The organism is Pantoea sp. Taur (assembly GCF_009830025.1).
Lineage (GTDB): Bacteria > Pseudomonadota > Gammaproteobacteria > Enterobacterales > Enterobacteriaceae > Pantoea > Pantoea communis.
In genome coordinates this window covers 1-45,935 of the sequence record NZ_SZZZ01000026.1, presented here as the reverse complement: position 1 = coordinate 45,935, position 45,935 = coordinate 1, and the positions used below count along the sequence as shown (strand labels likewise).

The window sequence follows — 45,935 nt, the reverse complement described above, 5'->3', positions numbered from 1 at the left end:
CAGAGATGGTCAGACTACCGGGACGACGGGAGCGCTCGTTCCCAAGGGTGGTGAAAGAGAGACCCTATAAATATCCGACAGCCAGAAGAAAAAATGCCAGTCAGGCTTAACTGACTGGCATTAGGCCAATCGGCCCCTTCGTTATTTCTTGCGAGGATAAAGCTCCTTACGCGCATAAGGTTCAATATCCCCTTCTTTACGCGTTTTCAGCAGCTTTAAAATCCAGGTGTATTGCTCTGGATGCGGCCGCACAAATATCTCAACTTCCTCATTCATTCGCCGCGCCAGGGTGTTATCGTCGGCATCCAGCAAATCGTCCATCGGCGGACGCACATAGATTTCCAGACGATGGGTCTCGCTGTTGTACACCGGAAACAGTGGCACCACGCGCGCGCGACACACTTTCATCAATCGGCCGACCGCTGGCAGTGTTGCTTTATAGGTGGCAAAGAAATCCACAAATTCACTGTGCTCCGGGCCGTGATCCTGGTCCGGCAGATAGTAACCGTAATAGCCCTGACGCACCGAGGCGATAAACGGCTTGATGCCGTCATTACGTGCATGCATGCGGCCACCAAAGCGACGGCGTACGGTGTTCCACACATAATCCAGCAGCGGATCGCTCTGATTATGGAACATGGCCGCCATCATCTGGCCCTCTGACGCCAGCAGCATCGCCGGGATATCCACGGCCCAACCGTGCGGCACCAGAAAAATCACGTTCTCTTTATTGGCCTGCAGGGCTTCGATAATTTCACGGCCGTGCCAGTCAACGCGTTGGCGCACACGAGCCGGATCGCGCATCCCCAACTCAGCCATCATCACCATCGCCTGTGGCGCGGTGGCAAACATACGATCAGCAATCTCTTCGCGCTGTGCTTCGCTTAACTCCGGCAGGCAATAATAGAGATTGATCAACGCACGACGACGCGCACTTTTTGCCAGCTTACCGGCAAACCGCCCCAATCCACCCAAAATCGGGTCGCGCACTTTGGCAGGCAGCATTGCCATGCCCGCCAGCGCACCAATCGCCAGCCAATTGCCCCAGTATTTCGGTTTTAAAAAAGAACGTTGAAAAACGGGAATAAATTCACTGTTATTTTTCTTTCGGGTTTCCATGCACTCGCCTCTGACAATGACGGGACAATGATAGTGACGGTGGTTAATTTTGCAATCATCATGCGTCAGATAGCAAAAAACCGACGAATAATTCGTCGGTTTTTTCAATATTGGCTACAGAAATGGGTTATTTCAGTGCCAGCTGTGGCAGATAACTCTTCACGTCCGCCAGATAGTTGCTGCGATCTTTACCAGTCAGCCCTTCCATACGCGGCAGTTTCGCCGTGAGTGGGTTGACGGCCTGATTGTTGATCCACACTTCGTAATGCAGATGTGGCCCCGTAGAACGCCCGGTGTTGCCTGACAGCGCAATACGGTCACCGCGCTTCACTTTCTGTCCTGGTTTCACCAGCGCCTTACTCAGGTGCATATAACGGGTCATATACTGACGACCGTGACGAATGGCCACATAGTTACCCGCCGCCCCGCCATTTTTGACCATCACCACTTCACCATCACCCACGGCCAATACCGGTGTACCGATCGGCAGCGCGAAATCGACACCCTTATGTGGTGCGATGCGGCCCGTTACCGGGTTAAGACGGCGCGGATTAAAGTTGGAGGAAACGCGATACTGTTTCACCGTCGGGAAGCGCATAAAACCACGGGCAAGGCCTGAGCCGTTACGATCGTAGAATTTGCCATCTTCAGCGCGGAACGCGTAGTAATCTTTGCCACCGGTACGCAGACGCACGCCGAGCAGCTGGCTCTGTGCACTTTTACCATCCAGCATCTCGCGGGACATCAGCACGCTAAAATCGTCACCGGCGCGCAGTTTGCGGAAATCCATCTGCCACTGCATGGCTTTAATGACGTTGCTGGTTTCAGCACTGGTCAAGCCTGCACGCTGGGCGCTTGCACCAAAGCTGCCACGCACTTCACCTTTAAGCACACTATTCTGCCACTCGCCCTTTTGCATCTCCTGCTGCATCTTAAAGCTGCCATTCGGCTGACGCTCGTAAGTGCGGGTTTCGCGGCGATCCACTTCCCAGGTAAAGTTTTGCAGTTGACCATCCGCATCCAGCGTCCAGCTGAGTTGCTGGCCGACACGCAGATTACGGAAGTCTTTATCGCTGCTGACTAAGGCGTTGATATCACTGAGATCAATACCGTACTGATTCAGTGCGCTGCTCAGGGTATCGCCAGAGGAAACGGTGTAATCGTGTTGATTCGGGTTGTCCTGCACATCTTTATCGATGTCATCGGCCGGAATCTCTTCTTCCGGTTCAACCGTGGTCTGATCAATCGGCTCACTGGCTTCGGGTAACAGCGTGCGCAGTTCGTTTTTGTCCAGCGTGATGTCTTTCACGATGGGGGCAACATCATGGGGATGGTAAACGTAAGGCCGCCAGACAGCGACGGCCAGCGTGATAACGGTTAATGAACCCAGCATAACGCGGTGGGGACGCGGCAAATTATTAAATGCGAGGGCGACAGAGCGGGCTATCTGCTGCACTTTTACTTATTCCTCTATGCTCCATTCAGGCAGCTCGCATACTGGCTCGACAACTGTGAGAGGAATTTCACATAGCTGTCTTTGGTTAAGCTGATTCCCATGCCCAGCGGGTCAAGTGTGCCTTTGCGCACGTTGGTTCCGCGAGACACGGCATCGATGACGGCCGGCCTGAATTGTGGTTCAGCAAAAACGCATACGGCTTTTTGCTCAACCAACTGTGTTCGTATTTGATGTAAACGCTGGGCGCCCGGTTGGATCTCAGGGTTGACGGTGAAATGTCCAGCAGGGGACAAACCGTAGTGTTTTTCAAAGTAGCTGTACGCATCGTGAAAAACGAAATAACCCTTACTCTTAACGGGGGCAAGCTGCGCGCCAATATGCTTATCCGCATCTGCTAATTCTGCTTCAAACTGCTGCAGGTTCGCGTCAAGTTTGGCTCTGCTTTGCGGCATAAGTTCCAATAATTTTCCGTGGATTGCAACCGCAGATTGTCGCGCAATCTCAGGTGACATCCACAGGTGCATATTAAACTCACCATGGTGGTGGTGTGTATGAGACGGCTCCTGGTCATCAGACTTATCTGAGTCATGCTCATGATCGTGACCGTGCTCATGTTCGTCCTCGTCTTCACCACCACGAATCAGTAGCGGTTTCACCCCTGGCATCGCCGCTATTTCGAGATTTTTAGCCTCAGGTAACTCTGCCGCTGACTTGGTCAGAAACGCCTCCATTTCTGGTCCAACCCATACCACTAAGTCCGCGTTTTTAATACGTTTTACATCAGAAGGACGTAAAGCATAATCGTGCTCTGAAGCGCCATCGGGCAACAGCACTTCCACTGGCGTCACGCCATCTGCTATGGCCGCTGCGATAAATCCGATCGGTTTAATTGAAGCCACTACGGCTGAGTGCGCGGGCATCGCGCAGGCGGCGGCGAGAGCCGCAGCAGGAAGAGTGAAAGCGAAGCGCTGCTTAATGTGTAACATAATGCGTCATTCCATCGTGACCTGTTGATGAAATGTGATATTATAACATTCGAAATTCAATGCAACCCGTAAATAATATGTCGTCACTTGTTACACTTGAAAACATCTCCGTCAAGTTTTCCCAGCGCCCTGTGCTAGCAGGTATTAGCCTGACACTGGAGCCAGGGAAAATACTTACGCTGCTTGGGCCGAACGGCGCGGGCAAATCGACGCTGGTCCGGACGGTGCTCGGCCTTCTTACGCCTACAGGGGGTAGCGTCAAACGCACCCCCGGTTTACGCATTGGCTACGTGCCTCAGAAGTTGCACATTGACCCGACGTTGCCGATCACCGTTGAACGTTTTATGCGCCTGACGCGTGGCAGCAAGCGAGATGCTATTCTCCCGGCTTTGAAACGCGTGCAGGCCGGACATCTGCTGAATGCCCCCCTGCAAAAACTCTCAGGTGGTGAAACCCAGCGCGTACTGCTGGCGCGTGCCCTGCTCAATCAACCCCAGTTACTGGTGTTAGATGAACCTACGCAAGGGGTTGACGTAAATGGGCAAGTGGCGCTCTACGATTTGATCGATCAGCTTCGTCAGGAGCTCAACTGTGGCGTGCTAATGGTTTCGCACGATCTGCATCTGGTGATGGCAAAAACTGACGAGGTACTGTGCCTCAACCACCACATCTGCTGTTCCGGCACGCCAGAAGCGGTGTCGCAGCATCCAGAATTTATCGCCATGTTCGGCCCACGTGGCGCGCAGCAATTGGCTATTTATCGCCATCATCATAATCACCGTCACGATTTACAGGGACGCATTGTGCTGCGCAAAGGAAATGGTCCGTCATGATTGAATTGTTATTACCCGGCTGGCTCGGTGGCGTGCTGCTGGCGCTGGCGGCGGGTCCGCTTGGCTCGTTTGTGGTCTGGCGCCGCATGTCTTATTTCGGCGATACTCTCGCGCACGCTTCGCTGCTCGGCGTGGCCTTTGGTCTGCTGCTCAATGTGAATCCCTATTATGCAGTGATTCTGGTGACTGTATTTCTGGCTCTGGGCTTAGTGTGGCTGGAGCGTCGTCCGCATCTGGCCATTGATACGTTACTCGGTATTATGGCGCACAGCGCGCTGTCGCTGGGTTTGGTGGTAGTCAGCCTGATGCAGGGTGTACGTGTCGATTTAATGGCGTATCTGTTTGGCGATCTGCTAGCGGTGACACCGGATGATTTGTGGATGATGGGCGCTGGCGTGGCCATTGTACTGGCGGTGATGGCATGGCAGTGGCGCTCACTGCTGTCGATGACCATCAGCCCGGAGTTAGCTCAAGTGGATGGCGTCAACATTCAACGCACGCGCCTGATGCTGATGCTGGTCACCGCCTTGACCATTGGTGTGGCAATGAAGTTTGTCGGTGCACTGATCATCACCTCACTGTTGATTATTCCCGCTGCCACCGCACGTCGTTTCTCCCGTTCACCGGAACAGATGGCCGGTTTTGCGGTGATTATCGGTATTCTGGCGGTCACCGGCGGACTGACGTTCTCCGCCACTTACGACACGCCCGCTGGCCCTTCCGTCGTACTCTGCGCCGCTGTGCTGTTCATCATCAGCATGGCGAAAAAACCGGCAGCGTAATAAAGGGGCCATTAATGGCCCCTCAGCAAATGTCAGATCGTGAAATCGCGCAGCCGGACGAACGCCAGCATTACTCGTCGCGGCTGATGCCGAAATGCTTGTAGGCATGCTGCGTGGCCAGACGGCCGCGCGGCGTGCGCTGAATGAATCCTTGTTGAATCAGGAAGGGTTCAATCACATCTTCAATGGTTTCCCGTTCTTCACCAATCGCCGCCGCCAGGTTATCCAACCCCACCGGACCACCCGAGAACTTGTCGATGATCGCCAGCAACAGCTTGCGGTCCATGTAATCGAAACCCTGATTATCGACGTTGAGCATATCGAGTGCGCTGGCAGAGACTTCACCACTCATCACACCGTTGGCGCGAACTTCGGCGTAATCGCGTACGCGACGCAATAAACGGTTGGCGATACGAGGTGTACCACGGGCACGGCGCGCAACTTCTAACGCGCCCTCTTCACTCAATGCCAATCCTAAGCACGCTGCACTGCGGCTGACGATGTGTTGCAGATCCGGTACGTTGTAAAATTCAAGGCGTTGCACAATACCAAAACGATCGCGCAGCGGCGAGGTCAGCGAGCCCGCGCGCGTGGTGGCGCCAATCAGGGTAAAGGGGGGCAAATCGAGTTTAATTGAGCGCGCCGCTGGGCCTTCGCCAATCATAATATCCAGCTGATAGTCTTCCATCGCCGGATAGAGCACCTCCTCCACCACCGGTGATAAGCGGTGGATCTCATCGATAAACAGCACGTCATGAGGTTCGAGGTTGGTCAGCATCGCAGCCAGATCGCCTGCCTTTTCCAGCACCGGACCAGAAGTGGTACGTAAATTCACGCCCATCTCATTCGCCACAATGTTAGCCAGCGTAGTTTTGCCTAATCCCGGCGGGCCGAAAATCAGCAGATGGTCCAGCGCATCGCCACGCAGTTGCGCTGCTTTGATGAAAATCTCCATCTGCTCGCGCACCTGCGGTTGCCCCACGTATTCCGCCAGGAGCTTAGGGCGAATGGCACGGTCGAGGCTCTCTTCTTCATTTATAGAGACGCCCGAGACCAGGCGATCGGCTTCAATCATGCATTACCTCAAATAGCTGCGCGCAGAGCTTCACGGATCAGCGTTTCGCAATCCGCATCAGGTTTGCCGACTTTACTGATCATGCGGCTGGCTTCTTGCGGTTTATAGCCCAGCGCCACCAATGCAGCAACCGCTTCGGCCTCAGCGTCATTCGCGGCTGGCGCTTCAGACGGCGTGGTCAATGTGAAGGTTGAGTCACTGCCAAACAGATCGCCGTGCATGCCTTTAAAGCGGTCTTTCATCTCCACCACCAGACGCTCGGCGGTTTTCTTGCCGACGCCAGGCAACTTGATCAATGACGCGATCTCTTCACGCTCGACGGCGGTCACAAACTGTTGTGCTGACATGCCAGAAAGGATTGCCAGTGCCAGCTTTGGCCCCACGCCATTCACTTTCACCAGTTCACGGAACAGCGCACGCTCTTGTTTGTTATTGAAGCCGAACAGCAGTTGCGCATCTTCACGCACCACAAACTGGGTGAAGATAATCGCTTCCTGATTGATCTCCGGCAGCTCGTAGAAGCAGGTCATTGGCATGTGCACTTCGTAACCCACACCGTGCGCCTCAATCAACACCAGCGGCGGCTGTTTTTCCAGAATATTGCCTCGTAAGCGACCAATCACCTGAGCAGTTCCTTATGTAATCCTAAAAATACCTGATTGATTTCCGCTGACGTTAAAGCGGCAAGCGAGCGCATGACGATGAACGCACTGAGGTCAGTGATTCAGGTGAACAAGGGTAGCTCGCGCATCAGCCAGTGGAAATATGACGGGTATTTATATCATAAAAAAGGCTGGATCAATATCCAGCCTTCAATGTTTGGGTTTTCGTCAGCCGGACCGCAATCGCCCACGCGTCATCACCAGCTTAGCGTCACTCAATCGCGTGGTATTTTGGCTCAGGTGACAATGGGTGATGGCAATCGCCAGCGCATCAGCGGCATCGGCTTGCGGGTTAGCGGGCAGTTTCAGCAAGGTGCGCACCATGTGCTGAACCTGGCTTTTTTCTGCCCCACCGGTGCCGGTTACCGTTTGTTTGACCTGACGCGCTGCATATTCGAACACCGCCAAATCGAGATTCACCGCCGCCACAATCGCTGCGCCACGCGCCTGGCCCAGCTTAAGCGCTGAGTCCGCATTCTTCGCCATAAATACCTGCTCGATAGCAAAATAGTCTGGCGAGAATTGGGTGATGATTTCCGTCACCCCGGCGTAAATCAATTTGAGGCGAGAGGGTAGATCGGTGACGTTGGTGCGGATACAGCCGCTGCCCAGATAGCTGAGCTGGCGGCCAACCTGACGAATCACACCGTAACCGGTGACGCGCGAGCCGGGGTCAATCCCGAGAATGATCGCCACTACGCGCCTCCGGCTGTTAGGTTAATGGAAAACGCCATTACAGCGTTTCCGCGACCTCATCAGAAATTTCACCATTATGATAAACTTCCTGCACATCGTCGCAATCTTCCAGCATGTCGATCAGACGCAGCAGTTTCGGTGCGGTTTCCGCATCCATTTCCGCTTTGGTGGAAGGGATCATTGAGACTTCAGCGGTATCCGCCTTCAGGCCACCGGCTTCCAGCGCATCACGCACCGCACCCAGCTCTTCCCACGCGGTAAACACATCAATCGCTCCGTCGTCGTAGCTCACCACGTCTTCCGCACCGGCTTCCAGCGCCGCTTCCATGACCGCATCTTCATCCTGGCCTGGCGCAAAGGAGATCACACCCTTTTTGCTGAACAGGTAAGAAACGGAACCGTCGGTGCCGAGGTTGCCACCGGTTTTGGTGAAGGCGTGACGCACTTCGCCCACGGTACGGTTACGGTTGTCACTCAGACACTCGATCATCACCGCTGAGCCGCCTGGACCGTAACCTTCATAGATGATGGTTTCCATGTTGGAATCATCTTCGCCGCCCACACCGCGTGCAATCGCACGGTTCATGGTGTCACGGGTCATGTTGTTGGACAGGGCTTTGTCCATTGCTGCGCGCAGACGCGGGTTCGAGCCGGCATCGCCGCCGCCCAGTTTCGCTGCGGTCACCAGCTCACGGATGATCTTGGTGAAGATTTTACCGCGCTTAGCGTCCTGCGCCGCCTTGCGGTGCTTGGTGTTTGCCCACTTACTGTGTCCAGCCATCTTTACTATTTCTCCGATCTTTAACAGGGTGCAGGCTATCTCACTTGCAATCTTGTCCCCCGGCAGTGCTCGCAATCCTCACGTACAAAAGTACGCTCCGGTTGCTGCGCGCTGGCGGTGAACAACCTTGCTGCGCCGATAACGCCTGACTGTTCAATATTGGGCGGCGTAGAACTGACAATCTGTGCCGATTACGCCATCTGTTCAATTTTAGCGGTGCGAGATAAATGTCTGGCACCGGATTTAAACACGAAGGAAATGCGCTTCGTCGAATTCGTGGAATCTACCTTAATCGTCGCCGGAAAAACGCGCGGCGGCGGGCATTCAGGTAAATTCTTCGATTGCCTGGCGGTTACTCCAGGACTTGGTCAGGGCTGCGGCTGCGGCAGGATCGAGCCAGCGCGCGGCGAGATGCTCCGTAAGTAGGAGATCGCGCTCTTGCGGAAGGGCCAGCCGGAACCAATGTTCGCGGTTGTGCGTGATGCCAGGTGCGTAGCGATGGCGATAGTGCGGGAAGATTTCAAACTCAATGTGTTTGTGGCAATCGTCCAGCACCAGCTGTTCGCCCGCAACGTCGATACCCAGCTCTTCTGACACTTCGCGCTGTGCCGCCTGACGCGGGCTCTCACCCGCTTCGAGGCTGCCCGTTACGGATTGCCAGAAACTTTCATCATCCCGTCGCTGCAGCATTAACACCCGGCCAGTATCTCGCGCAAATATCACCACCAGCACTGAAACCGGATGTTTATAGCCCATTACTTGTTCTCTGACTTTTCTTTCTTCGGAGCCACCAGAATGCCGAGATCCAACAACGCTGCCGGGTTGGCTTCGCTTGGCGCTTCGGTCATCAGGCACGCCGCTGCAGTGGTTTTCGGGAACGCGATAACATCACGGATGTTGTCGGTGCCGGTCAGCAGCATAGTCAGACGGTCCAGACCAAAGGCCAGGCCCGCGTGCGGTGGTGTGCCGTATTTCAGGGCATCCAACAGGAAGCCAAACTTCTCGCGCTGCTCTTCTTCGGTAATACCGAGAATGCTGAATACGGTCTGCTGCATGTTGCCGTTGTGGATACGCACGGAACCGCCACCCACTTCGTAGCCATTGATCACCATATCGTAAGCGTTCGCCACGGCCTGCGTCGGGTCGACCGCCAGCTGTTCAGCCGTCAGTTCTTTAGGCGAGGTGAACGGGTGGTGCATCGCAGCCAGACCGCCCTCTTCATCCGCTTCAAACATTGGGAAGTCGATGACCCACAGCGGTGCCCACATGCTTTCGTCAGTAATCTTCAGATCACGGCCCACTTTCAGACGCAGTGCACCCAGCGCATCAGTGACGATTTTGGCACGGTCAGCACCGAAGAAGATCAGATCGCCATCTTGCGCAGTGGTGCGGTTCAGAATCGCTTCAACGATTTCAGGCGTCAGGAACTTCGCCACCGGGCTCTGTACACCCTCGAAGCCTTTTGCACGCTCGTTGATCTTCATCCACGCCAAACCTTTGGCGCCATAGATCTCAACAAATTTGGTGTACTCATCAATCTGCTTACGCGTCAGCGCTGCACCACCCGGCACACGCAGCGCGGCAACACGACCTTTCGGATCGTTAGCCGGGCCAGCGAACACCTGGAATTCCACGCTTTTCAGCAGGTCAGCCACGTCCACCAGCTCCATTGGGTTGCGCAGATCGGGTTTGTCAGAACCGTAACGGTTCATAGCTTCAGCAAAAGTCATTTGCGGGAAGTCACCGAGATCCACGCCTTTCACGTCCATCCACAGTTCACGAATCAGACGCTCCATCTTTTCACGCACCTGCTCGGCGGTCATGAAAGAGGTTTCCACATCGATCTGAGTAAATTCTGGCTGACGGTCAGCACGTAAGTCTTCATCACGGAAGCATTTTACGATCTGATAGTAGCGGTCAAAACCAGACATCATCAGCAGCTGTTTGAACAGCTGAGGTGACTGTGGCAGTGCGTAGAATTTGCCTTTGTGCACGCGGCTTGGCACCAGATAGTCACGCGCACCTTCTGGCGTGGCTTTGGTCAGCATCGGGGTTTCGATATCGAGGAAGCCCTCGTTATCCATAAAGCGACGCACGAAGCTGGTGATTTTCGCGCGGGTTTTGAGACGCTGCGCCATTTCAGGACGACGCAGATCCAGATAGCGATAGGTCAGACGCGCTTCTTCGCTGTTGGTCTGGTTAGAGTCCAGCGGCAAAGGTTCAGCGCGGTTAATGATGTTCAGCGCATGGGCAAACACTTCGACATCGCCGGTGGCCATATCGCTGTTGCGGTTTTTCTCTTCACGCGCACGCACGGTGCCGGTGATCTGGATACAGAATTCGTTACGCAGCTCAGAGGCCAGCTGGAAAGCGTCCTGATGATCGGCGTCGAAGAATACCTGAGCGATACCTTCACGGTCGCGCATATCGATAAAAATCAGGCTGCCCAGATCGCGACGGCGGTTAACCCAACCGCAGAGAGTGACTTGCTGACCCACGTGAGACAGATTGAGCTGTCCGCAATATTCTGTACGCATAACGTATCCTTTTAACTTCGCCGCTGCTGCCAGACAGCATCAGGCCGCGTAACCTTCTGAGATGCTGTCGCAAAAAAGGCGGCTATTATAATGGAAAAACCCAGGCAGGATAAGTAGAGCCAGATCAAAGCGGGCAAAACATTGCGGTTTATCGCGCGGATTTTCCTGCCGACACCAAAACAGGGTACATTACCCGGCCTATTCCCGCCCGTAAAAGGATCAGGAGCCGCGTTTGACACTTCGCATTGGATTACCGCAATGGCAGCATCCCCGCTGGAAGCAGTATGGCCTGGAAACCCTGGCGGATTACGCCCAGCTGTTTGACTGCGTGGAAGGCAACACCACGCTGTATGCGCTGCCCTCGCCGGAAGCAGTGATGCGCTGGCGCGATATGACTCACGATGACTTTCGCTTCTGCTTTAAATTTCCCAACAGCATCAGCCATAAAGCCGCGCTTCGGAACTGCGATGAACTGCTGAACGAATTCTTCCGCTTGCTCGATCCGTTGAGCCAGCGCATCGGGCAGTATTGGCTGCAACTGCCGGCGGCCTTCTCACCCGCGCAACTGAAAGACTTGTGGCTGTTCCTCGATAGCCTGCCGCGCGGGTTTAGTTATGGCGTTGAAGTGCGCCACGAGCAGTTTTTTGCCAAAGGCGAGGCTGAGCGCGCGTTCAACCGTGGCCTGCTGGAACGCGGCGTGAATCGCGTGATCCTCGATAGCCGTCCGGTGCACGCCTCGACTTCGCAAAGCGCCGCCGCCGTGGACGCCCGGGCGAAAAAACCGCGCGTGCCACCGCATGCCGTGCGCAGCGGTTCGCAACCAATGGTGCGCTTTATCGGTAGCGATAGCGTGGATGAGAGCGTGCCGCTGTTCCTGCCTTGGCAACATAAACTGGCGGAGTGGCAGACGGACAGCGATCCGATGCTGTTTATCCATACGCCGGATATGGGCGAGGTGTTTCCCTTACTGCAGGCACTGTGGCCTCAACTGTTGCAGCTTGAGCCTTCGCTGCGCAATCTGCCCGACTGGCCGCAACAAAGCAGCTTGTTCTAAACTCAAAGCGGGTGCAGCCTGCGGGACTTTCTGACAGAATAGCGCCCTTTCCGATTCCTCTCTCCGGACTTTCCATTATGTCTGACCGCGATACGCTATTCTCTGCGCCCATCGATAAGCTGGGTGACTGGACCTTTGACGAGCGCGTGGCTGAAGTCTTTCCCGATATGATTCAGCGCTCGGTGCCGGGTTATTCCAACATCATTTCGATGATTGGCATGCTGGCAGAACGCTTTGTGAAGCCTGATAGCCAGGTTTACGATCTCGGCTGCTCGCTGGGTGCCGCCACGCTCTCTGTGCGCCGCAATATTCATGTGCCCGGCTGCCAGATTATTGCCGTGGATAACTCTCCGGCGATGGTGGAGCGTTGCCGCCGTCACATTGACGCTTTCCGCGCAGATACGCCGGTGCAGGTGATTGAAGCGGATATTCAGGACATCCACATTGAAAACGCTTCGATGGTGGTGCTGAACTTTACCCTGCAATTTCTTGAGCCGCCTGCGCGCCTGGAACTGCTGAAAAAGATCGCTAAAGGCCTGAACCCTGGCGGTGCGCTGGTGCTGTCTGAGAAATTCAGCTTTGAAGATGGCGAAGTGGGCGAACTGCTGTTCAACATGCATCACGACTTCAAGCGCGCTAACGGTTATAGCGAACTGGAAATCAGCCAGAAACGCAGCATGCTGGAAAACGTCATGCTCACCGACAGTGTAGAAGCGCATAAAGCGCGTCTGAAAACTGCCGGATTTGCCCATGCGGAATTGTGGTTCCAGTGCTTTAACTTTGGTTCTTTGGTAGCGTTGAAATGATTGATTTTGGCCGTTTTTATCAGCAAATCGCCACCGGCCCATTGGCGAGCTGGCTGGAAGTTTTACCCGCACAAGTCGCAGCCTGGCAGCGCGAGAATCTGCACGGTAAATTCCGCGACTGGGAAAAGTCAGTGGATTACCTGCCGCTGCTGAACCCGCAAACGCTGGATCTGGTCAACAGCGTCACGGCCACGGCTGACGATCTCACCGATCGCCAACGTCTTGGTATTGAAAACCTGTTGCGCAACCTGATGCCCTGGCGCAAAGGTCCTTATTCCCTTTACGGCACCGAGATTGATACCGAATGGCGCTCGGACTGGAAATGGGATCGCGTGCTGCCGCATATCTCGCCGTTAACCCATCGCACGGTGCTGGATGTCGGCTGCGGTAGCGGCTATCACATGTGGCGTATGATCGGCGCAGGCGCGAAGCTGGTGGTCGGCATCGATCCGATGCAGCTGTTCCTGTGTCAGTTCGAAGCGGTGCGTAAGCTGCTGGGGGACGATCGTCGCGCCCATCTGCTGCCACTTGGCATCGAACAACTGCCCGCCTTGCAGGCTTTCGACACGGTGTTTTCCATGGGTGTGCTGTATCATCGCCGCTCGCCGCTCGATCATTTATTGCAGTTGAAAAACCAGCTGGTCAGCGAGGGAGAGCTGGTGCTGGAAACGCTGGTCGTTGAGGGCGATGAAAACACCGTTCTGGTGCCGGGTGAACGCTATGCGCAGATGCGCAACGTTTACTTTATTCCGTCTGCTGCCGCGCTGAAAGGCTGGCTGGAGAAGTGTGGTTTTGTCGATGTGCGCATCGCGGATTACGCGGTGACGTCAGTGGAAGAGCAACGTCGCACCAGCTGGATGACCAGCGAATCGCTGTCCGAGTTCCTTGATCCTAACGACAGCAGCAAAACCATTGAAGGTTATCCAGCACCGCTGCGCGCGGTGCTGGTAGCACGCAAACCGTAATGCTTAACGCCGCGACAGCGCCAGCTTCGCGGCGAAACCGATAAACACACAGCCCGTCAAACGATCCATCACTTTCAGCACTGTTGGACGACGCAGATGCGCCGCAAAATACTGACTGCCGCCAATCAATATCGCATTCCATACCAAGCCAATAATCATATGCGTTAACGCCATCAGGGTGCACCATAGCGCCACTGACGCACCGGCCGGAATAAACTGTGGCAGGAAAGTGACATAAAACACACCGACTTTCGGATTTAACAGATTGCCGAATAATCCTCGCGAGAAGCAGGCGAAATAGCTCTGCTCTTTGCCCTGCACACTTTGACTCTCTTCCGCCTGGGTGCGGGGATTCAGCAGCAGTTTAATGCCGAGGTATAACAGATAGGCGGCGCCGACCCACTTCAACAGGTTATACGCCATTTCGGAAGCCAGCAGCAGCGCGCCAAGACCCAGCCCCACTGCTACGCCCCACACCAGACAACCCATGGTGACACCCAATGCGGTGGCTGATGCCCTCTTCCAGCCTTGCGCGGCTGCGGAACGCAGCACCAGCGCGGTATCAAAGCCTGGCGTTAACGTCAGAATAGTAATGGCAAAAAGAAATGAAAATATCAGTGTCATGGCGAGCTCCCTGTCAGTTCGCCGCTATCTTAACCTTGCCGCAACATCTTGACGATAGTTACCTTCCGTCAGCAATTGATAATAATTCTCAACTTGCCAGTAATGGTTAAATCTCCGTCATTTATCTGTGTCACTTTATCGTTAACGGCTTTTCTCACATCAAGGAGTTGTCGCTATGAGTAAATTCATTTTTTCTTCTCCGCGTAAGTATGTCCAAGGTGCAGGTGTGCTGGATGAATTGGGGACCTATGTGGCCGAGTTGGGCCAGCATGCATTTTTGGTCGCCGATGACATCGTCTGGAAACTGATTGGTGAACGCACACAGAAAACGTTAAAAGCGGCGGGCATTGAGTTCAGCTGGCAGCAGTTTAACGGTGAAGCCTCCAGCAACGAGATCAATCGTTTAACGCAACTGGCGAAATCACAAGGCAGTAATGTGGTGGTGGGCCTTGGCGGCGGTAAAACGCTGGATACCGTAAAAGCGATTGCGGATGAGCTTAAGCAGCCGGTCGCCATTGTGCCGACCGTGGCCTCGACGGATGCGCCCTGCAGCGCGCTATCCGTGATTTATTCCGACAGCGGCGTATTTGAGAGCTATCGCTTCTACAGCAAAAACCCGGATCTGGTGCTGGTGGATACCGCGGTTTGTGCCGGTGCGCCTGCTCGTTTGTTCGCCTCCGGCATTGCCGATGGTCTGGCCACCTGGGTTGAAGCACAGGCCGTGCTGCGCTCGCACGCCAAATCGATGGTCAACGGCGATCCGACCATTGCAGGCACCGCCATTGCGCGTGCTTGTGAAGAGACGCTCCTGACATGGGGCTACAGTGCTTACACCGCTGTGAGTGAAAAACGCGTGACGCCTGCCGTCGAAGCCGTGGTGGAAGCCAATACCCTGCTTTCAGGACTCGGATTCGAGAATGCCGGATTGGCGGGTGCGCACGCCATTCATAATGGCTTTACCGCGATTGATGGCGATATCCATCATCTGACGCACGGCGAGAAAGTCGCTTACGGCACGCTGACGCAGATGATGCTTGAGCAGCGTCCGGATGAGGAGATTGCGCGCTATATCCGCTTCTACCGTTCCATCAAAATGCCGACCACGTTGAAAGAGCTGCATCTGGAGAACGAGTCCTGGGAGAATCTGCTGCGCGTCGGGGCGCTGGCGAACAGCGAGGGGGATACATTGAAGAACCTCAACCCGAACTTGTCGCCAGAAGACATTGCTAACGCGATTGTCGCAGTGGATGCCTTCAGTAAAACCGTGCAGTAAAAGAGGTTGGGCGCACCGCGGTGCGCCCGGATAAGACGCCTTTATTCCCCGTCATCAGCTACGGCTGGCGGGCGATCCCAGTACTGATATTTGTACGCAGAACTCAGGTGGCGCTCGATGGTGCCTTTAGCAAACACCTCGGTTTCATGCAGATAACTTAGCGTACAGTTGCCCACCTCATCCCATAACTGGCACTCGTCAACTGAACTTAAGGTACTGACAGGCGTGGTAGCGAAGCCATTAAGCCGCAGCTCTCGCCACTGCTTATCATAACTGTAGGTGTCTTTACCGCGTGCACTGGACGATGAGGTGACCAGCCCTTGTGGATTCCAGCGCCAGGTGCTCTCTCCGTTGGTCATCACATCACTGCCGCGCGCGACGCTTTTCTCCAGACGAAAATGTTTGTCGTAGCGGTAAGTGGTATCGGTGAAGCCATCCTTGCCCATGCTGGTAAATTTGTCGGAAGAACTGATGATGTTGCCATGCTGACCCATTTGCCAGCTGATGGTGCCCTGACGGTTATCCACCACTTCCTCTTTGCCCGCTTTTACCACTTTGACCAGGTAGGCATACTCCGCCACCCAACCTCGCTGCACGCGGGCGATGTGCTGTTCCATGGTCAGCACCACGTTGCCTTCGTTCTTGTCATACGTAATGTCGGCAACCATCAAATCCCCGCACTGATCGAACTGCCCCAGCACGCGTTTTTGCGAATCGACATCTTTACCAAACTCACCGGCTACGACCTGACGTACCGCGCCTTTGGCATCACCACCCAGCATGATCCAGTTGTTGCTGCTGGTAATATTTTTGCTCAGAGGCGGACAGGCAGTGCTCACCGCCAGCGCTGAACCAGACAAGGGAAACAACAGCACTAAAACAGCACAAGAGTAGGATTTCATGAATGTTATCCGCGCTAAGCCATAAAGTAATCAAAGCATCTTTTTTAACAATGCGCTATCAACGGCTGTACAGCAGACAAAAAGAACCCCAGCAAAACTCACTGGGGTTTGGTACTTGCAAACATCACGTCAGAGTTTTGGCGTGCTGCGCGGCAAAAGGGGTACGAACTCAGGCGACACGAACTGCGGTCATTTCCAGCATACTTTTCATCGCTTCGACCACATCGCCGTCGACACAAGTTCGGCTGAATTCGTCGACTTCTGCTTCGGAGCACATAGAGACACCGGCTTTACGGTAGCGCATCGGCGAAGCAACCAGTCGGCTGGCGGAGCTGTGAACTTCCTGCAGACCACTATCGATAAATTTCTGCAAATTGCTCAAACGAACACCCGCACCGGCCATAATAATTGGACCCGTGCTCAGTTCATTTAGTTCCCGCAACAATGCAATTCCAGTTTCCGCGCTCTGCTGCTGGCCGGAAGTCAAAATACGCGCAACGCCTAAATCCGTCAGTACGTCCAGCGAACGTTTGGGGCTGTGGCACAAATCAAAAGCGCGGTGGAAGGTCACCGCCATGCCATCACTGAGCGCCATGATCTGCCGCATGCGCGCAATATCAACATGGGCATCTTCATCCAGCATGCCGATCACCACGCCAGGGAAACCGAGTTCACGCATCAGTGCAACATCGGATTTCATCACCTCAAATTCCTGTGCGGTGTAACAAAAATCGCCGCCACGCGGGCGAACAATCGGGTGAACCGGTATGGACAGTTCACGTTGTGCGGCTTCCAGCACGCCAGCTGACGGCGTCAGCCCGCCTTCGCGTGGGGCACTGCACAGTTCCACGCGATCGGCACCGGACTGCTGTGCAGTCATTGCACAGTCGATGCCGTAGCAACAAATTTCCAGTTTCGTCATAGCTTGCTCCTTTTCATGACTTCTGGCTCGAGAGGATGGCTTAAGTTAGTCTGCTTAATTGGACAGTTTACGTGGAAACCTCACTATGGCATTCGATTTTGATCAATGGATAGACCGTCGTCACAGCGATAGTTTGAAGTGGCACAAATATGGCGATCGTGATGTGCTGCCTTTATGGGTTGCAGACACTGATTTTCGCTCGCCGCCCTGCATTATTGAGGCCATTAAAAAACGCGCCGATCACGGTGTTTTTGGCTATGGCGGCACACCCACAGGATTGATTGATATCACTGTTTCCCGCCTGGCGCAGCGCTACAACTGGCATATTCAGCCGGAATGGATCGTTATGCTGCCTGGCGTCGTCAGTGGTCTTAACCTTTCGGTCCGCGCGTTTACCGAGGCTGGGCAACGCACAGTCGCGCCAACGCCGATTTATCCACCGTTCCGCGCGGCCTCAAAACTCGCCGAGCGTGAACAGATCAACTTGCCGCTGCATTTACAGCATGGCCGCTGGGTCGTCGATCTCGATACGGCTGCGATGCAGGGCAATGAACGCCTGCTGATGCTGTGCAATCCGCAAAACCCCGGCGGCACCGTGTATCGTCGCGAGGAATTGGAGGCGCAACTGGCGTTTGCTCAGCAACACGATTTAATCGTTTGTTCTGATGAAATTCACTGTGATTTGATTTTGTCGCCCGATGCCCGCCATATTCCTTTTGCAGCATTGAGTGATGATGCCGCACAGCGCAGCATTACGCTGATATCGCCTTCGAAAACCTTCAACATCGCCGGTCTGGGCGCATCAATGGCGATCATCCCCAATCCCGAGTTACGCAAACGTTTTAAGCAGGTGCGCGAAGGCATTGTGCCTGGCGTAGATATCCTGGCGTTGGTGGCAGCAGAAGCGGCCTGGCGTGAAGGCGATGCGTGGCTGGAGGCGCAAATCGACTATCTGCGAGCCAATCGCGACTGGCTGGTGGCGCAAGTCAATGCGCTTCCCGAACTGCAGATGAATTCGCCCGAAGCCACCTATCTCGGCTGGATCGATGCCAGTCAGCTGGATGTGGCCAGCCCCGCGCTCTATTTCGAAAAACACGGCCTCGGTTTTTCACCCGGCCGCGATTTCGGTGATGATAACTTCGTGCGCTTTAACTTCGGCTGTACGCGCGCCTTGCTGGAACAGGCGGTAAGCAGATTGCACAGCGCGGTCATCGCCCGGCGTTAACCTTGCTCACTGGCAACAATCTCTTCCAGTCGCCATGGATGAAACTTGATGGTGGTTTGCCCGTCCGTCACCGCCAGTGTCGGGTTGGGCAAACGCTCATTTTCACCTTTCGGCGCACTGGTTTTAAATGAGATGCCGGGTTGCGTCAGCGCATGATCGGAGAGCAATGCCATCGCGCGCATGCCCAAGGTTTCTGGCTCACCACGCAACACGATTTCCACATGTTCCCAGCCTTCATGGCGATACAATTTCTCACCCGGCCAGGGTAACTCAATCACATCAACCTGCCATCCGGCGAGATTTAACGGCCGATGCAATTTAAACAAGCAGATCGGCCGCCCGTTGATCATCGCTTCGGAAAACTGACTGCCCATTTGCAGTAATCCTGCCTTCCAGCGCTCGGCCGTGGCGAACTGATGGCAGCGCACCGCCAGGTGATCGGCCTCATGTTCGGATAACTGCAGCCCTAATCTTTCAGCAAATTGCTGCAAAGACTGTTCAAATCGAGCCAGGTCTTGTTCTAAATCACTCAGTTCCGCAGGAAAATTCATCTCAACACTCCAGATACATCAATATCAGTTCAATTATTTTAATCAATTTAAAAACAGCAGCGCTTCAGAATCCGCTTGACAAAGTCGTCGGATTCCTCCGATTTCATCATGGAAAAGACCTGAAACCGCATAAATAGGCCCTCTCTTTAGGATTATTCGCCTAAATAGGTCCAGCGGTTACTTTATGAAAACACCTTAAATCACTGTTAATATTAACGATAATTAATACAATGAGATAAGTCTTATTTCAGTTGCAAACAATTGCAGCTTGATACCCTTTCTTATAAATTTGTGTTTCACAACTACAAGGAATGGCTCTATGTCTATGCTCATTGTTGTCGCGGTCCTGATTGCATTGATGGGATTTGCAATTTCCCGCCACTGGAAGGTGCGTGAAGACAAAAGCGTTAAAAATCCTCGTCGTCACCCGCGTCGCCGTTAATCGGCGCGCGGGTTGCTGTTACCCGCCATTGCGCATGCTAAAAGCTGACGCACTTTAACATTTCACGTATACTTCCCCTCTTATTTTTCCGTCCCGCCGCGCTGTTGCGGGATGAAGGCATCGGCTCGCCGCCACTGGCGGGCCTTTTCAGCATATGAAGGTAACGCGGTGAATATTCAGGCTCTTCTATCCGATAAAGTCGGTCAGGCAATGGTAGCGGCGGGTGCGCCAGCAGATTGTGAACCTCAGGTTCGTCAGTCGGCTAAAGTGCAGTTCGGCGATTATCAGGCAAACGGTATCATGGCTGTGGCGAAAAAGCTCGGTCAGGCTCCGCGCCAGCTGGCTGAACAGGTGATTCAGCATCTGGATCTCGCCGGCATCGCCAGCAAAGTCGAAATCGCCGGCCCCGGCTTCATTAATATCTTCCTCGATCGCAACTGGTTGGCTACTCAGGCCGCGCAGGCTCTGCAACTGCCGCGCCTTGGCGTCAGCAGCCTCAAGCCACAAACCGTTGTCATTGACTACTCGGCACCCAACGTCGCCAAGCAGATGCACGTCGGTCACGTCCGTTCCACTATCATCGGTGACGCTGCGGTACGTACGCTGGAATTTCTCGGCCACAACGTGATCCGCGCCAACCACGTCGGCGATTGGGGTACTCAGTTCGGTATGCTGATTGCCTATCTGGAAAAGCAACAGAATGAGCACCACGAAGATATCGCGCTGGCGGATCTGGAAGAGTTCTACCGGGAAGCCAAGGTCACCTATGATGCGGACGAAGCCTTCGCCGAACGCGCCCGTGGTTACGTGGTGAAACTGCAAGGCGGCGACGAATATTGCCGTGCAATGTGGAAAAAACTGGTGGATATCACCATGAGCCAGAATCAGGAAGTCTATGACCGCCTGAACGTGACGCTGACGCGTAAAGATGTGATGGGGGAAAGCCTGTACAACGATATGTTGCCTGGCATCGTAAGCGATTTGCGTGAAAAAGGGCTGGCCGTAACCAGCGAAGGCGCAACCGTGGTGTTCCTTGATGAGTTCAAAAACAAGGAAGGCGAAGCGATGGGCGTGATCATCCAGAAAAAGGATGGCGGCTACCTCTACACCACCACCGATATCGCCTGCGCCAAATACCGCTATGAGACGTTGCATGCCGACCGCGTGCTTTACTACATCGATTCGCGCCAGCATCAACATCTGCAACAGGCGTGGACCATTGTGCGTAAAGCCGGATACGTGCCCGAGTCTGTGCCGTTGGAGCACCATGCGTTTGGCATGATGCTGGGCAAAGATGGCCGTCCATTTAAAACCCGTAGCGGTGGCACCATTAAGCTGGCCGATCTGCTGGATGAAGCCGTTGAGCGTGCGCATGCGCTGGTCAGCGAAAAAAACCCGGAAATGTCAGCGCAGGAGCTGAAAGATCTGGCGGAAGTGGTGGGTATCGGCGCGGTGAAATATGCCGATCTGTCAAAAAGCCGCACCACCGATTACATCTTCGACTGGGATAACATGCTGGCGTTTGAGGGCAACACTGCACCATACATGCAATATGCCTACACGCGCGTGCTTTCTGTGTTCCGTAAAGCCGGCATTGAAGCTGACAGCCTGAGCGGCGACATCGTGCTGACCGAAGAGCGTGAAGCGCAACTGGCAACTCGCCTGTTGCAGTTTGAAGAAGTGATCACCCAGGTTGCGCGTGATGGCACGCCGCATGTGATGTGTGCTTACCTGTACGATCTGGCAGGCCTGTTCTCAGGCTTCTACGAGCACTGTCCAATCCTCTCCGCCGAGGATGAGCAGGTGCGTAACAGCCGTCTGCAACTGGCTGCATTGACCGCTAAAACGCTGAAACAAGGTCTGGATACGCTGGGTATCAAAACCGTCGAGCGTATGTAGTAACAAAAAACCCGCCTCGGCGGGTTTTTTATTGGCTATTGGTAATTCACCGTCACTTCACTGCTCACCACTCGCAATCCCGGCGGTAACGCGCCCTTCCCCTGAAAACCGAACGCCAGATGCAGCGTCTCGTCAGCCGGAATATTCGCCAGGCTACGCGTTGAACCACTGCCGCCCTCAATCTCTACGCAACGCTGAGTCGCACACAAACGCACGATCAGCCCCGAGGGGGCTGGACGGCTCAACTGGTAACGCCAGTTCACCACCGTAATAGTGCCCACTGCGGGCGAAGGTGCTTTTAAAGCTGGCGTCGTGTGCCAGTTGCCGCGCACGCCGAGGCTCGGACCACTGGCACTGTCATGCCAGGATCCTGCTGCATCCACATAGAGCGGTAGCGCCATCATCGGCAACATCATTAAAGTCCAACACCAACGGCGCATCGGTTATTTGCCCCCAATGGTGGCGGTCATACGGATCTGGCGATTGTCGGTCAGCTCCATATTTGACAGCACCACCAACTGTGGCAGATTGCGGCGCAGGAAGCGCGCCAGCAAGGCACGCAGCGGATGGTTCACCAGCAGCACCGGTGGTGCACCCGTCATCTCTTGCTGTTGCAATGCACCCTGCGTCTGCACTAACAGACGATCGGCCAGACCGGGCTCCAGCCCGCCGCCGCCCTGCAAGGCCTGCAGTAGCAGGCGTTCTAAGGTGGCATCCAGTCCAATCACCTGTACTTCGCCGTTACCCGGGAACCACTGCTGAGTAATCGCACGGCCCAGCGCCACACGCACCACGCTGGTCAGCTCTTGCGGATCGGTCTGGACCGGCGCATGTTCCGCCAGGGTTTCGATGATGGTGCGCATATCGCGGATCGAAACACGCTCAATTAACAGGTTCTGCAGCACTTTGTGCAGGGTGGTCAGGGTGATAACGCCCGGCACCAGATCTTCCGTCAGCTTCGGCATCTCCTGGGTCACGCGATCCAGCAGCTGTTGCGCTTCCTGACGACCAAACAGTTCACTGGCGTATTGCCCAATCAGGTGGTTCAGATGCGTTGCCACCACGGTACTGGCTTCTACCACGGTAAAGCCCTGAATCTGCGCCTGCTCTTTCAGCGCACTATCGATCCAGATTGCCGCTAAACCGAAGGCAGGATCGACGGTCGGTTCACCCGGCAAAGAACCGGCTGCAGTACCAGGGTTGATCGCCATCCAGCGCCCAGGATAGGCATCACCGCTGCCAATTTCCACGCCTTTCATCAGGATGCGGTAACGCGCAGGCGGCAACTCCATGTTGTCACGGATGTGCACCACCGGCGGCAGGAAGCCCACCTCCTGTGCGACTTTTTTACGGATACTGCGGATGCGACCCAGCAGCTCACCGTTTTGCAAATGGTCAACCATGGGAATCAGGCGATAACCCACTTCGAGACCCAGCGAATCTTCCAGCTGCACGTCTTTCCAGGAAGCTTCCACCGTGGCGGGTGTCTCCTGCGTTTTGACCAGACTAGAAGGTTCCGAGGTAGTCTTCGGTTTCATCTCTCGACCGCGCAGCCACCAGGCCAGACCGAGCAACGCGGCGGTAAACAGCAGGAAGACAAAGTTGGGCATACCCGGCACCAGGCCGAGCAGACCGATAACACCACCACTCAGCATCAACACGCGCGGATTGCTAAACAGCTGGGAGACCATCTGATCGCCCACATCCTGATCGGTGCTGACGCGTGTCACGATAACACCCGCAGCGGTGGAGATGACCAGCGCCGGGATCTGTGCCACCAATCCATCACCGATGGTCAGCAGTGTATAGGTTTCACCTGCGTGCCCCAGATCCATGCCGTGCTGCACCACGCCCACCAGCAGACCGCCGATGACGTTAATCACCATAATCAAAATACCGGCGATGGCGTCACCACGTACGAACTTACTCGCACCGTCCATTGAGCCGTAGAAATCGGCTTCCTGGGTCACTTCGCTACGACGACGTTTGGCTTCCTCTTCCCCGATTAAACCGGCGTTAAGGTCAGCATCGATCGCCATCTGCTTACCGGGCATTCCATCCAGCACAAAACGCGCGCCCACTTCGGCGATACGTCCGGCACCTTTGGTGATAACCATAAAGTTGATGATAACGAGGATGATGAACACCACGATACCGATGGCAAAGTTACCGCCCACGAGGAAGTGGCCGAACGCTTCAACCACGCGTCCGGCGGCATCGGCACCCGTATGGCCCTCGAGCAGGATAATACGGGTTGAGGCGACGTTCAGCGCCAGGCGCAGCAACGTTGAGAACAGCAGAATGGTCGGGAATGCCGCGAATTCCAGCGTACGCTGAGTAAACATTGCCACCAACAACACCATGATCGATAAGGCAATGTTAAAGGTGAACAGCAGGTCGAGAATGAAGGCAGGTAACGGCAGCACCATCATCGACAGGATCAACATGATCAGTATCGGTCCAGCCAGCACCTTCCACTGCGTGTCTTTAAAGTTGCCCGGTAAACGCAGCTTTTCGGCCAGATTAGCCATCGTTTCTGTTCTCTCCTGCAAAGTCCATGTCTGCCGGAACCGGCAGCTGTTTTGGTTTGGTTGGGATCAAGCCACCTTCGCGTTTCCAGCGACGCAGTTGCCATACCCAGGCCAGCACTTCCGCCACGGCACCGTAAAGCGCGCCGGGGATGAACTGACCAATTTCCGTGTGTCGATACAGCGCACGCGCCAGCGGCGGTGCTTCTAAAATCGGAATGCGATGTTCTTTTGCCAGCTCACGAATTTTTAGCGCAATATCCCCGGCCCCTTTCGCAATCACCTTTGGCGCGCTCATCTTGCCTTCCTGATACTGCAACGCCACCGAGTAGTGCGTTGGGTTGGTGACGATAACGTCGGCTTTCGGTACATCTGCCATCATGCGACGACGGGCCGCCGCACGCATCGCCTGACGAATGCGCCCTTTGACGTGCGGGTCACCTTCGTTTTGTTTGTGTTCGTCGCGGATTTCCTGGCGGGACATTTTCAGCTTTTTGAAATGGCTGTAGAGCTGCCAGAACACGTCGAAACCGACCATGGGCACCAGGCCCAGCATGATCAACGCACAGCTAATGGCGATCATGGTTAAACCGTGATGGAGCGCGTTGATGGGTGATTCACTGATTAACCGCAGCATCTCCTGCCAGTGCGACCAGATGTACCAGCCACCCACCAGACCCACCAGCACCGCCTTCAAAATGGCTTTTAGCAGTTCCGCCCAGGTCTGTGAGGAAACCATGCGTTTAAGACCACTCAACGGATTCAGCTTGTTGAAATCCAGCTTGATCGATTTACCGCTGATATTGATCCCACCCAGCAGCATCGGTGCAGCTATCGCCACAATCACCAGGCCTGCCATCAACGGCAGCAGCGCCATCACCGCCTGACCAATCAGATTGCTGATGTGGGCGATGATCATCTTGTCATCGGTCACCATGGCATGATCGAAACGAAAACCAGTGGCCAACATACTGGCCAGCTGTTCAGCCATCAGTTCACCGCCGAGCCACAGGATCAGCAATCCCGCCAGCAGCATCAGTACCGATGTCAGCTCGCGCGATCGCGGAATCTGCCCCTCTTCTCGCGCCTTCTCTAGTCGGTGCGCCGTGGGCGATTCTGTTTTGTCCTCGTCGCTCTCTTCAGCCACGACATACCTCAGCTGGCAGGAATTCTAAGGCATAGGATGCCAAAACCCGCCAAGGCTAAAGCGTGGATTAAGGGGGGAAAATACGAGTTTATTTAGCCATAAGTGAAATTGCGATGTTGCAGCACAAGCCCGCTCCTCATGCGCGTCCCACCGTTACGCACCAGGCTACTTTAGCCAATCAGGAGAAACTGAATGCCGCATGCTGCTGCTTATACGAACCTGAATAAGGAATAAAAAAAGGCGTCCTCCCGCACGTGATGAAAACATGGGGCCGGACGCCTTTATCCAAAGCACTCACTTTATCGCCATTAACGAAGCAAATGCGCAATGTCTCTTTGCTATAGCAAAGCCTGTGCCAGATAATTATCACTTTAAATTCAATCTCTCAGCGAAGCTAACTTACTAACCATCATTTACCTTGCACAGAGATGACGCAGAATAAGCACAAAACTTGTGCAACCTCCTCCTCCGGGTTAAGGCTTTAGTGTTATTGCCCATACCCTGAAGTTTGGTCACAACACCGTAAGTAAAAAAAGTATGAGTCTTAAGCAAAAGCTGTGCCGTACTGACTTTAGATAGGGCGGAAATGTGCACGGAAATTCCGAAAGTAAGAAAATTGTTTACCTGCGCAATCTTTTTTTAACCTTAAGGAAAGATTAAGAACACTTACCAATGACAAGACATCTTTCTACGGCACTTCGGCTTTATCGCCTGCGTCACACACTTACACGAGTAAATAAGTAAATTCAGCTTATCTATCACTAAAGGCACAGGTTTTTTATCCCCCTGATATGCGCTATTTTCGCCCGGTAGCACGGGTTTTCTCGCTATGCAATGGATTGAATTCTCAAAAGTCTTAGGTAGACTGAGCACAGTACTATCTTTCTGTAATCTGACTGTTTTTTGATGGCTTTCCCGCTGCATACTCTGCCCGCCTTAAATGCGTGTGCCACATATTAATCTGCAGCTAATCTGATGAAATTTGAGGTTCATGGTGAATAAGAGTCTGTTGCTCACTCTGCTGGCAGTATTGACGTTGGCGGGTTGTAAAGCGCCACCACCGCCGATGACTGATGACACCCTGGTCACCAGTGAGGTAAATGGCGTCAAGCTGGTTCACCGTCATGCGGTGGCAGCGCCAGGCGAATTCACGCCGGTTAATGAGAGTTTCCGCGCACTGTATGCGGCGTCGGTGATGACCACGCCAGATTATGGCGGCAAGGTCGTTCGTTATCTCGATAACGCTAAGCCATTTGAAGTACTAGGACGTGTCGAACACAGTTGGTTAGCGGTTGCCGATGAACCCAATGGACAGCTGATTGGTTACATCCCGCCGAAAGCCGGGGTTGAAAGTAGCCGTTATGACGCTACCCTGCGTAGCGACCGTCCACGTCCCCGCCGTACTAAACAGGTCTGCGTGGCCGTTGGCGGAGCCAGCAAGGCTTGCCGCACCAACGATACCGCGACCTGGATCCTAGACTGATAATGCAATATGGCGCAGATTGTCCACAGCAAGGTCGCACTCTGTGGACGCTCCGTAGCGCCATTGCCAGGAAAAAAGATATTTAATGACCCAGGATTCTGTTGTCCGCGATGGCATTGTCGCGGGCAACGATAACCTTTTGCTTAATGCCGCAGCACCGATATTGAATGCCGTTGTCCGTATACGGCAGGCTGCTACGCATGACGATCCCGCCGGTTTACGCCAGTTACTCATTGAAGAGATCCGCCAATTCGAACATCGCTGCAAGCAAGCCGGTTTGCCGTTTGAGATGATTATTGGTGCGCGCTACTGCTTATGCAGCGTACTGGATGAAGCCGCCGCACAAACTCCATGGGGTACGCGCGGTGTGTGGTCAGGGAACGGCATGCTGGTCACTTTCCATAATGAAAGCTGGGGCGGCGAAAAAGTGTTTCAGCTACTTTCCCGCGTCTCGCAAAGCCCGCAGCAACACCTGTGGTTGCTGGAGCTGATTCATTACTGTCTGCTGCTGGGCTATGAAGGACGTTATCGCGGCAGCGATGCTGGCCGTGCACAGTGTGAAGGGATTCGTAAACGTCTCGCTCAACTGATCCAGGAAACGCGCCCGTCGACCACGAACCCGGCCGTGCCGCTGGTGGAAGTGCATCCCCTGGTCAGTCGCTTAACCCGTCCGATGGTGCCGCTATGGGCCTGTGCGATGTTAGCGGCCCTGATTGCCTGCCTGATTTACAGCGGCCTGAACTGGCGACTGGGCAATGCGGCCGAGCCGCTGCTGCGCGCCATCTATCAAACACCGCTGCCACAAATTATGCCCGGCCGTCGCCCTACCTCACCGCAGGCATTGCTGGATTTGCATCAGCGTTTGAATGATGTGATCGCCGCCGGTCAACTTGAAGTCAGCGATGGCGCCTTTGGCAGTAAAGTGATCATTCCTGCCGATAAACTCTTCTCCCCTGACGGTACCGTGGTCAATCAGGTTGGTCGCGCGCTGTTGGCGCACGTTGCCAGCGCCATGAAAACCGTTAAAGGCACGGTACTGGTGTCGGTGTATACCGATAACAGCCCGGTGGATGGGCGTTTTGCCTCAAGCTATGAATTTTCCTTTGCGCGCGCACGCGCCGTGACCCAGTTGCTAAACCCGCAACTGGCGGAAGGGCACAGTGTGAAAGCGGAAGGCCGCGGCGACAGTAATCCTCTGCTGCCAAATGACAGCAATGAAAACCGCGCGCGCAACCGCCGTGTGGAAATCACCCTGTTTGCCGCACCGGAAACCCTTGGCAATCATCCGGGAGGTGAGTGATGCGCGCATCGCTGCAACATTTGTTAACCCACCGCCTGCTGTGGAGCCTGATTGGAGTCACGGCCTTAAGCTGTGTGCTGTGGATGCTCGGCCCGCTCTGGACCTGGGGAGACACGCGCCCGCTTGAGCCGGTGTTTCCTCGTCAGCTGCTGGTCGGTTTGCTGTTCTTCTGCTGGGTGCTGTTCCAATTTATCCCCGCGATTTGGCGTGGCTGGTTCAACAGTAAACTCCTCAACCGTTTGCAGGAGATGAGTCACGAAGAGCTGTCCGATCGTCAGGCCACTGATACGCTGCTGGCTCAGCGCTTCAGTGAAGCAGCGCTGCGCCTGAAACGCACACAGTTTGGTCGACGTCATCAACAGAACTGGCTGGCCCGCTTTCAGAGCCACTATCTCTACCAGCTGCCCTGGTATGTGATGATTGGGGCGCCCGGCGCGGGCAAAACCACCGCCCTGCTCAATGCCGGACTGGAGTTTCCGCTCACCGATAGCCTCGGCAAAGCGGCGATTCGCGGCGTCGGCGGCACGCGTCACTGCGACTGGTGGTTTACCGACAGCGCGGTGTTGATCGATACAGCAGGGCGATATGCCCTGCAGGAGAGCCAGCGTGCACGCGACGGCGCTGAGTGGCAGAGTTTCATCAACCTGTTAAAACGCTATCGCACCCGCCAGCCGATCAACGGCGTGATCATGACCATCAGCGTGGCTGATCTGCTCACCGATTCCGCGGAAGCGCGTCACGCACAGGCCAGCGCGTTACGTAGCCGCATGCAGGAGTTACACCAGCAAACCGGTATCCATTTCCCGGTGTATGTGATGGTGACCAAGACTGATCTGCTGAAAGGGTTTTTAAGCTTTAACGAAGGCCTGAGCAAACCGCAGCGCGACGCCATCTGGGGATTCACCTTCCCCTGGGAACCGGGCAAACCGCACAAAGATGACTGGCATAACAGTTTTAGCCAGCAATATCAGCGTTTGGAACAGCGCCTGCAGCAGCAACTACCCACGGTGATGGCGAATGAACGCGATCTCACCCTGCGTGCTGACTGTTTCCTGTTCCCACAGGAGTTCAGCTCGTTAAGGCCGTTGCTGAATGAGTACCTGGATGTGGTGTTCTCGCGCCATGAGGATGAGATTGCCTGGTCAGCGCGCGGCTTATTCTTTACCAGCGGGACTCAGGAAGGCTTACCGTTTGATCGCATCATGGGCGAACTCAACCGTAAGCTTCAATTGCCACATACCGGTGAAAGTAGCCTCGCCACCTGGGATAGCGTCACCCGTAATAACCCCATCCCCGGCAATAAAGGCCAGAGTTTCTTTATCCGCGACCTGCTGAGCGATCTGGTGTTCCGCGAAAGTGGCTTAGCGGGCAGTAACCGCCATTGGGAGTACCGCAACCGCCTGTTCCACTGGATTGGCTACGGTGCGCTCACTGGCGCATTGCTTTTGCTCTCCGGTTTATGGCTGGCCAGCTATGTCCAGAACCAGCAATATCTTAACCAGGTCGCTGAGCGTATTGAGCCAATGACTCGTCAGAGTCAGCAGGTGATTCATCAGCCAGCCGATAATATCTTTGATCTGCTACCCTTCTTAAATAACCTGGTGAAGCTGCCGTTGTCGGAGCGCTTTTCCCTCGACAATCCACCGCTTAGCATGCGCGTGGGTCTCTATCGTGGCAACCAGGTAAGCGATGCGGCATGGGTGCTTTATCAAAATGCGCTTAAGTCTCTACTGTTACCGCGCGTGGCCCAGCAAATCACCAATTTGCTGCGTGATGACCCCGGTAACGACAATGAATACAGCCGCAATGCGCTGCGTGCCTATCAGATGTTGTATCAACCGCGCAATTATGACGGCGAATTCCTGCGTGCCTGGCTGATGCAGAATCTTCAACGCAATCTGCCAGATGATGTCAGCGCCCGGGATTTGCAGCAACTTGACTGGCATCTTAGCCAGCTTCTGGATCAGCAGATTCAGTCGTCGCCTTATGCGCGAGATAACGCACTAATGATGCGCAAGCTTGCAGAAAATCTGAAAATTGCCGGTGCGAATGGCAGTTCGCTGGCGATTGCACCACAGCGGGTTTCGCAGCGATTGACCGGACACAGTGAGTAATGGTGAGGTAACCATGGCGACGCACACCGCGCCGGGTTGGTACGGCAAATTACCGGCCACCGGCGATTTCCTGCGCCAGCGCCTGAGTGAGAATACCGTGACGCCCTGGAGCCATTGGTTTCAACAGGGGCTCATGCACTGGCATCAGCAACCCGATGCCTCCACTCAGCTGTTTCTGCGCGCACCTGTCTGGAATTTTGTTCTGCCGCTGTCGCCGCTACGTCAGCAGGTGCAGATGGGCTGCCTGCTGCCTTCGTGCGATCGCGTGGGGCGCAGCTGGCCGCTGCTGGCTTTGCGAAGTTTTCCGCTCAGCCACTGGCACAGCGCTCAGCTGGCCATGTCGGGCGACTGGTTTCAGGAGTTGGGGACGCTGCTACTGCGCGGCGTGCGTGACCGGCTGAACCCGGATGCGCTGGAGCAGCAGATGCAACGCGTCACGCCGCTGATGGTCCCGGATAATCAGCGCAGCGATATTATGGATGTGATTGGTTTTGATGATCTGCCCTGCACGCTGAGCTGGCGTGAAGTGGCTGATAAATTTGATCCCCAGCAGCATATTAGCTACTGGTGGAGTAATCGCAGTGACGGTTTTGCCCACGCCACACACAAACACAGTGGGCCGCTCACCGCGCAACTTTTTGCGTTACTGTTTAACCCGGCGGCAGGTGCACAGCCGGGACGCAACGGCCTCTATCCACCCATGTTTGAATGAGCCGCAGCGTTTTCCTTGTTAACAGGATGACTCATGCAATTTACCATTGTGCAGTGCAATACGGATGTGCCAGCAAAGACGGTTGCTTTTAAACCGCCTGGGGGAACCATTGGCCGCAGTCAGGATAACGATCTGGTACTGCCTGACGAATCGCGCGCCATTTCACGCTTGCAGGCGCTGGTGCATATCTCGCCGGAAGGTGAGTGCCGCCTGACCAATCAGGGCAGCGTGACCTCGGTGGTATTGAACGGCGTGGCGCTACAGCGCGGTTCACAAGTGCAATTACAGCATGGTGATGCACTGCAAATCGGCGATTATGGCCTTGAGGTGCGCGATCCTGCCTGCCAGAGCACCCAGCATGATGACCCGCTCACGTTCTTCGCGGACAGCGCTGCCGATCCTCTCGGTATGCAGCAGGCATTCGACAGGGTGCCGGAACCCACTGCGGCGCGTCCGGAGCGCCTGACTGACCCACGCCTGGGTATTGATCCACAAAGTGATGCCCCTTCGGCTCCCGCCACGTTGCCGCATGCAGATCAGGACAAGCTGCTGGCCGCGCTGCTGGAGGGCATGGGATTGAACAATGGCCATCACACGACGATCACCGAAGAGCAGATGCGCGTGACCGGCCGCATGCTGAGCCTGTTCTCGCAAGGCACTGTTGCCCTGCTCTCTTCCCGTTCGATCCTCAAGCGCGGCGTGAAAGCCGATATGACGATGATCCTCAATGAGGCCAACAATCCGTTTAAAATTTTGCCTTCGGGTAAAACGGTATTGATGCAGATTTATCAGAGCCAGATGCCCGGTTTTATGCCGCCAGAAGCGGCAGTGCGCGATGCACTGGTGGATTTGCAGGCGCATCAGCTGGGTATGATCGCTGGCATACGCGCGATCATCGCGGCGATGCTGCAATCCTTCAATCCGCAACGGCTGGAAGAGGAAGCACGTAAAGATGGCGTGTTGCCTAAGCTACCGTTTAACGGCGGGCGTAAAGCGGCCTTGTGGGATTACTTTTCACGCCACTATCAGCGCACTGCCGGTGAAATTGAAGATGACTTCCATACCCTGTTTGGTGAAGCGTTCCTGCATGCGTATGACATGGAAGTGAATCAATATAAAGATTCCCAGACTCGGACCGAAGACGCATGAAAATGATGTTTGCCAGCCGTTGCCAGCAGGGAATGCGCGATGAAAACCAGGATCGCACCGGAGCCGAGCTGGATGAGCACAAAGCCTGCTTTCTGGTTTGCGATGGCGTGGCCGGTTTGCCTGGCGGTGATAAAGCGGCGCAAATCGTGCGGGATACGCTGCTGACCCAGTTACACAACAGCCCGACGTTCACGCCCGAGAGCACTCGTGCAGCGATTGAGCACTGCCAGCAGGTGTTGCTTGAGGCGCAGGGAAAAAATCCGAAATATGCTCGCATGAGCACCACGCTGGCCGCGCTGTTTATTGACCGCGAGACACAGCGCGCATGGTGGGCGCATGCTGGTGACAGCCGGGTTTATCACTTCCGTCATGGGGTGTTGAGTCAAGTGACGCGTGACCATAGTCTGGCCCAGCAACTGCGCGAAGCAGGCTATGAAAATACCGGAATTAACAGTAATTTACTCTATAATGCGCTCGGCGTTGAGCCTGCACGTCCAGCCACCTTTAGTGAAGTGATTTCATTGACGGATGGCGATGCGTTTCTCGTCTGCACCGACGGGTTCTGGCTCAATCTGACCACTCACGAGATGGAACAAGCCCTGCGCATGGTCAATGCCTGCGAAGAGTGGCTGACTTTGATGGAACAAGCCGTTAACCGCAGTGTAAAAAGCGACAATCTCAGCGCTCTGGCCATCTGGATTGGCGAACCGCAGGAAGCGACGCTGCTTTATTCCCAGGCTGATGCGGCACGTTTTCTGCCGACACGTTATTGATCCCAAGGACCCTTATGAAAGTGTGGTTGCCGGGCTTAGCGACCCTGTTGCTGGCTCTAAATGCGCAAGCTGATGATTATCGTGTGGTCTATTCGCCGAGTCTGTCGCTTGAAGTCTATATCGATAATGTGGCCAGCAATTCACCCAACGACTGGTGCAAAGAGACCTTGCCGTTGCGTATTGTTTCCGGCAAAAGCACTGATTCCAGCATTCTGACCAGCTTCCTGCCGCGCGTTGGCACGCTGCTGGCGAATCAATGCGGCACGCTGGATGAAATCCCGTGGCAGATGACCAATAAAGACGGCAGCGTGCTGGCCAACGGCAGCGCAGCAAAATTACAGAACTGGCGACCCATCGTGATTAACGATGCGACCGCCAGTGCCAGTGCCAGCAATGCCGCCCCGCTGGATCTTTCACGCCCGGCAGACAGCACCCCATTGCAGCACTTCACCCTACCAGCGGGTTGTCATTTCCGCACCTCCTGGGACGAAAACGGCGACTCGCTATTTATTCCGGATAACCCGCAGCAGCACTGCTCCACGGATGGCTGGCTTGAAGGCCCGAGTGAATTAACGCTGATGAGTGGTGACAAAACCCGCTCGCTGGCGGTGAATTTCTATCAGGGCTATCCCATTGCCAACCTCAAGCTCAGCGGCCCGGCACTGGAAGTGGTGGCGGTGAACAAACAGCGCATGATCGTGACGCGTCCGGACGCCGAAGATAGTTGGTTAGTGCTGCCGTTTGACAGCCAGCAACATGTGTGGCGCTTCACCGGCAATCTGCTGATTAAAATGGATAAGACAGCGGGTCAAGACAGTGACACGGTGAAGAGTCGGGTTGAAACCTTACGCGGCGTTTGGTCGTCGCAGTTTATGCCACAGCAAAAAGTGACTGTGTTACTGATTGACACCCTGCATGCGGATCTTGCCGATCCGGCGATTGGTGCCTGGCGTAACATTAATTAATTAGCGGTCGTCGCCTGACGTCAACAGACTGGCAGGCGCTACAGGACGTGTTCAGAGAGTTCACTATGTCGGCAAACGAAAACCACACACCGAATGCCCTGCCTGCGGGTTACCGGTTTAATGAATTTGAAATCAAGGAAGTGATTGGCGGCGGCGGCTTTGGCATTGTTTACCGTGCCTGGGACCATCAACTGGAACGCACCATCGCCATCAAAGAGTACATGCCGGTTTCACTGGCGGTGCGTGCCGCTGACCTGTCGCTGGAGTTGCGTGGCGAGCGCTTCCAGAAACTGTTCAACGCCGGACGTAACAGCTTCATTCAGGAAGCCCGTTTGCTCGCACGTTTTAATCATCCCGGCCTGCTGCACGTGTTGCGCTTCTGGGAAGAGAATAGCACCGCCTACATGGGCACGCTCTACTACAGCGGAATGACATTGAAAGAGTGGCAGGTCACCAGCCCGGACAGTATCGATGAGTCCTGGATTCGTCGCCTGTTACCGCCGCTGTTTGGCGCAATTAATACCATCCATACCGCCGGTTATCTGCACCGTGATATTTCGCTGGATAACATCCAAATCCAGGAAAATCAGCTGCCGGTGTTACTCGATTTTGGCTCAGCGCGGAAGGAGATCGGCAATCTCTCCGATGAAACCGAGATCATGCTGAAGCCTGGCTTTGCCCCGATTGAGCAATACAGCGAAGAGGGTGAAGTTGAGCAAGGTCCGTGGACCGATATCTATGCGCTTGGCGCGGTGCTGCACAATCTGATTACCGGCCATGCGCCTCCGGTTAGCGTGGTGCGCTGCATCGAGGATAACTATCAGCCACTGATTGAACGCAAGCCAGCAGGCTATTCCCTGCCGCTACTGCATGCCATCGACTGTGCGCTGGCAATGAAACCCGGCGATCGCCCACAAAACATTGATGCGTTTGCCAGCTTGATTGATTTGCCGGTGAGCGATGTTGAAGCACTGGTCACCACCTTCCCGGTGGCGGTTGAAGCTCCAGCTCCAGCGCCTGAACCCGTCGCCGCTTCGGTGCCTGAACCACAGGTAATGGCGGTGAATCATGCAGCGGCGGCGATTGAACCTGTCACGCCACGCAACGTGCGTCGCCTTTCGCCTGGTCTGGTCGCCGCCGCTGCCATTGCCATTCTGGCCGTGGTGGTGGTGGTGTGGAAAACGAATCGCCACAGTGAAACCGCTTCGATAGCCGCGACACCTTCTGCGTCAGCGCCGGTAGCGAGTCAGAGCGCAGCAGCCAGCGCGCCAGGTATGGCAACCGTCTATCTGCGCTTGCAGGAGGGCGAGAAAGTGCTGCTTAACGGCGAAGCGAAGGACGTGAAACCCACCAGCAGTGGCTTTGCTTCACTCAATCTGGCGGCGGGGAGTTATCGAATTGAAGTGCAAAATGGCAGCCAGGTAATGAGCCAATCACTGACCATTGACAAACCCGGAACCTGGCTGATTAATCCGGTTAAACAGTAGTTAACGCGCTGCAGACTGCTGCAGCGCCCTCACCTCAGCGGCCAGACGCGTCAACGCATCTTCCTGCATGCCGCGTTTACCCAACTCCTGTTCGAGGGAGTAGAGATACTGAGCATTGGTGCCCAATGGTCCGCTGGCCTGGGCAATCAACGGTGCGATGGTGCTGCGACAGGAGTCTGCTTCATACAGCGGGTGACGCGGATCCATGATGAATACCAACGCCGTCACTTTGCGAGCATCTTCCAGTTCCAGTTCGCACCAGGTTGGCAGATAACAGCCGGTGATCATCTCGCGCTTCCACAGCAGCTCCAGCTCGTCATGCAGCCGCGCTTCGGGTAAACGGAAAGCCAGACCGCTGGTTGAACCGCCTTCTTTTAGCGCCAGCATACGACCGGGCGTCGATACCGTTCCTCTGCCGGCGGTCAGACGCAGACAGAAAGCACGATGCCAGCCTTCGAGTCGTCCGGAAGCCACTTCTTCCGCCTCAAACACCGGATTCCACATCAGGGAGCCATAGCCAAAAATCCACACCGGGCTTTGGTCAGGGCGACAAGCCAGTGTGGCAGCGAGTGACGCGGCACGCTTTTCACAGCTCCACAGCAGCGCTTCGTCGATATCGCCAAATGATGTTTTACAATCCGCTTTTAACAGAAATTCCCGGGTTAACAATGCGACCTCCTCTACTGCGCTGACATCCTGTCGGTTCGGCTCCTCAAAGATGATGTCTTACAGGCAACACGCGTTGCGTCGACTTAAGAGAAGACATTAATGCATTTTTAACAAAAGTTTCAAGATTGACCCCGATCACAAAGGGGAAATTCTTTGTAAATAGCATCGGCTGCCTGGCAGATAACTTGAACAGAGTGATGACGAAGAAAGCAATGAAATGGCAAACATATACTTTAGTTACACAAGGTTTTTTAAATCCATAAAACTCCGATAAACCGAAATGAAATCAGATTAAAACAGGCATTACTTTATCTTAAAATTACTTTTATCGATTTACAACAAGATGAATAGTCTATGTTATTAGTAGATAATTGCTTCTTTTACTGTATTAGAATCAAAAACCTGACTAAGTAAAGTCGCGTAAAAAGCCTGAAACACAACTGTTGAAAAGTTACACTGCGCTGCGTCAGAAAAGTCATTATATTTATCAGGCACTGATCGCCTGTTTTGTTCTTTTTGCCGGAGAGGATGGTGAATGGCTACACATGAGAAAACCCGACATACCGAGTACTCACTGATTTTCCCGATTGTCGCGCTGACGGTGCTGAGCTTCTTTGGCGGTCAGACGGCATTATTGCCGATTATCGGCATCAACCTGCTGGCGCTGGTCGCCATCCTTTGTAGTGCTTTCAGCGTGGTGCGTCATGCTGACGTGCTGGCACACCGCCTGGGTGAACCCTATGGCTCGCTGATTTTGAGCCTGTCTGTGGTGATTCTGGAGGTCAGTTTGATCTCCGCCTTGATGGCCACCGGCGATGCTGCACCTGCGCTAATGCGTGACACGCTCTACTCCATCATCATGATTGTCACCGGCGGCCTGGTGGGCTTTGCGCTGCTGCTCGGCGGACGTAAATTCGCCACCCAATATGTCAATCTGGCGGGCGTAAAGCAGTACATGATTGCCATCTTTCCGCTGGCGATTCTGGTGCTGGTGTTTCCGAATGCGCTGCCAGGCGGTAACTTCACTACGGCTCAGGCGTTGATGATTGCCGCGATCTCCGCTGCCATGTACGGCGTGTTCCTGCTGATTCAGACCAAAACGCATCAGAGCCTGTTTGTTTATGAGCATGAGGATGACGGTGACGATGGCGATCCGCATCATGGTAAGCCTTCTGCGCATAGCTCACTGTGGCACACGGTATGGTTGATCATTCATCTGATCGCGGTGATCAGCGTGACCAAGATGAACGCCAACACGCTGGAGCATCTGCTGACGGAACTGAATGCACCTGAGCAGTTCACCGGCTTTCTGGTGGCGTTGCTGATTCTGTCGCCGGAAGGGTTAGGGGCCATCAAAGCGGTGTTAATGAACCAGGTACAGCGTGCGATGAACCTATTCTTTGGTTCGGTATTAGCCACCATCTCTCTGACGGTGCCGGCGGTCAGCATCATCGCCACCCTGACCGGTCAGCAGCTGATATTTGGTCTTGAGCCACCACATATGGTGATCATGAGTGCCGCGCTGATTCTGTGCCATATTTCGTTCTCAACCGGGCGTACCAATGTGCTGAACGGCGCCGCGCATCTGGCACTGTTTGCCGGCTATTTACTGACAATTATGCTGTAGCGTCTGACGCTCAGATTCAAAGCAAAAAAAGGCGCCCATCGGCGCCTTTCTTACATCTGGATAACGCAATTAGTTGCTGGTATCCAGTTCCGGGAAGTTCTTCACCAGATCATCAATCGCTTTCATCTGCACCAGGAATGGCTCCAGCTTATCCAGCGGCAGCGCGGATGGACCGTCGCATTTCGCGCTGTTCGGCTCAGGGTGCGCTTCAATAAACAGACCGGCGATACCCACCGCCATACCCGCACGAGCCAGTTCAGCTACCTGCGCGCGACGTCCACCTGAAGCCGCGCCGAACGGATCGCGCGTCTGCAGTGCGTGGGTCACGTCGAAGATCACTGGGCTGTTGTTGGTGACCTTCTTCATCACGTTGAAGCCCAGCATATCGACAACCAGGTTGTCGTAACCGAAATTGCTGCCACGGTCGCACAGGATCACTTTGTCGTTACCGCCTTCCGCGAATTTATCGACAATGTTACCCATCTGGCCTGGGCTCACGAACTGCGGTTTCTTAACATTAATGACTGCACCGGTTTTCGCCATCGCTTCCACCAGATCGGTCTGACGCGCCAGGAACGCAGGCAGCTGAATCACATCAACGACATCCGCCACCGGCTGCGCCTGTGAAGCTTCATGCACATCAGTGATGATTTTCACGCCGAACGCCTGTTTCAGCTCCTGGAAAATCTTCATGCCCTCTTCCAGACCCGGACCACGGTAGGATTTGATGGAAGAGCGGTTAGCTTTGTCAAAAGAGGCTTTGAACACGTAAGGGATACCGAGTTTGTCGGTCACTTTTACATAGTGTTCGCAAATACGCATGGCGAGGTCGCGCGATTCCAGCACGTTCATGCCACCAAAGAGAACAAATGGCAGATCGTTTGCGACCTTGATATCGCCGATATTTACTACTTTCTGAGTCATGCCCTTTCCTTATTGTCGAGATGACGCTTAGTGCAGCGTCACCTGTTTCTGTTCAATTGCGTGAATCTGCACTTTAATCATTTCGCTGACCGGATCTTCTGGACACTGTTCAACGAAGTAGGTCAAATCGGTCAGCGCGATATGTTCACACTCAAGCTGAGCGTAGATTAACCCCCGATCGCGGATTTCATACGGGTCATCGGGATCAATCTGCAGCAGTACCTGGCTGACGTTTAACGCCAGTTCCATCTGCTTCTCTTCCATCAGTGCCGCTTTCAACGTATCCAGCATTTTACGCATCACGTTGATGGTTTTGGCTTCATCCAGATCATCATGGTAGAGCTTCGCGGTCGGGCTGATATTGCCCTTCAGCCACACTTCCAGCGTATGTGTATCCAGCGTTTCGCCGTTGAAAGGGTTGATCAACCACATTTCACCGTCCAGCCAGTCTGCACGCAGAATCAGCTGGGTGGGGAAAATCACCGGGATCAGCGGTAACTCCAGCTCGTCGGCAATGTGTAACAGAATCACCCCCAGCGATACGGCGGTGCCCTGTCGGCTCTTCAACACTTTATCGATCCACAGCGCATCGGACAAATTGTAGACGCCGCTGGCGCCACCAAAGCCCCACTGGCGATAAAACAATTCAAGCAGCTTGCCCAGTTGCAAGTCGGCATCCTGTTCGCTGCTAACGTATTCCCGTGCTTCTTCAACTAATGCCGCCAGCTGTTGCTGAACGGATGGCGCAGAAAAATCATTGCGTATGGCGCAGGTTGCGCCAATCACCGCTTCACTCAACGGTGTTTCACTGTAATCAACTAGCTCTGGCGAGGTCATACTATCCCCAATAACGGCATTTTGGTCATCGCCAGCTTAATCACAAACAGCAGTGCTACGATTGCAATCAGACAAGCGATCCAACGTGTCCCCATCTTGCGTGGGCGACGGCTCAATGCCACGGAACCTAAGGCGATGTAGATAATAACCCCTAACAGCTTCTCCGTCAGCCAGCTTCCTTGCGGTGAGAACGGATAAAAGTGCGTAATCACCACCAGCAATACGCCACTGAGCAATAAAAAGGTGTCATTAATATGCGGCGCAATGCGCACCCAGCGGCGCTGCAGCATTGCCGAACCGGTGGTTAGCCAGTAAAAGCGCAGTAAAAACAGACTGATAGTCAGGGCAACCGTCAGCAGGTGAAAATGTTTAATCAGCGGATACCAGCTTGCCATGGTGCTTCCTTAAATCAAAAAAATTGCCCAAGTGTGACGCGCGGATTGCCGCCGTAATCGTTAATGCTGCTGACTTGCTGATAGCCGTGCTGCGTCATGATCTCGCGCACAGCTTCATCTTGTTGCCAGCCGTGCTCCAGTAACAGCCAACCGCCAGACTGCAACCACTGTGGGGCACGGTGAATAATCAAACGCAAATCAGCCAGCCCCGCCTCGTCGGCCACCAGTGCGCTAAGCGGTTCAAAGCGTACATCGCCCTGCTGCAGATGCTCATCGGCGGCGTCGATATAAGGCGGGTTACTGACGATGACATCGAAACGCTGGGCGGGAATGTCATCGAACCAGTGGCTGAGCTGGAAACGCGCATTGCTGATGTGCAACCGCTGAGCATTCTCTTCCGCCAGCGCCACGGCTGCTGGGATACGGTCGCAGCCCAACACCTGGCAGTCAGGACGCTCACTCGCCAGCGCTAACGCGATAGCTCCGGTGCCCGTGCCAAGATCGAGCAAGGAGTACGGTGTTGCGGGAATACGTAAGAGCGCCTGTTCCACCAGCACTTCGGTATCCGGACGCGGAATTAATGTGGCATCATTGACGCGCAACGGCAGCGACCAAAACTCACGCTCGCCCACCAGATGCGCAATCGGTTCGCCTTTCACCCGACGCGTCAGCAGCGCATCAAGTTCGGCAAGCTGAGTAGCGTCGAGTTCATGATCGTCAAACGCCACCAGCCAGCTGCGTGATTTTCCGATGACAAAACCCAGCAAAATCTCCGCATCCCGTTTCGGGCTGTCTCCGCCACAGAGCGCGACCACTGCGTGCTTGAGCCAGTGGCGAATCATCATCAGTCTTGTCCAGCCAGCGCAGCCAGCTGATCGGCCTGATACTCCTGCACAATCGGCTCGATCAGCGTATCCAGCTTACCTTCCATGGTTTCATCCAGGCGGTACAGCGTCAGGTTGATACGATGATCGGTAACACGACCCTGCGGGAAGTTGTAAGTGCGGTTACGGTCCGAACGGTCGCCGCTGCCCAACAGGTTGCGACGGGTTGAGGCTTCAGCAGCGTTACGCTTGGCGGTTTCGGCGGCATGAATTCGCGCACCCAGTACCGCCAGCGCTTTGGCTTTGTTTTTGTGCTGGGAACGTTCGTCCTGACACTCAACCACAATACCGGTGGGCAAGTGGGTAATACGAATCGCTGAGTCGGTGGTGTTAACGTGCTGACCACCGGCACCTGAGGAGCGGAAGGTATCGATTTTCAGGTCGCCCGCGTTGATTTCCGGCATTTCAGCTTCCGGCAATTCTGGCATCACCGCCACGGTGCAGGCAGAGGTATGAATACGGCCCTGCGATTCGGTTTCCGGGACGCGCTGAACGCGATGACCGCCGGATTCGAATTTCAAACGACCGTAAGCGCCTTCACCATTAATTCGGGCAATCACTTCTTTGTAGCCGCCGTGCTCGCCTTCGTTGGCGCTAATGATCTCGACCTGCCAGCGGCGTGCTTCGGCATAACGGCTGTACATACGGAACAGATCGCCTGCGAAAATTGCCGCTTCATCTCCGCCGGTTCCGGCGCGCACTTCCACAAAGCACGAACGTTCATCATCGGGATCTTTTGGCAGCAGCAGCACCTGAAGCTGTTGTTCCAGCACTTCACGCTTCTCACGCGAAATTTTTAACTCTTCGTTAGCCATTTCACGCATTTCAGGATCGTCGAGCATCATTTCAGCTGTTTCGATATCTTCCTGCACCTGCTGCCAGTCGCGGAAGCAACGGGTCACATCGGTCAACTGTGCATATTCGCGTGATAAGGCGCGAAAACGTTCCTGATCGCCAATGACGCCGGCATCGCCCAGCAACGCTTCAACTTCTTCGTGGCGTTCCTGGAGGGCTTCCAGCTTGGCAACAATAGAGCTCTTCATGTAATAGAGGGTATCCCAGTGATAGGTCGTGACAGACCAGATTACTCTAAACCGAGGCTGTCACGTAAGATCTGCAGGCGTTCGCTGTCGCCATCGCGCGCGGCCTGCTGCAGTGATTTGGTTGGTGCATGAATCAGACGATTGGTCAGCTTGTGCGCAAACTCTTGCAAGACTTTCTCGGCATCCGCGCCCTGACGCAGCGCGGCAATCGCACGCTCCTGCAACTCGGCACGCACGTCGTCAGCCTGTGAACGATATTCGCGAATGGTGTCGCCCGCGCTTTGCGCACGCAGCCACGCCATAAATTCGCCACTTTCCTGCACAACAATGCTTTCGGCCTGGACTGCAGCGGCTTTGCGTTGTGCCATATTCTGCTCGATGATCGCTTGCAGATCATCGACGCTGTACAAATAGGCGTTCGCCAGTTTACCCACTTCAGGTTCAACATCACGCGGTACAGCGATATCCACCAGCAGCATCGGCTGGTTGCGGCGGGCTTTCAACGCGCGTTCTACCATGCCTTTGCCAATAATTGGCAGCGGGCTGGCGGTAGAAGAAATAATGATATCCGCATCGGCCAGACGGGTTTCAATATCGCCCAAACCGATCACTTCGGCACCCACTTCGTCGGCCAGCAGCTGCGCACGCTCGCGGGTGCGGTTAGCAATCATCAACTTCTGCACTTTGTGTTCACGCAGATGACGCGCCACTAACTCGATGGTTTCCCCGGCGCCCACCAGCAACACGTTGACCGTGCTGAGTGATTCGAAGATTTGACGCGCCAGAGAACAGGCGGCGAAGGCGACAGAAACCGCGCTGGCACCGATTTCAGTTTCGGTGCGAACACGTTTAGCGACGGAAAAGGTCTTCTGGAACATGCGCTCCAGCTCGCTGCTTAGCGCATGGTCACGCGAAGAATCAGCATGGGCCTTTTTAACCTGGCCGAGAATTTGCGGTTCGCCCAATACCAGCGAGTCAAGACCGCTGGCAACGCGCATCAGATGGCTGACGGCGGCGTTGTCCTGATGCCAGTAAAGGCTGGCACGGACATCCTCTTCACGCAGATCGTGATACTCGCACAACCAGCGCACCAACCTCTCCTGCAAATCTGTCTGCTGCTCTACGCTGAGATAGAGTTCAGTACGATTACAGGTTGAGAGCACCACACCACTCTGAACCATCGGCTGGGACAACAGGCTATTCAGAGCCTGATCCAGCGTGTCTGGCAGAAACGCAACGCGTTCGCGCAGCGCAACAGGTGCGGTTTTGTGGTTGATTCCGAGAGCAAGCAGCGTCATGGTGATTCGGGTTGGGATGTCCCAATATTTGTCAGGGCTTTGTGAAGCGCATTCTACAAGATGCCACAGATCAAGAAAAGCCATACAAAGGCTATGACTGTAATAAGATTAAACTGATCGTGCGCAATTATCCTTACATCGGCATTGACGGCATAGTATTGGATGGTTAGCGTTATCGGTTACGAAGTAAAAACGTGTCTGAGGAGACGACCACGTGATGCATTTGCCCCCGCGCAAGCTGTTGCGCCTTTTGCCCCTTGCCAGCGTATTGCTGGCTGCTTGTAGCATCAACAAACCACAAGGTACTGGCCCCAGCACCACCTCACCGCAATGGCAGCAGCATCAGCAAGCCGTTGAGAAAATCACCCAATATCAAACGCGTGGCGCTTTTGCCTATCTCTCCGATAAGCAAAAAGTCTATGCGCGCTTTAACTGGCAGCAAACCGCCGCCGATCGCTATCGTCTGTTGTTAACCAATCCGCTGGGCAGTACCGAGTTGCAGCTGGATGCGCAGGGTTCGGTGGTGCAAATTGTCGATAACAAAGGCAAGCGCTATGTGAGCAATGACGCTGAGAAGATGATTTCACAGTTGACCGGCATGGATATTCCGCTGGCGAATCTGCGTCAGTGGATGATGGGTCTGCCGGGTGATGCCACGGATTATCAGCTCAATAGCAGCTATCAGTTGCAGAGTGTGAATTACAGCCGTAATGGCCAGCAGTGGAAAGTGAACATCTCTGATTACGACAGCAAGGTCAATCCACCGCTGCCGGCCAACCTGGAACTGACAGAAGGTGGTCAGCGTATCAAACTGCGCATGGATAGCTGGACCACGCAATGATCACCACCTGGCCTGCTCCGGCAAAACTGAATCTGTTTCTCTACATTACGGGCCGTCGCGCTGACGGCTACCACAATCTGCAAACGCTGTTTCAGTTCCTTGATCACGGCGACACGCTGGAGATCACGCCTGACAGCAGTGGGAACATTACTCTGCTGACGCCGTTAGCGGGCGTCGCCGATGACGATAACCTGATCGTGCGGGCGGCGCGGATGTTACAGCAAGCCGCGGTCGTTCGCGGTACGCTGCCCGAAAACGCGGGTGCGGAGATAGCCCTGGAAAAACGTCTTCCGATGGGCGGCGGTCTGGGCGGAGGCTCTTCGGATGCCGCGACCGTGCTGGTGGCGCTGAACCATTTATGGCAAACCGGGCTTAGCGTGGATGAGTTAGCCACCCTTGGCGTGCAGCTTGGTGCTGATGTTCCGGTGTTCGTGCGTGGGCACGCCGCCTTTGCCGAAGGGGTTGGCGAGGAGATTCAGCCTGCTGAACCTGAAGAAAAATGGTATCTGGTGGCACATCCTGGTATTAGCATCGGCACGCCGGATATCTTTCGCGATCCCGACTTGACGCGCAATTCACCGATACGCACATTAGATGAACTGTTACAGCGTCCTTTTCACAATGATTGTGAAGCTGTGGCAAGAAAACGTTTTCGCGAGGTTGATGCGCTGCTTTCCTGGCTGCTAGAATACGCGCCGTCGCGCCTGACCGGGACCGGATCTTGTGTATTTGCTGAATTTAGCACCGAATCCGCTGCTCGTCAGGTGCTGGAGCTTGCCCCGAAATGGATTTGCGGATTTGTGGCGCGCGGGCTTAATATCTCGCCGTTGCAACGCACCCTTTCCGGGCTCTAAGCGTTTGCGTGACAGTGCCACCCTGTTCCAGGCACTGCACGTGACGCATTAACACACCCGTATGAACGACTTCAAAAGTATTCGCCGGTTACTTTTGAAACGTTCATTCTCTGGACGCCAAGCCTGAGGTTCTTCTCGTGCCTGATATGAAGCTATTTGCTGGTAACGCCACCCCGGAACTAGCACAACGTATTGCCAACCGCCTTTACACTAGCCTCGGAGACGCCGCTGTCGGCCGTTTCAGCGATGGTGAAGTAAGTGTACAGATCAACGAAAATGTACGCGGTGGTGATATTTTCATCATCCAGTCCACCTGTGCCCCCACCAATGATAATCTGATGGAGCTGGTTGTGATGGTCGACGCGTTGCGTCGGGCTTCTGCTGGTCGTATTACTGCTGTTATCCCTTACTTTGGTTATGCCCGTCAGGACCGCCGCGTGCGTTCTGCTCGTGTGCCTATCACCGCCAAAGTGGTTGCCGATTTCCTCTCCAGCGTGGGTGTTGACCGTGTTCTGACGGTTGATTTGCACGCCGAACAGATTCAGGGCTTCTTCGATGTCCCGGTTGATAACGTGTTCGGTAGCCCAATCCTGCTGGAAGATATGCTGCAGATTGGCCTGGAAAACCCGATTGTGGTTTCCCCGGACATCGGCGGCGTCGTGCGTGCGCGTGCTATTGCTAAGCTGCTCAATGACACTGATATGGCTATCATCGATAAACGTCGCCCGCGTGCGAACGTTTCTCAGGTGATGCACATCATCGGTGACGTGGCAGGTCGTGACTGTGTACTGGTCGACGATATGATCGACACCGGCGGTACGCTGTGCAAAGCAGCTGAAGCGTTGAAAGAGCGCGGCGCGAAACGTGTCTTCGCTTATGCGACTCACCCCATCTTCTCTGGTAACGCGGTCGAAAACCTGCGTAAGTCAGTGATCGATCAGGTTATCGTGTGCGACACCATTCCGCTGTCAGACGAGATGAAAGCCCTGCCAATCGTGCGTACCTTAACACTCTCTGGCATGCTGGCCGAAGCGATTCGCCGTATCAGTAACGAAGAGTCCATCTCCGCAATGTTCGAACATTAATACATTGCATGAAACCGGGCCCCGCGCCCTAATGCCGATCAGTTAAGGATCAGTTGAACGATCCAGTGGCTGTGTAAGAATCCGGAAACGCTTCGTTTCCGGATTTTTTTATGCAGCTCAGTCAGGCCCTTGATATCGTCTCTCGTTACGATTCTCTTCGTAATCCTCTGAATACGCTCGCGGATGTTCTTGACCCTGCGCTCATCAGCCGCTGCCTTGAGGAAGCTGGT

Annotated in this window: 46 protein-coding genes; 23 read left to right on the top strand and 23 right to left on the bottom strand. The window is 54.7% G+C overall.

Annotated features, from left to right (window positions below):
- Window positions 1-110 (top strand): hypothetical protein (locus FD744_RS25700; RefSeq protein ID WP_237449393.1); only part of this gene is annotated, 110 nt, incomplete at its 5' end.
- 31 nt (window positions 111-141) lie between these two features.
- Here the strand turns inward: FD744_RS25700 and lpxM are convergent.
- The 3 genes from lpxM to znuA form a co-directional block, all read right to left on the bottom strand.
- Entirely contained in the window at window positions 142-1,119 is a 978-nt protein-coding gene (gene lpxM, locus FD744_RS23195; protein ID WP_038646521.1) for a lauroyl-Kdo(2)-lipid IV(A) myristoyltransferase, read from the bottom strand.
- A 127-nt stretch (window positions 1,120-1,246) separates the two neighbouring features.
- Window positions 1,247-2,575: a murein DD-endopeptidase MepM gene (gene mepM / locus FD744_RS23190; RefSeq protein WP_045816051.1), complete on the bottom strand. Its 1,329-nt coding sequence runs from the start codon at window positions 2,573-2,575 to the stop codon at window positions 1,247-1,249.
- Window positions 2,576-2,589: 14 nt separating this feature from the next.
- Window positions 2,590-3,561: a zinc ABC transporter substrate-binding protein ZnuA gene (gene znuA, locus FD744_RS23185; protein ID WP_058960184.1), complete on the bottom strand. Its 972-nt coding sequence runs from the start codon at window positions 3,559-3,561 to the stop codon at window positions 2,590-2,592.
- 77 nt (window positions 3,562-3,638) lie between these two features.
- Between znuA and znuC the strand changes: the two genes are divergently transcribed.
- Both znuC and znuB read left to right on the top strand, forming a co-directional pair.
- Window positions 3,639-4,394, top strand: a complete 756-nt coding sequence (znuC, locus tag FD744_RS23180) for a zinc ABC transporter ATP-binding protein ZnuC (protein WP_097117250.1) — start codon at window positions 3,639-3,641, stop codon at window positions 4,392-4,394.
- Complete coding sequence (gene znuB, locus FD744_RS23175) at window positions 4,391-5,176, top strand: zinc ABC transporter permease subunit ZnuB (protein ID WP_160869635.1); 786 nt, start codon at window positions 4,391-4,393, stop codon at window positions 5,174-5,176. The genes znuC and znuB overlap by 4 nt, the downstream gene beginning before the upstream one ends.
- Before the next feature lie 70 nt (window positions 5,177-5,246).
- On the opposite strand, the gene ruvB is transcribed toward znuB, so the two are convergent.
- The 6 genes from ruvB to aspS form a co-directional block, all read right to left on the bottom strand.
- The gene (gene ruvB, locus FD744_RS23170; protein ID WP_097116855.1) at window positions 5,247-6,251 is read right to left on the bottom strand and encodes a Holliday junction branch migration DNA helicase RuvB; all 1,005 of its coding nucleotides are present in this window, start codon (window positions 6,249-6,251) and stop codon (window positions 5,247-5,249) included.
- An 8-nt stretch (window positions 6,252-6,259) separates the two neighbouring features.
- The gene (ruvA, locus tag FD744_RS23165; protein ID WP_034828652.1) at window positions 6,260-6,874 is read right to left on the bottom strand and encodes a Holliday junction branch migration protein RuvA; all 615 of its coding nucleotides are present in this window, start codon (window positions 6,872-6,874) and stop codon (window positions 6,260-6,262) included.
- Between the two features lie 207 nt (window positions 6,875-7,081).
- The gene (gene ruvC / locus FD744_RS23160; protein WP_160869633.1) at window positions 7,082-7,609 is read right to left on the bottom strand and encodes a crossover junction endodeoxyribonuclease RuvC; all 528 of its coding nucleotides are present in this window, start codon (window positions 7,607-7,609) and stop codon (window positions 7,082-7,084) included.
- A gap of 37 nt (window positions 7,610-7,646) precedes the next feature.
- Window positions 7,647-8,390, bottom strand: a complete 744-nt coding sequence (locus FD744_RS23155) for a YebC/PmpR family DNA-binding transcriptional regulator (RefSeq protein ID WP_034828649.1) — start codon at window positions 8,388-8,390, stop codon at window positions 7,647-7,649.
- Between the two features lie 324 nt (window positions 8,391-8,714).
- The gene (nudB, locus tag FD744_RS23150) at window positions 8,715-9,146 is read right to left on the bottom strand and encodes a dihydroneopterin triphosphate diphosphatase (RefSeq protein WP_034828648.1); all 432 of its coding nucleotides are present in this window, start codon (window positions 9,144-9,146) and stop codon (window positions 8,715-8,717) included.
- Window positions 9,146-10,927, bottom strand: coding sequence for an aspartate--tRNA ligase (aspS, locus tag FD744_RS23145; protein WP_160869631.1), 1,782 nt, complete (start codon window positions 10,925-10,927; stop codon window positions 9,146-9,148). Before aspS ends, nudB begins: the two co-directional genes overlap by 1 nt.
- A gap of 232 nt (window positions 10,928-11,159) precedes the next feature.
- On the opposite strand from aspS, the gene FD744_RS23140 reads away from it, so the two are divergent.
- The 3 genes from FD744_RS23140 to cmoB all read left to right on the top strand — a co-directional run bounded on the left by FD744_RS23140 (window position 11,160) and on the right by cmoB (window position 13,752).
- Window positions 11,160-11,981, top strand: a complete 822-nt coding sequence (locus tag FD744_RS23140) for a DUF72 domain-containing protein (RefSeq protein WP_160869629.1) — start codon at window positions 11,160-11,162, stop codon at window positions 11,979-11,981.
- A 77-nt stretch (window positions 11,982-12,058) separates the two neighbouring features.
- Complete coding sequence (cmoA, locus tag FD744_RS23135) at window positions 12,059-12,787, top strand: carboxy-S-adenosyl-L-methionine synthase CmoA (RefSeq protein ID WP_034828642.1); 729 nt, start codon at window positions 12,059-12,061, stop codon at window positions 12,785-12,787.
- Complete coding sequence (cmoB, locus tag FD744_RS23130) at window positions 12,784-13,752, top strand: tRNA 5-methoxyuridine(34)/uridine 5-oxyacetic acid(34) synthase CmoB (RefSeq protein WP_160869627.1); 969 nt, start codon at window positions 12,784-12,786, stop codon at window positions 13,750-13,752. The genes cmoA and cmoB overlap by 4 nt, the downstream gene beginning before the upstream one ends.
- Window positions 13,753-13,755: 3 nt before the next feature.
- On the opposite strand, the gene FD744_RS23125 is transcribed toward cmoB, so the two are convergent.
- Window positions 13,756-14,376, bottom strand: coding sequence for a LysE family translocator (locus FD744_RS23125; protein ID WP_160869625.1), 621 nt, complete (start codon window positions 14,374-14,376; stop codon window positions 13,756-13,758).
- Between the two features lie 175 nt (window positions 14,377-14,551).
- On the opposite strand from FD744_RS23125, the gene FD744_RS23120 reads away from it, so the two are divergent.
- A complete protein-coding gene (locus tag FD744_RS23120) occupies window positions 14,552-15,649 on the top strand; it encodes a glycerol dehydrogenase (RefSeq protein WP_160869623.1) in 1,098 nt (365 codons plus the stop codon).
- A 41-nt stretch (window positions 15,650-15,690) separates the two neighbouring features.
- On the opposite strand, the gene FD744_RS23115 is transcribed toward FD744_RS23120, so the two are convergent.
- Together FD744_RS23115 and cutC are read right to left on the bottom strand one after the other, a co-directional pair.
- Window positions 15,691-16,551 (bottom strand): hypothetical protein, encoded by an 861-nt coding sequence (locus FD744_RS23115; protein ID WP_034828634.1) that lies wholly within the window; start codon window positions 16,549-16,551, stop codon window positions 15,691-15,693.
- A 169-nt stretch (window positions 16,552-16,720) separates the two neighbouring features.
- Entirely contained in the window at window positions 16,721-17,473 is a 753-nt protein-coding gene (gene cutC, locus FD744_RS23110; RefSeq protein WP_160832822.1) for a copper homeostasis protein CutC, read from the bottom strand.
- An 85-nt stretch (window positions 17,474-17,558) separates the two neighbouring features.
- Here cutC and FD744_RS23105 point away from each other — a divergent pair, with 85 nt between their 5' ends.
- A complete protein-coding gene (locus tag FD744_RS23105) occupies window positions 17,559-18,698 on the top strand; it encodes a MalY/PatB family protein (protein WP_058960194.1) in 1,140 nt (379 codons plus the stop codon).
- Here FD744_RS23105 and FD744_RS23100 read toward each other — a convergent pair.
- Entirely contained in the window at window positions 18,695-19,249 is a 555-nt protein-coding gene (locus tag FD744_RS23100) for a VOC family protein (RefSeq protein ID WP_160869621.1), read from the bottom strand. The two genes, FD744_RS23105 and FD744_RS23100, sit on opposite strands and share 4 nt — an antisense overlap.
- Before the next feature lie 319 nt (window positions 19,250-19,568).
- Here FD744_RS23100 and FD744_RS25865 point away from each other — a divergent pair, with 319 nt between their 5' ends.
- Both FD744_RS25865 and argS read left to right on the top strand, forming a co-directional pair.
- Window positions 19,569-19,691: a hypothetical protein gene (locus FD744_RS25865; protein WP_007889544.1), complete on the top strand. Its 123-nt coding sequence runs from the start codon at window positions 19,569-19,571 to the stop codon at window positions 19,689-19,691.
- 168 nt (window positions 19,692-19,859) lie between these two features.
- Window positions 19,860-21,590 carry an arginine--tRNA ligase gene (argS, locus tag FD744_RS23095; RefSeq protein WP_045832925.1) on the top strand — a complete coding sequence of 577 codons (1,731 nt, stop codon included), beginning with the start codon at window positions 19,860-19,862 and terminating at the stop codon, window positions 21,588-21,590.
- 35 nt (window positions 21,591-21,625) lie between these two features.
- Here argS and FD744_RS23090 read toward each other — a convergent pair whose 3' ends face one another.
- From FD744_RS23090 to flhB, 3 genes are read right to left on the bottom strand one after another with little or no spacing between them, the layout of a single operon-like run.
- Window positions 21,626-22,030, bottom strand: a complete 405-nt coding sequence (locus FD744_RS23090; protein ID WP_097116846.1) for a flagellar protein FlhE — start codon at window positions 22,028-22,030, stop codon at window positions 21,626-21,628.
- Between the two features lie 3 nt (window positions 22,031-22,033).
- Entirely contained in the window at window positions 22,034-24,121 is a 2,088-nt protein-coding gene (gene flhA, locus FD744_RS23085) for a flagellar biosynthesis protein FlhA (protein WP_058960198.1), read from the bottom strand.
- Window positions 24,114-25,265, bottom strand: coding sequence for a flagellar biosynthesis protein FlhB (gene flhB / locus FD744_RS23080; protein WP_034828621.1), 1,152 nt, complete (start codon window positions 25,263-25,265; stop codon window positions 24,114-24,116). The genes flhA and flhB overlap by 8 nt, the downstream gene beginning before the upstream one ends.
- 991 nt (window positions 25,266-26,256) lie before the next feature.
- On the opposite strand from flhB, the gene FD744_RS23075 reads away from it, so the two are divergent.
- The 8 genes from FD744_RS23075 (at window position 26,257) to FD744_RS23040 (ending at window position 35,248) form a co-directional block, all read left to right on the top strand.
- Window positions 26,257-26,748 (top strand): SH3 domain-containing protein, encoded by a 492-nt coding sequence (locus FD744_RS23075; protein ID WP_176505716.1) that lies wholly within the window; start codon window positions 26,257-26,259, stop codon window positions 26,746-26,748.
- 85 nt (window positions 26,749-26,833) lie between these two features.
- The gene (icmH, locus tag FD744_RS23070; RefSeq protein ID WP_058960205.1) at window positions 26,834-28,048 is read left to right on the top strand and encodes a type IVB secretion system protein IcmH/DotU; all 1,215 of its coding nucleotides are present in this window, start codon (window positions 26,834-26,836) and stop codon (window positions 28,046-28,048) included.
- Window positions 28,048-30,162: a type VI secretion system membrane subunit TssM gene (gene tssM / locus FD744_RS23065; protein ID WP_160869619.1), complete on the top strand. Its 2,115-nt coding sequence runs from the start codon at window positions 28,048-28,050 to the stop codon at window positions 30,160-30,162. Before icmH ends, tssM begins: the two co-directional genes overlap by 1 nt.
- Window positions 30,163-30,175: 13 nt before the next feature.
- Entirely contained in the window at window positions 30,176-30,874 is a 699-nt protein-coding gene (gene tagF / locus FD744_RS23060) for a type VI secretion system-associated protein TagF (RefSeq protein WP_034828605.1), read from the top strand.
- A 33-nt stretch (window positions 30,875-30,907) separates the two neighbouring features.
- The gene (gene tagH / locus FD744_RS23055; protein ID WP_058960208.1) at window positions 30,908-32,023 is read left to right on the top strand and encodes a type VI secretion system-associated FHA domain protein TagH; all 1,116 of its coding nucleotides are present in this window, start codon (window positions 30,908-30,910) and stop codon (window positions 32,021-32,023) included.
- On the top strand, window positions 32,020-32,796 hold the full coding sequence (locus FD744_RS23050; RefSeq protein ID WP_045816028.1) for a PP2C family serine/threonine-protein phosphatase: 777 nt from the start codon (window positions 32,020-32,022) through the stop codon (window positions 32,794-32,796). The genes tagH and FD744_RS23050 overlap by 4 nt, the downstream gene beginning before the upstream one ends.
- A 14-nt stretch (window positions 32,797-32,810) precedes the next feature.
- Complete coding sequence (locus FD744_RS23045) at window positions 32,811-33,761, top strand: hypothetical protein (RefSeq protein WP_160869617.1); 951 nt, start codon at window positions 32,811-32,813, stop codon at window positions 33,759-33,761.
- Between the two features lie 65 nt (window positions 33,762-33,826).
- Entirely contained in the window at window positions 33,827-35,248 is a 1,422-nt protein-coding gene (locus tag FD744_RS23040; protein ID WP_160869615.1) for a serine/threonine-protein kinase, read from the top strand.
- Here FD744_RS23040 and FD744_RS23035 read toward each other — a convergent pair whose 3' ends face one another.
- On the bottom strand, window positions 35,249-35,917 hold the full coding sequence (locus FD744_RS23035; protein ID WP_034824260.1) for a gamma-glutamylcyclotransferase: 669 nt from the start codon (window positions 35,915-35,917) through the stop codon (window positions 35,249-35,251). It abuts the gene before it with no gap.
- Window positions 35,918-36,452: 535 nt separating this feature from the next.
- On the opposite strand from FD744_RS23035, the gene chaA reads away from it, so the two are divergent.
- Window positions 36,453-37,544 (top strand): sodium-potassium/proton antiporter ChaA, encoded by a 1,092-nt coding sequence (chaA, locus tag FD744_RS23030; RefSeq protein WP_160869613.1) that lies wholly within the window; start codon window positions 36,453-36,455, stop codon window positions 37,542-37,544.
- A 69-nt stretch (window positions 37,545-37,613) separates the two neighbouring features.
- On the opposite strand, the gene kdsA is transcribed toward chaA, so the two are convergent.
- The 6 genes from kdsA to hemA are packed head-to-tail and all read right to left on the bottom strand — an operon-like array spanning window position 37,614 to window position 42,925.
- Window positions 37,614-38,468 carry a 3-deoxy-8-phosphooctulonate synthase gene (kdsA, locus tag FD744_RS23025; RefSeq protein ID WP_058960213.1) on the bottom strand — a complete coding sequence of 285 codons (855 nt, stop codon included), beginning with the start codon at window positions 38,466-38,468 and terminating at the stop codon, window positions 37,614-37,616.
- A 27-nt stretch (window positions 38,469-38,495) separates the two neighbouring features.
- Entirely contained in the window at window positions 38,496-39,305 is an 810-nt protein-coding gene (gene sirB1 / locus FD744_RS23020) for an invasion regulator SirB1 (protein WP_160869611.1), read from the bottom strand.
- Window positions 39,302-39,700 carry a SirB2 family protein gene (locus FD744_RS23015; protein WP_097116831.1) on the bottom strand — a complete coding sequence of 133 codons (399 nt, stop codon included), beginning with the start codon at window positions 39,698-39,700 and terminating at the stop codon, window positions 39,302-39,304. Before FD744_RS23015 ends, sirB1 begins: the two co-directional genes overlap by 4 nt.
- Window positions 39,701-39,714: 14 nt before the next feature.
- Window positions 39,715-40,545, bottom strand: coding sequence for a peptide chain release factor N(5)-glutamine methyltransferase (gene prmC / locus FD744_RS23010; protein WP_160869609.1), 831 nt, complete (start codon window positions 40,543-40,545; stop codon window positions 39,715-39,717).
- Window positions 40,545-41,627: a peptide chain release factor 1 gene (prfA, locus tag FD744_RS23005; protein WP_034824272.1), complete on the bottom strand. Its 1,083-nt coding sequence runs from the start codon at window positions 41,625-41,627 to the stop codon at window positions 40,545-40,547. Before prfA ends, prmC begins: the two co-directional genes overlap by 1 nt.
- A 41-nt stretch (window positions 41,628-41,668) precedes the next feature.
- Window positions 41,669-42,925, bottom strand: coding sequence for a glutamyl-tRNA reductase (hemA, locus tag FD744_RS23000; protein ID WP_160869607.1), 1,257 nt, complete (start codon window positions 42,923-42,925; stop codon window positions 41,669-41,671).
- Window positions 42,926-43,142: 217 nt separating this feature from the next.
- On the opposite strand from hemA, the gene lolB reads away from it, so the two are divergent.
- From lolB to FD744_RS25695, 4 genes are all read left to right on the top strand, one after another.
- Window positions 43,143-43,766 carry a lipoprotein insertase outer membrane protein LolB gene (gene lolB / locus FD744_RS22995; protein WP_160869639.1) on the top strand — a complete coding sequence of 208 codons (624 nt, stop codon included), beginning with the start codon at window positions 43,143-43,145 and terminating at the stop codon, window positions 43,764-43,766.
- Window positions 43,766-44,620, top strand: a complete 855-nt coding sequence (ispE, locus tag FD744_RS22990) for a 4-(cytidine 5'-diphospho)-2-C-methyl-D-erythritol kinase (RefSeq protein ID WP_160869637.1) — start codon at window positions 43,766-43,768, stop codon at window positions 44,618-44,620. Before lolB ends, ispE begins: the two co-directional genes overlap by 1 nt.
- Before the next feature lie 137 nt (window positions 44,621-44,757).
- Complete coding sequence (gene prs / locus FD744_RS22985) at window positions 44,758-45,705, top strand: ribose-phosphate diphosphokinase (RefSeq protein WP_034824282.1); 948 nt, start codon at window positions 44,758-44,760, stop codon at window positions 45,703-45,705.
- A gap of 110 nt (window positions 45,706-45,815) precedes the next feature.
- Window positions 45,816-45,935: hypothetical protein (locus FD744_RS25695; RefSeq protein WP_237449367.1), on the top strand; the 120-nt coding region annotated here is incomplete at its 3' end.

Bases quoted from the DNA above. Each gene is read 5' to 3' on its own strand.
- FD744_RS23075 (WP_176505716.1), top strand. From the start codon at position 26,257: ATGGTGAATAAGAGTCTGTTGCTCACTCTGCTGGCAGTATTGACGTTG.
- FD744_RS23125 (WP_160869625.1), bottom strand. From the start codon at position 14,376: ATGACACTGATATTTTCATTTCTTTTTGCCATTACTATTCTGACGTTA.
- prmC (WP_160869609.1), bottom strand. From the start codon at position 40,545: ATGATGATTCGCCACTGGCTCAAGCACGCAGTGGTCGCGCTCTGTGGC.
- znuC (WP_097117250.1), top strand. From the start codon at position 3,639: ATGTCGTCACTTGTTACACTTGAAAACATCTCCGTCAAGTTTTCCCAG.
- aspS (WP_160869631.1), bottom strand. From the start codon at position 10,927: ATGCGTACAGAATATTGCGGACAGCTCAATCTGTCTCACGTGGGTCAG.
- FD744_RS23155 (WP_034828649.1), bottom strand. From the start codon at position 8,390: ATGGCTGGACACAGTAAGTGGGCAAACACCAAGCACCGCAAGGCGGCG.
- chaA (WP_160869613.1), top strand. From the start codon at position 36,453: ATGGCTACACATGAGAAAACCCGACATACCGAGTACTCACTGATTTTC.
- tagF (WP_034828605.1), top strand. From the start codon at position 30,176: ATGGCGACGCACACCGCGCCGGGTTGGTACGGCAAATTACCGGCCACC.
- icmH (WP_058960205.1), top strand. From the start codon at position 26,834: ATGACCCAGGATTCTGTTGTCCGCGATGGCATTGTCGCGGGCAACGAT.
- prfA (WP_034824272.1), bottom strand. From the start codon at position 41,627: ATGAAGAGCTCTATTGTTGCCAAGCTGGAAGCCCTCCAGGAACGCCAC.
- FD744_RS23115 (WP_034828634.1), bottom strand. From the start codon at position 16,551: ATGAAATCCTACTCTTGTGCTGTTTTAGTGCTGTTGTTTCCCTTGTCT.
- lpxM (WP_038646521.1), bottom strand. From the start codon at position 1,119: ATGGAAACCCGAAAGAAAAATAACAGTGAATTTATTCCCGTTTTTCAA.
- FD744_RS23050 (WP_045816028.1), top strand. From the start codon at position 32,020: ATGAAAATGATGTTTGCCAGCCGTTGCCAGCAGGGAATGCGCGATGAA.
- FD744_RS25865 (WP_007889544.1), top strand. From the start codon at position 19,569: ATGTCTATGCTCATTGTTGTCGCGGTCCTGATTGCATTGATGGGATTT.
- FD744_RS23090 (WP_097116846.1), bottom strand. From the start codon at position 22,030: ATGCGCCGTTGGTGTTGGACTTTAATGATGTTGCCGATGATGGCGCTA.
- FD744_RS23120 (WP_160869623.1), top strand. From the start codon at position 14,552: ATGAGTAAATTCATTTTTTCTTCTCCGCGTAAGTATGTCCAAGGTGCA.
- flhA (WP_058960198.1), bottom strand. From the start codon at position 24,121: ATGGCTAATCTGGCCGAAAAGCTGCGTTTACCGGGCAACTTTAAAGAC.
- znuB (WP_160869635.1), top strand. From the start codon at position 4,391: ATGATTGAATTGTTATTACCCGGCTGGCTCGGTGGCGTGCTGCTGGCG.
- cmoA (WP_034828642.1), top strand. From the start codon at position 12,059: ATGTCTGACCGCGATACGCTATTCTCTGCGCCCATCGATAAGCTGGGT.
- FD744_RS23015 (WP_097116831.1), bottom strand. From the start codon at position 39,700: ATGGCAAGCTGGTATCCGCTGATTAAACATTTTCACCTGCTGACGGTT.
- hemA (WP_160869607.1), bottom strand. From the start codon at position 42,925: ATGACGCTGCTTGCTCTCGGAATCAACCACAAAACCGCACCTGTTGCG.
- ruvB (WP_097116855.1), bottom strand. From the start codon at position 6,251: ATGATTGAAGCCGATCGCCTGGTCTCGGGCGTCTCTATAAATGAAGAA.
- cutC (WP_160832822.1), bottom strand. From the start codon at position 17,473: ATGACGAAACTGGAAATTTGTTGCTACGGCATCGACTGTGCAATGACT.
- FD744_RS23105 (WP_058960194.1), top strand. From the start codon at position 17,559: ATGGCATTCGATTTTGATCAATGGATAGACCGTCGTCACAGCGATAGT.
- lolB (WP_160869639.1), top strand. From the start codon at position 43,143: ATGCATTTGCCCCCGCGCAAGCTGTTGCGCCTTTTGCCCCTTGCCAGC.
- FD744_RS23100 (WP_160869621.1), bottom strand. From the start codon at position 19,249: ATGAATTTTCCTGCGGAACTGAGTGATTTAGAACAAGACCTGGCTCGA.
- sirB1 (WP_160869611.1), bottom strand. From the start codon at position 39,305: ATGACCTCGCCAGAGCTAGTTGATTACAGTGAAACACCGTTGAGTGAA.
- znuA (WP_058960184.1), bottom strand. From the start codon at position 3,561: ATGTTACACATTAAGCAGCGCTTCGCTTTCACTCTTCCTGCTGCGGCT.
- cmoB (WP_160869627.1), top strand. From the start codon at position 12,784: ATGATTGATTTTGGCCGTTTTTATCAGCAAATCGCCACCGGCCCATTG.
- tssM (WP_160869619.1), top strand. From the start codon at position 28,048: ATGCGCGCATCGCTGCAACATTTGTTAACCCACCGCCTGCTGTGGAGC.
- FD744_RS23040 (WP_160869615.1), top strand. From the start codon at position 33,827: ATGTCGGCAAACGAAAACCACACACCGAATGCCCTGCCTGCGGGTTAC.
- nudB (WP_034828648.1), bottom strand. From the start codon at position 9,146: ATGGGCTATAAACATCCGGTTTCAGTGCTGGTGGTGATATTTGCGCGA.
- tagH (WP_058960208.1), top strand. From the start codon at position 30,908: ATGCAATTTACCATTGTGCAGTGCAATACGGATGTGCCAGCAAAGACG.
- kdsA (WP_058960213.1), bottom strand. From the start codon at position 38,468: ATGACTCAGAAAGTAGTAAATATCGGCGATATCAAGGTCGCAAACGAT.
- FD744_RS23045 (WP_160869617.1), top strand. From the start codon at position 32,811: ATGAAAGTGTGGTTGCCGGGCTTAGCGACCCTGTTGCTGGCTCTAAAT.